Source organism: Rhodococcus sp. NPDC059968, assembly GCF_042738615.1.
Lineage (GTDB): Bacteria > Actinomycetota > Actinomycetes > Mycobacteriales > Mycobacteriaceae > Rhodococcus_F.
The window spans coordinates 224509-282179 of the sequence record NZ_JBHWUE010000003.1 but is presented as its reverse complement, the minus strand read 5'-3'; the positions used below and the strand labels follow the sequence as shown (position 1 = coordinate 282179).

Genomic DNA, 57671 nt, shown 5'->3' with positions numbered 1-57671 from the left:
ACGATCACCCACTCGACCGGGCTCGGCGCGGCCGCCACCACCGAGCGCACGTATTCGTCGAAGATCTCGCCGTTGGCGAAGAAGAGGGGAGCGTCGAAGCGCACCAGTACCAGTCCGGGGATGCGGTGCCCGCCGGGGTGGCGTTCGACGTCGTGGAAGCCGGGGCGGTCGGTCGTCCGGACGAGTTCCGTGCGGTACGGCTGCCAGGCCTGCGCGACCACCGCGACGAAGGACAACCCGATCGCGACGAGGATTCCCTGCAGCACGCCCACCAAGGCGACCCCGAGGAACGCCGCGATGGCGAGTCCGAACTCCACGCTGCTCATCCGCCACATCCGGACCATGCCCTCCACGTCTACCAGCGCGGTGGCGGCGACGATCACCACGGCCCCGAGCGTCGCGTCGGGGAGATAGGTGGTGACCCCAGGGGCGACGAGAACGAAGACCAGCACGGCGAGTGCCCCGACGACGCACGCCAGTTGGGTGCGGGCACCGCTCTGTTCGGCCACCGGGGTCCGCGACCCGCTGGCGGAGATGGGGAACCCGCCGAACAGTCCGCCGGCGATGTTGGCCACGCCGACCGCCTTCATCTCCGTGCTGCCGTTCACGTCTTCACCGTGCCGGGCGGCGAACGTGCGGGAGAGCACACCGGTGTCGGCGAACGCGATCAGGGCGATACCGGCCGCGGGGCCGACGAGGCTTCCCACGTCACCCCAGTCGACACCGCCGAACGACGGCAACGGCAGGCCGGCGGGCAGGGCGCCGACCATTCCGATGTCGTCGGTGAGTCCCAGTGCGGCGGACAGGATGATCGCCCCGACCACGGCCACGAGGACGCCGGGGATGCGGGGCAGCCAGACGCGGAACCCGATGATGACGGCGAGGGAGCCGATGCCCACTGCGGCGGCGACGGGGTCGATGTTGCCCTGTACCACGGACTGTCCAATCTCCCCGATCTCTCCGATGAGGCCGGACGCGTCGACGGAGAACCCGAGCAACTTGGGCAATTGGCCGACGACGACGATGAGCGCGATCGCATTGAGGTAGCCGAGCCGGATGGGTTTCGACAGCAGTTCGGTTACGAAGCCGAGATGCAGGAATCCGCCGACGAGGAGAATCAGGCCGACGAGGACGCCGAGAACTCCGGCGAGGGCGAGCGCGCTCTCCGGGTCATCGGCCACGGCCAGTGGCAATACCGCGGCGGCGATGAGTGGGGCAAGCGACGAGTCCGGGCCGAGCACGAGGATTTTCGACGGTCCCACCAGGGCGTACGCGAGGAGCGGGACGATGGTGGCGTAGAGGCCGGCGTAGGCGGGCAACCCGGCCGCCTCGGCGTATCCCATCCCGGCGGGGATGAGCAGGGCGGTGAGGACTAGTCCGGCGGTGACGTCGGGACGCAGCCACTCCCGGTGGTATGCGCGCGCCGTCGCGATTCCGGGTAACCGGGCGAGGCTTCCTGTCCAGGACATGGTTCGGGTCTCAGCGTGCGCGCTGGGGGTCGACGGCGACGGGCGCGGAAATCGGTGTGGGCGGCTCCGAGTGGAGGTGGCGCCGCCGCCGGAGCGCCTTCTCCGCCTCCACGACGATCGGGATGATCAGCGACCAGCCGAGGCAGGCGAGCCATTGGGCGCCCGTCAACGACGTCGTCATGAGGAGGTCCTGGAGGAAGCCGATCTCGACCGCGAACACGGTGACGACGATCGGAACCGACAGGATCTTCAGTGCGGTGAGGATCGGTGCGGTGAGGCCGGATTCGGGATCGCGTCGCATGACGAGTCCGGCGAGGATGGACCCGAACGACAGCACGACGAAGGCCGTAGTCATGGGCACGCTCGCCTCGGTCGTACTCATGTCGCCCGGCGCGAGGAGCATCGCGGCGAGCGTGACGGCGAACTGCAGGACTCCGTATGCCAGCCATTGCACGAACGCCGTCCGGTTGGCGATCGGCAGCCGGGGGTCGCGCGGAGGTTTCTTCATCAGGTCCGGCGGCGCCGGGTCGAGCATGATGACGGCGACCGGGAACAGTGTGATGAAGAAGTGCTGGAACAGCACCATCAGCGGGGTGAGCGCGACGCCGTCGTTGATGTCGAAGATGCTCGCGACGAGGAACAGCAGAACCAGCGAGAAGAGTTTGGACATCTGGTACCGGATGTACGAGACGATCTTCTCGTAGATGTTGCGGCCCAATCGGATCGCGGTGATCAGGGTTCCGAAGTTGTCGTCGGTGAGGATCATCTTGCCGGCCTGCTTGGTGACTTCGCTGCCCGATCCCATGGCGACGCCGATGTCGGCCTTCTTGAGTGCCGCCGCGTCGTTGACGGCGTCCCCGGTCATCGCCACGACCGCGCCGCTCTTCTGCATGATGTCGGCGAGGCGGAGCTTGTCCTGTGGGGTGACGCGGCCGAATACGTGCAGGTTCGGGAGGGCCGCCGCCAGGTCGTCGTCGGTCATCGCCTGAAGTTCGGGCCCGCCGATGGCGCCCGGTCCGAGACCGAGTTCGGCGCCGATCGCGGACGCCGTGATCGCGTGGTCGCCGGTGATCATCCGCACGTCGATGCCTGCTGCGTGGGCGGTGCGCACGGCGTCGATCGCCTCCGGCCGCAGCGGGTCGATGATGCCGACCATGCCGACGAACGTGAGGTCCTCCACAAACGACATGGGGTCGGCCCCCACGGCCTCCTCCTGCCCGTCGAGCCGGCGGGCGGCGAACGCCAGTACCCGCAGGCCCTTCTCGGACATGGTCCGGTTCGCTTCGGTCAGCTCCTCCCGGACCTCGTCGAGTGGTGCCACCTGCCGGCCCGGCCGGTAGGCGGTGGCACATCGGGCGAGGACCACATCGGGTCCGCCCTTGACGAGTTCCACGAACCGGGTGCTGCCGTCGACCTGGAGATGGTGGAACGTCGCCATGAACTTGTAGGCGGAGTCGAACGGCACCTCGGCGACGCGGGGATACGTTTGCCGGGTGAGTGGGGCGTCGACGCCGACCTTGGCGGCGAGCACGACCAGCGCAGCCTCGGTCGGATCGCCGACGACGTCCCCGGTGTCGGAGACAGTGGCGTCACTGTCGAGGCACAGCCCGTACGCGAGCAGGGTGAAGTCGGGGACGGCATCACCCGCGACGTGGGTGATCCTCCCGGTCTTGCTGTAACCCTCGCCGTCGACGGTGTACCACCGGCAGTGGAAGTACAGCGACCGCACCGTCATCTGGTTCATCGTCAGTGTGCCGGTCTTGTCCGAGTTGATCGCGCTGGTGGCGCCGAGGGTTTCGACGTCGGTGAGGTTCTTCACGACGGCCTTCGCCTCGGCCAGCTGGCGGGCCCCGAAGGCCAGCATCGCTTGCACGAACGTCGGCAGGCCGGTCGGGATCGCGGACACCCCCATGGAGATACCGAGCAGCAGCACCGTCGTCAGGCTCTGTCCGCGGATCACCCCGAGGACCACGATGAGAGCGACCGCCGTCCAGGCGATGATCCCGAGCACCTTCGTGAGCGAATTCAGTTCGCGCTGAAGCGGAGACTTGCTCGGCGCGACGGCCGACAGCATCGACGCGATCTCGCCCATCTGCGTGTTCATGCCGGTTTCGGTGACGACCATGGTGGCGGTGCCCCGGGTGACGGACGTGTTCTGGAAGACCATGTTGCTGCGGTCGCCGAGGGAGACGTCGGCGGCGCCGAGGGTCTGAGGGTCCTTCGGGACGGGCGCGCTCTCACCCGTCAGCGCCGCCTCCTGGGTCTCGAGGGTCGCCGACGTGAGCAGTCGACCGTCGGCGGGGACGACGTCGCCGGCCTCCAGGTGCACGATGTCGCCCGGTACGAGGTCGGTGGCGGCGAACTGAACCAGCGTCCCGTCCCGGGTCACCCGAACCTGCGGTGTCTGCATCTTCGCGAGCGCGTCGACGCTGGCGCGCGCCTTCAGTTCCTGTTGAGTGCCCAGCACGACGTTGAGCCCGACGAGTGCCGCGACGATGATCGCAGTCGGTACCTCACCGATGACGACGCTGACGACCGCCACCGCGATCAGCATCAGGTTCATGAGGTCCTTCAACTGCTGCAGCGCGATCGCCCACGTCGACGGCGCCGGCTCGGAGGCGATCTCGTTGGGACCGTATCGTCGGCGCCGTTCGTCCGCTTCTCCGGCCGTCAGACCGGACTGCCGATCGGACGCTGTTGCGGCCACCACGGCGTCGGCGTCCTGGGCGTGCCAGGCCGTGTGCGCCTGCGCGGGTTCCGTGGAGACCATGACCGCTCGTCCTTTCCGGCTCGGATCCTCAGTAGGGGGTGGGGATCCAGTGCAGTGGCTGCCTCGGCGCCTCGTATCCGTGCGGGCCCCGCCGCTCCGGCAGGGTGATGGCGGGGCGTTCGAGGGGTTCGTACGGGATCTGGCTCAGCAGGTGGCTGATGATGTTGAGCCGACCGCGTTTCTTGTCGTCGTTGACCGCGACGTACCACGGTGCCCAGCCGGTGTCGGTGAAGTGGAACATCGCGTCCCGCGCCCGCGAGTAGTCGTACCAATGGGTGTACGACTTCAGGTCCAGGTCCGACAGCTTCCAGGTCTTCCGCGGGTCGTCGATCCTGCTCTGCAGGCGCAGCGTCTGCTGTTCCTCGCTCACCTCCAGCCAGTACTTCAGCAGGATGACGCCCGAGTCGACGATCGCGCGTTCGACCGTCGGGACGAGTTGGAGGAACTGCTGCGCTTCCTCTTCGGTGCAGAAGCCCATCACCCGTTCGACGCCCGCGCGGTTGTACCAACTGCGGTCGAAGATGACGATCTCCCCGCCGGCAGGAAGATGGGGGAGGTACCGCTGCACGTACATCTGCGACTTCTCGCGATCGGTCGGGGCAGGCAAGGCGACGACACGGAACACGCGCGGGCTGACCCGCTCGGTGATCGCCTTGATCACGCCGCCCTTCCCGGCGGTGTCGCGGCCCTCGAAGACGATGCAGATCCGCGCATCCGACGTTTTCACCCACTCCTGCAATGCGACGAGTTCGCCGTGGAGCGGACGGAGTAGGCGGCGGTACTCCTTGTTCTTCATCGGCACGGTGGGCTCGGCACCGCCCGGCCGGGGCAGGTCGAGCCCGGACTTCTCGCGCTTCGATTTCTTTCCCACGATTTCTACCTCGGCCGCGGACTGCTCAGACCCGATCCGGCTTCCAGGTCGACACCGCCCAGATCACCACGACGTCGAGCGCGATGATGAGCACCGACCACCACGGGTAGTACGGCAACCACAGAAAGTTGGCGAGTATGGAAACGGCCGCGATCACGATCGCGGACACCCGCGCCCATCCCGCTCCGGTGAAGAGCGCGAGGCCGACCCCTGCAACGAGCACACCCAGGACGATGTGGATCCATCCCCAGGTGGTCAGGTCGAACTTGTAGATGTAGTTCAGCCCGGCAACGAATACTTCGTTCTCGGCCACCGCGGCGATTCCTTGGAAGAGGTGGATGATGCCCACGGTGACCATGATGATGGCCGCCCCGATCGAAGTGCCTGCCGCGACGCCCTGCTTGACCGACGTTGTCTCGGACATGACCGTCCCTTTCCCTACCGCGAGCCGGGCGGCCCGGTACCTCCATTGTCCGCCGTCTACACCTGCCGGTAGTCGTGAAACCGCATTTCCGGGCACACTTCAGATATTGGATTCATCCCAGACTCAGGCATATTCACGGTCCTGACACCGAACCGAGTTGTTCGAGAAGCCGTTTCGTGTCTTGACGGTGGTTTCACAGCGGGACGACGATGAGTCGATGACCGGCGATGACGAATTGCTTCAGATCGAACAGGTCATCGAACGCCTGACCACTCGGTATCCTGCCGCTTCCCCCGGGGACATCGAGCACACCGTGCGCACTGTTCACAAGCGGCTCGCGGAGTGCAGGATCCGTGATTTCGTTCCCCTCCTCGTGGAGAAGACGGCACGGCGCGAACTGTCGGACCGCGCAGCGGTCCAAGCGAAAGGTGACCTTGTTCTCTAGTCGCCGCGCTCCTCGGGGGTGAATACTGATGAAGAAGCTGTGTGTGGCTGTCGCTGCTGTCTTCAGAAGAGAGGTCCTGCAGTGAACGACACCGATTTCGACGAACTCGGGCCCATCGACTATCTCGTCGTGGAGTTCCCTGCAGACCGGAGACCTGACGGATCGGCCTTGCCCCTTCTGATCGACCTGGTCGAACGAAACGTCATCCGGGTGCTCGATCTGATTTTCGTCCGCAAGGAAGCCGACGGATCGCTCGCTGGTATCGCCATCGAGGACCTCGGGCTGGAGGGCGGTGTGGACGTAACGCTGTTCGCCGAGGCGGCGACGGGCCTGATCGACCGAACAGACCTCGAGGATGCGGCTGCCGTACTGGCCCCGGGTTTTTCCGGAGCGATCCTCGTCTACGAGAACTGCTGGGCCGCACCGTTCGCCTCCGCCCTGCGCCGCGAGGGCGCGCAGCTCGTGGCCTCCGGGCGTATCCCCGTTCAGGGCATTCTGGCGGCGCTCGACGCGCTCGACGCCACGAATTGAGATTCGAGGAGGCCGGAGTCCTGGCCTCCTGACCGGAACACCGAGTGGACGGGGCGTCAAAATGGAAGGCTTCTGGGAGTTCTTCTGGTTCATCTTCGTCTGTTTCGCCTTCGTGGCCTACTTGTCCGTGTTGTTCTCGATCATCACCGACCTGTTCCGGGATCGCGGAATGTCGGGGTGGGTGAAGGCGATCTGGATCCTCTTCCTGTTCGTCATTCCCTTCCTGTCGGCGCTGGTGTACGTGATCGCCCGGGGCGACGGCATGGCGAAGCGGTCGATGGCCGCCGCTCATGAGGTCAAGCAGGCCCAGGACTCCTACATCCGCGATGTCGCCGGACAGTCTCCGGCTCAGCAGATCGCGGACGCCAAGGGGCTGCTCGATTCCGGCGCGATCACCGACGCCGAGTTCCAGGCGATCAAGACGAAGACACTGACGTAGCGTCAGTCGGCGGCCGGCCGGGCGGTCTCGCCCCCAATGCGAACGTCCCACGTGGGCTTCGGTGTTCACGGGAGTATTGCGATTTCGGATTGCTGTCGATTGCGACTCCGTGACGGCTACGCTTGTCGGGTGCCGAACGATGTGATCGACGGTGCACCCGAGCGCGAAGCCGGTCCCGTCCGGCCGCCCGGGTATCGCCGTTGGCTTCCGGACCGCTATGCCTTCGGGGGGCTGGTGGTCGCGGTGCTGTTCGTGTGGCTGTCGTTGACGCCGACGCTGCTGCCGCGCGGTCCGTTCTTCCAGGGATTGGTCACCGGCGTATCGGCGGCCGTCGGCTACGCCATCGGGTTTCTGGGTTCCAAGCTGGTCCGCTACCTCGTGCAGCGGGAGGCTCCTCCCCGTGTGAAGACGGTGGTGCGCCGGGTGGCGTTGGTGATCGGACTCGTCGGAACCGTGGCGATGCTCGTGTGGTTCTGGGATTGGCAGTCGCAGTTGCGGGCGATCATGAGCGCCGCGCCATTCCCGTGGACGGGGTATCTCGTCACGGTGGTCGTGGCGGTGCTGATCTTCGTCATGTTCGTCGCGGTTGCCCGGGTGCTGCTGCGGGCGGTGTCGTGGGTCGAACGCAAGATCAGCCGGGTGGTGCCGCGGCGGATCTCCGCGACGGTGATCGGTGTGCTGGTCGTGGCGCTGTTGTTCGCACTCGTCAACGGCGCGGTGGTGCGCGTGATCATGACGGGGCTGAACAATTCGTTCGCCGCCGTCAACCAGGAGACCAAGGCCGGTGACGAACCGCCGACGACGTCCCTGAGTTCGGGCGGACCGGAGTCTCTGGTTACGTGGGATTCGCTGGGACGGCAGGGCCGCTCCTTCATTTCACGCGGGCCGGCCGTCGACGATCTGTCCGCGTTCAACGGTGGACGGCCGGCGCTGGAGCCGATCCGGACCTACGCCGGGCTCGCCAGCGGCGGCGATTCGATCCAGGAGAACGCCCAACTGGCAGCGGACGAACTCGAACGCGCCGGCGGGTTCGATCGTGCGGTGGTCGGCGTGGCGACCACCACCGGTACGGGGTGGATCAACGAGAGTCTCGTCTCTTCGCTGGAGTACATGTACAACGGCGACACCGCGATGGTCGGGTTGCAGTACTCCTATCTGCCGAGTTGGTTGTCCTTCCTCGTGGACAAGGAGCGTGCCCACCAGGCCGGGGAGGCGTTGTTCGACGCCGTGTACGACAAGTGGAAGGTATTGCCACCGGAGTCCCGTCCGAAGCTCGTCGTGATGGGCGAGAGCCTCGGCTCCTTCGGCGGCGAGAGCGCATTCGGCAACGTCGACGACGTCGAGGCCCGCACCGACGGTGTGCTGTTCACGGGACCGCCCAACGCCAACGAGATATGGACCGACGTCACCACGAACCGCGATCCGGGCTCGCCCGAATGGCTTCCGATCTACGAGCAGGGCGAGACCGTGCGTTTCGGTGCACGGGCGCCGGAGGACCTGCCGCGCCCCGATGCCCCGTGGGGGCTGCCACGGATGGTCTATCTGCAGCACCCGTCGGACCCGATCGTCTGGTGGTCGCCGGAACTCCTGCTGAGCGAACCGGACTGGCTGAAGGAGGAACGTGGATACGACGTCCTCGACAGCACGCAGTGGTTCCCGTTCGTGACTTTCCTTCAGGTGGCGGCCGACATGGCGGTATCGACGGGTGTCCCCGACGGGCACGGGCATTCCTACGTCGTCGACATCGCCGATGCGTGGAGCGCGATCCTGCCGCCCGAGGGCTGGACCCCGGCGGACAACGACCGCCTGCGGACCGTGCTTGCCGAGATCGGTGCCGATGGCTGACACGTTCGGTCGTGCCTACGTCGAGAGGAATGCACTGACGGCAGGGGCGAGTTCGGATGCGTTGGTGACGATGTCGAGGTGGCCGCCCGGATGGAGGTGCAGGGTAGCGTGCGGCAGGAGCGCGTTCATGATGTGGGCGTTGGCGATGGGAATGATCGGATCGTCTGTGCCCGCGACGATCAGCGTGGGCTGCCGGATGAGTGGAAGTATCGGCAGGCTCGTCCACACCGCACCCGCGAGGAGCTGGTGGAGATAGCCGATGCGAGATCCGGCCTGCTTCTGTTTTCGAAAGGCTCGCGCCACGGCGTCTGTGCCCCGTCTGGCAGTGCCGCCGTACAGGTCGCCGGCAATCGCCGCCGCGTAACCGGGGTCGGTGAACCGCCTCGGTGTCAGCATCTTCGCGAGCACACGCGGGTGGCCGGGAATCATCAGGGCACCGGTTCCGGTGGCGACGAGGGCGAGTCGCCGGCAGCGCTTCGGGTTCTGAAGGGCGAACTGCTGGGCCGGCGCTCCGCCCCAGGACAAGCCGAGGACGTCGACGACACCGACCCCGATCTCGTCGAGGAGGCGGCCCATGCCGCACGCGACGGCAGGAATTCCGTACGGGACCGGTGATGCCGGCGAACCCCCGGTGCCGGGGACATCGAAACGGATGACCGTCGTGTTCGGGTCGAGAGCGGCGACCAGTGAGTCCAGCACTTCCAGGCCCGCTCCGATGCCGTTGCACAGAACCAGGGGCACACCGGTCCCGCGGCGGATCCGCACCCGGATCCGCCGGCCGCCGACTGTGACGACCGTATCCTCGAACCGGTCGCTCCTGCCGAACAATTCGGTCACCGTCACGTGTAGAGCACCACGACGTCGGCGATGCACACCGGGCGCGTTCCGCCGTCGATCTCGTACGTCAATCGGAAGACGGCTTCGATGCCGGCCGGCTTCTGCTCGGCCGAGATGGTGGACATCGTGACGCGGAGAGCGGAACCGACGGGCACGGGCGCCGGAAACCGCACCTTGTTCAGGCCGTAATTGAGGACGGCGTGCACGCCGTCGACGGTGAGAAGCTCGGCGAGGATGCTCGGGGCCAGCGACAGCGTGAGATAGCCGTGCGCGATGGTGCCGCCGAAGGGGCCACGGGCCGCGCGTTCGGGATCGGTGTGGATCCACTGGTGGTCCCCGGTCGCGTCGGCGAACAGATTTACCTGATCCTGCGCAATTTTGAGCGTGCCGGTGGTTCCGATGGTCTGTCCGACGAGCCCGAGGAGATCGGTGGGGTGGGCAAGGTTCATGGTCATGGTGTGCCTCTGATCGTGTCGTGCGGGTCAGCTGTGATGGACGTATGTGCCCGGTGCCGGGGCGAGCGGCGGGAATTGCCGGGCACCGAGGCTGTGCGGTGCGTCGACGTCGGGTCCGCTGCGCTCGGCCAGCCAGCGCGCGTAGTCGGGCCACCACGAGTCGGAAGCGGTCTCCGCCTCCGCCAGCCACTCGTCCGGAGTCTCCGGGACGGGCTGCCCGAATCTGAAGGACGCCCGCGGATTGCCCGGCGGGTTCACGAGCGAGGCGATGTGTCCGTTCGACGACAGCACGAAGCGGGAGTCCTTGCTGCCGAGGAGGCGAGCGCTCCGGTAGGTGGACTGCCACGGGCAGAGGTGGTCGGCGGAGCCGCCGACGACGTACGCGTCGGCGGTCACGGTGGACAGGTCGACGGGTGTGCCGAGCATGGTCGACGCGCCCGGTGCCGTCAGCGCGTTGCGCAGGCCGAGCAGGACGAGGTCGCGGTGCAGTGCCGCCGTCATGCGGGTGGTGTCCGAGTTCCAGAACAGCACGTCGAAGGCGGCGGGAACCCGGCCCTGCACGTAGTTGTTCACCCAGTACCGCCAGACCAGGTCGCTCGGCCGCAGCCAGGCGAACATTTCGGCGAGGGTGCGGCCGTCGAGATAACCCCTGGCGGCCGAGTCGCGGATCGCGGCCGCGGCGGCGCGCTCGCTCATGACGGCAGCCGCGGTGCCGGCCTGGGTCTGGTCGAGCACGGTGACGGCCAGGGTGAGGCCGGCGATGCGGTCGCCCTCACCGATCTCGGTGAGATGTGCGGCGACCATCGCCGCGAGAATCCCGCCCGAGCAGGTGCCCAGGACGTGGGCGCTGTCGGTCCCGGCGACGCACTGCACCGTATCGAGCGCCTCCACGATCGCTGCGCCGTAGGTGTCGGCACCCCAATCCCGGTGCCGGGCGTGGGGGTTGCGCCAGGAGATCGCGAAGACCTGCTGACCCTGCTGCAGGAGGTACTCGATCAGGCTGCGGCCCGGTGCGATGTCGAGGATGTAGTACTTGTTGATGACGGGCGGGACGATCAACAACGGTGTGGCGTGGACCTTTTCCGTCTGCGGCGTGTAGTGGATCAGTTCGAAGGTGCGGGTCTGCAGGACCACGGCACCCTTCGTCGCGGCCACGTCCTCCCCGACGGCGAACGCGTCGGGCTCGACCATGGCAGGCACGCGAGGTTTCGACTGTATGTCGCGCACGAACGCCCGGACGCCGCGTGCCGCGCTGAGGCCGCCGGTGTCCACCATTGCCTTCCAGCCCAGCGGGCTGAGGAGTGGATTGTTGGTGGGAGACAGGCCTTCGACCAGGTTGTCGAGGACGAACCGCATCCGCTCGTGGTCACGCCAGTCGAGTTCGGCGTCGTCGAGTAGGGCGGCGGCGGTGTGCGACGTCGCGAGATACGCCTGCATTGCCCGGCGCAGGGCCGGATTCTGCTGCCACGCGGCATCGCCGAAGCGCTTGTCGGCCTTCGCGGGAGACCGGTCCGAGGTGCCGGCGGCAATTGCGCCGAGTTCGCGGGCGAGGGCGCCGCCGCGCCGGGCGAGGGTCCTCGGACGGCCGGCGAGGCTGATCCCGAGGCGGCTCCACGAGCTGTCGGGGAGCATGCGGGCGGCGACGCCGCGGGTCCCGCTCGTGAGGAGAAGGTCGAGGGGAGCGGTGAGCTCGTCGGGGATGGTGGGGAGGGGACTGTTGCTCACGGTGGTGCTTTCGGTATCAGAGTGCGGCCGGGGCGCGGCCGAGTTCGCGTTTGAGGATTTTGCCGGTGGCGGTCATCGGCAGGGTGGTGACGAATTCGACGGTGCGCGGGTACTTGTAGCTCGCCATCTGCTGCTTGGCCCAGGCGATCACGTCGTCCGCGGTGACCTGTGCGCCGGGTTCGAGGATGATGTACGCCTTGATTTCTTCGCCGTGGCTGTCGTCGGGAACACCGACGACGGCGGCGAGGGAGATGGCGTCGTGGCCGAGGAGGACCTCCTCGATCTCGCGGGGGTACACGTTGAATCCGCCGCGCACGATCAGGTCCTTGGCCCGGTCGACGATGTAGTAGAAGCCGTCGTCGTCGACGCGAGCGAGGTCACCGGTCCGGAACCAGCCGTCGCGCAGCACTTCCGCGGTGGCGTCCGGGCGGTTGTAGTACCCCTTCATGATGTTGTGGCCGCGCAACGCGATCTCGCCGATCTCACCGGCTCCGGTGACGGTGTTCCAATCCTTGTCGACGAGCCGGGCCTCGATTCCCCACACCGGGACACCGATCGAACCGGGCCGGGGATCGCCGCCGGGGTCGCTGAACGTCGCGAGCGGCGACGTCTCGGACAGTCCGTACCCCTCGAGGATCTGCACACCGAAGCGGTCGGCGAACCGGGTGAGGATCTCCACCGGCAGCGCGGCACCGCCGGAGATCGCGAGCCGCATGTTCCCGGCGATGCGATCGATGTCGGCGGGGTGTCCGTCGAGGGCGCCGAGCAGACCCCAGTACATGGTGGGTACGCCGGCGAAGACGGTGATGTTCTCCCGTTCGATGAGGTCGAGTGCGGCGACGGCCTCGAACCGGGGCAGCAGCACGAGGGTCGCCCCCACCGAGATGCCGGCATTGAGGGTGACGGTCTGGCCGAACGAGTGGAACAGCGGGAGGGTCACCAGGTACCGGTCGTGGGTGGCTGGTGTGCTGGCGAAGAGCCGGTTGGCGGTCAGCGCGTTGAGCACCATGTTGGCGTGGGTGAGCTCGGCGCCCTTGGGTTTTCCGGTGGTCCCGCTCGTGTAGAGGATGACAGCGGTGTCCCCGGGTTCGCGGACCACGGTCTCGACCTCGGTGTCGCGATCCGCGACGGCGTCCGCGAGCGTCCCGATGCCGTCGATCGCGGCGGGTGCCTCCGGGTCGGCGGTGATGCGGAACATGGTGTGGCAGTGCGGGCTTTCCGTGAACGCGGAGCGCCCGTACTCGCCCATCGGCAGGTCGGGGGTGCCGTCGTAACACAAGTACGCCTTGGCGTCGGAATCTGTTAGGTGGTAGGCGATCTCGCGGTCCTTGAGGAGGACGTTGAGCGGTACGACCACGGCGCCGGCCTTGAGGATGCCGTAGTAGACGACGGGGAACTGGGGGATGTTGGGGCAGGAGAGCGCGACCTTGTCACCGGGTTCGATGCCGCACGACATCAGCAGGTTCGCGATCTGGTTCGACCGGGCGTCGAGGTCGGCGTAGGTCATCCGTGCGTCGCCGAGAATCAAGGCGTCACGGTCGGGGAATCGGCGGGCGGAGTCTTCGAGAAGGACGGAAAGGTTGAGCACGGGAAACTTTCTCGTGGTGGGAGTGGGAGAAGCGCTACGACAGCGGCGCTGCGGTGGCGGCGCGGACCAGGTCTTCGGTCACACCGGGCGCGCACTCGCGCAACACCAGACCGGAGTCGGTGACGTCGACGACGGCCAGGTTGGTGATGATGCGGTGCACGACGCGGCGGCCGGTGAGTGGCAGCGTGCAGCGCTCGACGATCTTCGGGGTACCGGACTTGTCGCAGTGCTCCATGAGCACGATGACCTTGCGGGCGCCGTGCACGAGGTCCATTGCGCCGCCCATGCCCTTGACCATCTTTCCCGGAACCATCCAGTTCGCGAGGTCGCCGGCCGCTGAGACCTGCATTCCACCGAGGACGGCGGTGTCGATGTGGGCGCCGCGGATCATCCCGAAGCTGAGCGCCGAGTCGAAGAACGACGCGCCCGCGTTGACGGTGACCGTTTCCTTGCCGGCGTTGATCAGATCCGCGTCGACAGCGTCCTCGTCCGGGTAGGGGCCGGTGCCGAGGATGCCGTTCTCGCTGTGCAGGGTCACCTCGACACCGGCGGGCAGGAAGCTCGGGATCAGCGTGGGCAGCCCGATGCCGAGGTTGACGTACTCGCCGGGCGACAGTTCCTCGGCGGCACGGGCCGCCATGTCCTCGCGGGTCCAGCCGATCGTCTCGACGGTGGTCGTCATGTCAGTCCTTCCTCGCGGCGACGGTGCGCTTCTCGATCTGCTTGTCCTGAGTCCCGGTGTGGACGATCCGGTCGACGAAGATCCCCGGTAGGTGCACCCGCGCCGGGTCGAGTACTCCGGGCTCGACGAGCTGCTCGACCTGTGCGATGCAGATGCGGCCGGCCATCGCGGCGAGCGGGTTGAAGTTGCCTGCGGACTTCGCGAACACGAGGTTGCCCTCGCTGTCACCGATGCGGGCGTGGACGAGCGCGAAGTCGGCGGTGATCGACTCCTCGAGCACGTAGTCGCGACCCGCGAACTCGCGGATCTCCTTGGCCGGGGACGCGAGGGCCACCGATCCGTCGGGTGCGTACCGCCACGGCAGCCCGCCGTCGGACAGGGGCGTTCCGACCCCGGCGGGGGTGAAGAACGCGGGGATCCCCGCGCCGCCTGCCCGTAGCTTCTCGGCCAGGGTTCCCTGCGGTGTCAGCTCGATTTCGAGTTCACCCGACAGATACTGGCGGGCGAATTCCTTGTTCTCCCCCACATACGACGCGGTGACGCGTCGAATCCGGTTGCGGGTGAGCAGGATCCCGAGCCCGTGACCGTCGATACCGCAGTTGTTGGAGAACACCTCCAGGTCGGTGGCGTCACCGGCGGCGATCGCGGCGATCAGCTCGTCCGGGATGCCGCACAACCCGAACCCGCCGACCGCCAGCGACGCACCGGAAGTGATGTCCGCGACGGCGTCGGCGGCCGAACCGAAGACCTTGCGCGTCATCGGGCATCCGCGTTCGCGAGGCCGGGGACGACCGTGCTCTCGATGAGGTCTCGGAGCAGTTCCTCGGCGTACGGCCAGTACCCGTAGCCGGCGGCGGGGTTGAGGTGGCCGACGGCACCCAGGTCGACGAGCTTGCTGCCCCACGACTCGGCCATCCCGGCGACCCGACGGAATCGGGCCATCGGATCGTTGGTGCTGGCGGCGACGACGCTGGGGAACGGCAGCCGGCGGCGGGGGACGGGATCCCAACCACCCTGCTCGAGCTCCTCGGGGGTGGGATACCCCGCGGGCAGTGGTTCCTCGAGGTCCGGTGGGGTGGCGAGCAGGGCGCCCTGGATCGGGCGGGTGGACTGCTGCGCCCAGTGGACGGTAATCGCGACTCCCGCACTGTGAGCGACCAGCACGACCGGTCCGTCGATGTCGGTGAGGACGGCGTCGAGTGCGGCGACCCGGGCGGCGAGGCTGAGCTTGTCCCGTTCGAGCGGCGGCACCGTCCGCGCGGTGTCGAGTCTCTCGGCGAGCAAGGTCTGCCAGTGGTCGGCGACATGGTCGCGCAGTCCGGGCACGATCACGACGGTCGGTGAGGTGGAGGTGGTCACGGTCGATTCCAATTCTTCGGAGGTGGATCAGGCGGGTGCGGCGGTGAGGGCGGCGAGCTTGCGGCGTCCGGCCGGGTAGGCGCGCTTGCCGAGGATCAGGGCCACGATCGCGACGATGTAGATCAGGGGAGCGATCTGCAATGCGGTGACCAGCCCGAAGCGGTCGGCCAGCATCCCGACGACGAAGGGTCCCAGTGCCAGCCCGAGGAGGTTGTTGGCCAGGGTGAGCGTGCCGAAGGCCGAGGCACGCACCGACGAGTGGGTGAGGTTCGCGACCATCGCGGCGATGGGGCCGGACGAGCCGGCCGAGAAGAAGGCGCCGATGCCGATCAGGACCAGTTGGGGCGTGCCGGTCGGCAGCTGGAACCCGGCGCCGAGGAAGACGAGGGAGATCACGCCGAAGATCACCGCGGTGGTCCATTTCCGTGCGGGATCGTTGCGGCTCACGCGGTCGGTGATGATGCCGCACACCACCATGCCGCTGCCGACGAGGAGGACGAAGATCGACGCCATCGCACCGGCCTTGTCGATGGCGAGGCCGTAGGACCGGTTGAAGAAGCTCGGCAGCCACGCGAGCAGGACACCGGCGGTGAACATCTGGAGTCCGCCACCGATGTAGGCGAATACGACGGCGGGGGTGGTGAACAGGCTCGAGATCGGCGCCCGGAATCCGATGGGGCCGGGTGCGTCGGCCGGGTCGTCGTCGGCCGCGTGCTGCGCCAGCTTCTTTTCGGAGACCAGAGCCCGGAAGAGTGCGACGAGGATGAGCCCGAAGACGGCCATCGCGGCGAACGACCAGCGCCAGCCGAGGTTGACGGCGATCACGCCGCCGAGGGCGACGCCGATCACGGACCCGAACGATCCGCCGCCCATGAAGGCACCGCTGAGTGTGGAGTGCACTCGCGGGGCGAACACGCTGAGAACCACGGCGATGCCGACGCTGCCGTAGGCGGCTTCACCCACGCCGACCAGGAAGCGGGCCCCGAGCATCTGCTCGTAGCTGTTCGCCACCGCGCAGAGCAGCGTGGCGAGGCTCCAGAGCACGGCCATCAGGAGCAGGCTCTTCACGCGGCCCCACCGGTCGGCCAGCAGCGACAGCGGGAGCGTCAGCAGTCCGACCATCAGCGCGACAACGCTGCTGAGCGACGCGAGCTGTGAATCGGTGAGCGCCCATTCGGTTTTGAGGAGCGGGAAGACGGCGCTGAGGACCTGCCGGGACATGTAGTCCGACAGCAGCAGACCGAAGGTGAGTGCGAAGACGATCCACGGGTAGAACCGGGACCGGGAGGCCGGAGCGGTGTTCCCGGTGGTGGTATTCGGGATGGTGGTGTTCAGGGCGGTGGTGGCAGGCAGTCCCATGAGGCCTCCTATGGCCGTCAGGAGTGATAAAGGGGTGGGGGAGAGAGCGAGCAGCGATTTACCCGCTCTCTCCCCGGTCGTGACCGAGATCCCCCCGGCGCCGGAACTCAGGCGTGGTGGGTGAAGCCCACCTGGCCGCGGCGGCGGTTGGGCGCGTAGCCGAGCTTGGCGAGGGTCTCGTCGGCATCGGCGTAGGTCTCACCGATCCGGTAGATGTCGCGGGCCTCCTTGCCGGTGGCCACCTCGCGACCCAGTTCACCCGCGACGCGGACCAACTGCTCGACCTGCTGGACGGAGGTCATCTTCTCGCCCTTGCGTCCCCAGATGGTGTCTTCGTTACCGCAACGGGGATGCAGGCCCATCGCGATCGCCATCGCGTTGACCGGCAGCACGCTGCGCATCAGGGTTTCGAGGGTCAGGCAGGCGCCGTCCGGGACTCGCTGGATGAAGTTCATGATGTTGTACGGGTTGGGGCCGTCGAAGCCGCCGCCGATGCCGACCCAGGTCAGGTTGAGCGGACCGGTGTAGATCCCGCGCCGGATGAGCCGCTCGACGGTCTCGAGCTGGGGGATGCTCGAGAGCTGGAAGTGCGGCTGAATTCCGGCCGCCTGCAGGCGACGCAGATGCTCCTCGACCCACGCCGGGCCTGCCGGTACCGTCATCTCCCGGTACGCCTCGGCGAGCTCGGGCCGCTCCATCGAGGTGCCGGCGATGTCGTCGGCGGTCATGAGTTCCATGATGTTCATCTGAGAGGTGTTGATCGCGATCGTCACCTGGTCGGGTGCGGGATCGAGGTCGGCCAGCATGTGCCGGGTGTCGTCCGAGAGCCACTTCGCGTCCGCCCCTTCGCCTTCGGGTGCGAAGGAGATCGATCCGCCGACCTGCAGGATCATGTCCGGCACCGCCTGGCGCAGTCCGGCGAGCAACTCGTTGAACTTCGAGAGCCGCTTGGAGCCCTTGCCGTCGAGCTCACGGACGTGGATGTGCAGGACGGTGGCGCCGGCCTCGTAGCAGTCCACCGCCTTCTGGACGTGCTCCTCCATCGTCAGCGGCAGGTCTTCGCGGAAGTCGTCCGGCTCCCACTCGGGACCGTACGGGGCACATGTGATGACCAGCTTCTCCTGGGTCTCGGGGAAGAGGGCGTCGTCGTGGAAGTGCATGGGTGTTCTCCGTTCGAAATCGGATCTGATGAATAGGGGCAGTGAGAAATTCAGAAGGGCCGGTCGCCGATGATGCCGGCGCGCTCCATCTTGCGGACGGCCGGCCAGTAGTCCTGGACCGCGTAGTGCTGGGTGGACCGGTTGTCCCAGATCGCGACGCTGTTCTTCGTCCAACGCCACCGCACCTGGTACTCGGGAATCGATGCCTGGCTGATCAGGTAGTTGAGCAGGTTGCTGCTGCCGGGCGCGTAGTCGATGCCGTACCGGATGTGCTCGGGGGTGTGGTAGTTGACGAAGTGGGTCGCGAAAGCGTTGACGAACAGGATTTTTTCGCCGGTCTCGGGGTGCGTGCGCACCACGGGGTGCTCGGCGTCCGGGAACCGCTGGTGCAATGCGTGCCGCTGTTCCGTCGGCTGCGCGGCACCGAACGAAGCCTCGATGCTGTGCCGGGCACGGAGTCCGTCGATCTGCTTCTTCACCGCGTCGGGGAGTTTCGTGTAGGCCTCGGCCATGTTCACCCAGATGGTGTCTCCGCCGATCGGGGGCGTCTCCACGCAGTGGAGCACGCAGCCCATGGGCGGGTTCTCCCGCCACGTGGCGTCGCAGTGAAAGGCGTTCTCGTAGTGCTCGGCCGGGCTGTCGAGGTCCTTGTAGATCTGCACGAGTCCGGGATGGTCGGGGTCGCTGCCCGCCACGGGGTGATCCTCGAGCGGGCCGAACCGCTCGGCCAGCGCCACGTGCTCGGCGCGGGACATGTCCTGGTCGCGGAGGAACAAAACCTTGTACTCGAGCAGTAGTTCCCGCAGTTCGGCGAACAGGGCGTCGTCGCGGGCGGCGTCACCGAGGTTCACGTCGAACAGTTCGGCGCCGATCGAGCAGGTGAGCGGTGCGAATCGGAAGGACCCGGAAGGGGAGAGGATCGTGTGCGGCTCGGGCGAGTAGGTCAGTTGCGCGGTGTCGGTCATGGTGGTGTCTCCGTCGGGGTGAATGTGTTGGCGCGCTGTCAGAGTCGGAACACGGAGGAGCCGATGCTGCGGCCGGATTCGAGATCGTGGTGCGCCTGGACGGCGTCCTCGAGCCCGTAGCTCTGGTTGATCTCGATCCGGATCCGGCCGGCCTCGACGTGCCCGAAGAGTTCACCGGCGAGTTCGGCGCGCTCCGCCGGGTCGGCGATGTAGTCGGCGAGCGCGGGGCGGGTGACGAACAGCGAACCCTTGACGGCCAACTGCATCGCGTTGATCGGAGGAATCGGTCCGGAGGCCGTTCCGAAGCACACCAGCAGTCCGCGCCGGGCGAGGCAGTCGAGCGAGGTCTGGAAGGTGGACTCGCCGATGCTGTCGTACACGACGGGGACGCCGGCACCGTCGGTGATTTCCCGAACCCGCTCGGCGACGTTCTCCCGGGTGTAGACGATCACGTGCTCACACCCGTGGGCGCGGGCGATCGAGGCCTTCTCGTCGGTGGATACCGTGCCGATCACGTTGATGCCTAGAAGCTTTGCCCACTGTGTGAAGATCAGGCCGACGCCGCCGGCCGCCGCGTGCAGGAGTACGGTGTCGCCCGCCTTCAGCGGGTGGATGCGGCGCAGCAGGTAGGCCGTGGTCAGACCGCGCATCGTCATCGCGGCCGCGGTGTCGAAGCGGATCGCTTGTGGCAGCGGGATCAGCGGTGCGGCCGGCATCACGCGTTCGGTGCTGTAGGCCCCGAGGGGGCTGCCCGTGTAGGTGACGCGGTCACCGACCTGCACGTGGGTCACGCCGGAGCCGACTTCCTCGACGACACCGGCCGCCTCCACTCCCATGCCCGCGGGCAACTCGGCCGGGTACAGGCCGGTGCGGAAGTAGGTGTCGGCGAAGTTCAGTCCGACGGCCTCGTGCCGGATCCGGACCCCGTGGGGACCGGGCTCCCCGACCTCGACGTTCTCCCACTTCATGACTTCCGGAGCGCCGTGCTCGTAGAACCGAACAGCCTGTGCCACAGTATTTCTCCTCTTCGATGTGATGATCGGTGCGGTGCCGCCGCCTAACCGGTCGCGGTCGGGCGGGGCGGGGGTGAGCCGGTGTGGCGGATCACCTCTCCGACCGCTTCTGTGATGCACCTAACAGTACGGGCGCATCCGGTCGATTGCTTATCCTGACGGGACAGGCGGCCTATCATTTTGGGACAAGGCATTGGAGGTGGCATGAAACCCCTTGCGCGCTACGCGTCGCTGAACGGATACCTCGAGCTGTGCCGGTCGCTCGGTGTCGATCCGGTGCCGTTGATGAGGTCCGCCGGCCTCGATCCGTCCGGCCTCGCACTGCAGGACCGCTGGATCCCGGCCGCGGCGATCGCGCGGTTGCTCGAGCAGTCGGTCGGCGCATCCGGGTACGAGGACTTCGGGCTGCGCCTCGCCGAGCGCAGGCAGTTCTCCAACCTCGGCCCTCTCAGCCTCGTCGTGCGCGAGGAGCCCGACGTCCGCAGTGCCCTGCGCGTCCTCACCCGTTACGAGCACACGTACAACGAGGCGTTGCGGACACGGATGTCGGAGGGCGGCGGGCTCGTGACCCTGCGCGTCGAACTGGACGTGGGGGAGGCGACCGAGATCCGGCAGTCGGTGGAACTGGCCGTCGGGGTGCTGCACCGGTTGCTGCGCGGCTTCCTCGGGGGCAGCTGGAAACCGCTCGCCGTCTGCTTCCCCCATCCGGCTCCGGCAGACATGGCGACCCACCGACGTCTGTTCGGGCCGGTCGTGAACTTCGGCCACGAGTTCGCGGGCATCGTCACCGAGGCCGGCGACCTGGATGCGCCGAACAAGATGTCCGATCCACTGCTCCGTCCCTACACTCAGCAACTCCTCGAGTCCTGGGAGCCGTCGGACGACGTGACGATCGTGAGCCGGGTCCGCGAGCTGATCGAACTACTGCTGCCGACGGGCCGCTGTTCAGTCGAGCAAGTGGCTCGCAGCCTGGGGGTCGACCGGCGAACGGTGCATCGCCGCCTTGCCGAGAGCGGGGAGACGTTCTCGACCGTCCTCGACGCGACCCGCGTCGAACTCGCCGAACGGATGGTCGCGAATCCCCGCCTGAGTCTCACCGAGATCGCGGACATGCTGGCGTTCTCGGCGCCGAGCAACTTCTCACGCTGGTTCAGTGGGCGGTTCGGGTGCAGCCCGAGTCGCTGGCGCGCTCAGCGGGCGGGCGACACCGGCTGAATCGGCAGGCTCTCAGCCAGATCGAGCCTGCTGATGTAGTGGGCGCCGTCGTCGATCGGGTTGTCCGGCGGGAGGTAGCCGTCGCCCACACGGCGGAAGCCGGCCTTCTCGAGCGCGCGCCACGACGCCCGGTTGGGGACGACGACGGGGACGACGATCGCGGTGGCGTCGGGTAGGTCGGCGCGGCACTTGGCGACGAACGCGCTGATCATCGCGGTTCCCAGCCCCCGGCCGGTGTGCTGCGGGTCGCCGACGTAGTAGTCGATCGAGATGCTCCCCGGTGGGATCTCGACGAGGGCCGTGAGGAGCGCGAGGTCCTCGGGGTAGTCGGCGATCCGGTACCGCTGGATGAATCCGAACGGCAGGCCGCCTCGGAGGACGAGGAAGTCCTCGCAGGGCTCGGTGCCGTCGATGCTGCCGCCGAAATCGCGCTCGATGTCGGCGTCCGCGGTGTCGTGGTTCCAGAACCGCGCGACGTGCGGTTCGCGAAGCCATCGTTGCAGTTGAGGGAAGGATTCGCGCGTCGTACGGACGAACTCGAAGGTGACTGCGTCGGCGCTCACGACAGGAAAACTAGCAGGAACCCCGTCGATTCAACTTCGGCATCGATAACGAGAATCTTTGACTTGGACATGTATCGAACATCCCTCTAGCGTGATTCGTATGACTCAGGTCACGCCTGGTAGCCGGGCGTGATCGGAGTCCTCCAACGTTCCCCGCACCACCAGCGCCAGCACAGAGAGGAGTCACCGATGACCCTCCCCCTCGCCGTTTCCCCGGCAGTCGACAGCGCGGTCTCCAAGATCTTCCGTCGCGTCGTCCCGCTGTTCATCGTCATGCTCATCTGCAATCAGCTCAACAGATCCAACATCGGTTACGCGCAGACGCATCTCGAGGCGGACGTGGGCATCGGCGCTGCGGCGTACGGCTTCGGTGCGGGTGTCTTCTTCATCGCCTATGCGATCTTCGAACTGCCGTCGAACGTGCTCATGGAGAAGTTCGGCGCCAAAGTGTGGCTCACCCGCATCATGATCTCCTGGGGGCTGGTGTCCGCGGCGATGGTGTTCGTCAACGGCCCGGAGATGTTCTACGTCCTGCGGTTCCTCCTCGGTGTCGCCGAGGCCGGCTTCTTCCCGGCCATCATCTTCTACTTCACCCGCTGGCTGCCGAACAACCACCGCAGCCGCGCCACGGCGCTGTTCATCGCCGGGTCCTCCATCGCCGCCGCCATCTCGGGACCGCTGTCCGGACCGTTGCTGTCGCTCGACGGACTCGGTGGGCACCACGGCTGGCAGTGGATGTTCGGGCTGGAAGGCCTGCTGTCCGTCGTCGTCGGGTGCATCGCCTACCGCCTGCTCGACTCGAAGATCGACGACGCGAAGTGGCTCACCGGCGCGGAGAAGCACGACCTGCAGGCCGTCATCGCCGAGGAGGACGTGCTGCGCAGTGAGGCGTCTGCGAAGCGTGGCGAATCGGGCTCGCGCTGGAAGCTGCTCCTGCAGCCGCGGATCCTGGTGTGCTGCGGCATCTTCTTCGCGATCACCATGGCGATCTACGCCAACACGTTCTGGTTGCCGTCGATCATCCGCCGCATCCCCGGCACCACCGACGTCACCGTCGGGCTGCTCTCCTCGCTGCCGTGGATCTGCGCGATCTTCGCGATGTACTTCTCCAACCGCTCCGCCGACCGCACCGGACGGCACAAGCCCTACCTCGTCGCCGCGCTGCTCATCGGCGGTATCGGCACGATGGCCGCCGCGTTCGTCACACCCTGGCTGGCGCTTCCGCTGCTGTGCATCGCGACGATGGGATTCAAGAGCGCGAGCCCGCTCTTCTGGTCCATTCCGCAGCGCACGCTCCACCCGATGGTGCTGGCGCCCGCGATCGCGATCATCAACTCACTGGGCAACCTGGGTGGCTTCGTGGCCCCGTTCGGCTTCGGTGTGATCAAGGAGCAGACCGGCACGGTGACGATGGGCCTGGTCGTGTTGTCGTTCTTCGCCCTGGCCGCGGCCGCGGCGGTGTCGTACTTCCGGCGGGACAAGGAAGACATCGACGACGTCGCGGACCTGGCAGAGGTGGCCTCCGACGAGACCACCGTGGCAACCAAGTGACCTCTGACCGGCACATACGAAACGCAGACGAGAACTCGAGGATTTGAATCATGACAGCAACGGTGAACCGGACCGACGTGACCGGACAGATGATCATCGCAGGGAAGCCCGTCCAGGGTTCCGGCACGACGATCCACGGGATCGACCCCACCACCGACGGCCGGCTGGAACCGGGTTTTGCGCACGGTGACGAACGGGACGTCGACGCCGCCTGCACCGCCGCGGCCGAGGCGTTCGCGCCGTTCCGCGCCACGAGCAGCGAGAAGCGCGCCCAGTTCCTCGAGGCCATCGCCGACAACATCGAGGCCCTCGGCGAGACGCTCGTCGCACGGGCGTGCGCCGAATCCGGACTTCCCCAGGGCCGCATCACCGGTGAGGTGGGCCGCACGTCCGGACAGCTGCGGCTGTTCGCCGGCGTCCTGCGTGACGGCGGCTGGAACGGTGCCCGCATCGATCCCGCGATGCCCGACCGGACGCCCCTGCCCCGTGCCGACATCCGTCAGCGGAAGGTGCCGCTCGGACCCGTCGCGGTGTTCGGCGCGAGCAACTTCCCCCTCGCCTTCTCCGTGGCCGGCGGCGACACCGCGTCCGCGCTGGCGGCGGGCTGCCCCGTCGTCGTGAAGGCCCACGACGCGCACCCCGGCACGTCCGAACTCGTCGGCCGCGCCATCGCCGACGCCGCCGCGAGCACCGGCATGCCCGCGGGCACGTTCTCCCTGCTGTTCGGCTCGGGCCGTGGGCTCGGCACCGCACTCGTCACCGACCCGCGCATCAAGGCCGTCGGATTCACCGGATCCCGTTCCGGTGGAACCGCTCTGGTGGCCGCTGCCGCCGGACGTCCGGAACCCATCCCGGTGTACGCCGAGATGAGTTCGATCAACCCGGTGTTCGTGCTCGAGAACGCACTCGCGACCCGTGGCGCCGACCTCGGTCGCGCATTCGTCGGATCCCTGACGCTCGGATCCGGCCAGTTCTGCACCAACCCCGGACTCGTCATCGCCGTCGACGGTCCCGGCCTCGCCGAGTTCATTGCGGCCGCGAATGCCGCGGTCGCCGAGGCGGTGCCGACGCCGATGCTCACCCCGGTCATCGCCGGCTCCTACGCCGACGGGGTTGCCGCCCTCGAGGGCGCGGCCACCGTGGAGGCCCGCGGCGTGGAGTCCGACGCCCCCAATTCGTGCCGGGCCGCACTGTTCAGCAGCGAGGCCGACACGTTCCTGGGCTCGGAGGTGTTGCAGCAGGAGGTATTCGGCGCCTCCAGCCTGATCGTCAAGTGCCGCGACGCCGAGCAGGTGCGCGCCGTGGCGTCGAAACTGGAAGGCCAGCTGACCGCGACCGTTCACGTCGACGACGCCGATCTCGACGAGGCCGGACGACTGCTGCCCGTCCTCGAGCTCAAGGCCGGCCGGATCCTGTTCAACGGCTGGCCCACCGGGGTCGAGGTCGGCCACGCGATGGTGCACGGTGGCCCGCACCCCGCGACATCCGACTCGCGCACCACGTCCGTCGGCTCGCTGGCGATCGAACGGTTCCTGCGTCCCGTTGCCTACCAGGATGTTCCGAGCTCGCTGCTCCCCGCCGCCATCGCCGACGGCAACCCCGACCAGTTGTGGCGTCGCATCGACGGCCGACTCACCCAAGCCTGATTTTCCCTTCGTGAAGGAGTTCCCCATGCTCGACGGCGTCCTGTTCTTCCCCGTCACCCCGTTCACCGCATCCGGCGACGTCGACTACGACCGGCTCGCCGAGCACGTCGCCAAGGGTGTCGACGCAGGCCCCGGCGGTGTCTTCATCGCCTGTGGCACCGGCGAATTCCACGCCCTCGGGCTGGAGGAGTTCGGCAAGATCGTCGCCAAGGCCACCGAGGTCGTCGCCGGACGCGTCCCCGTGTTCGCCGGGGCCGGCGGCTCGGTGCAGCAGGCCAAGGAGTTCGCCGCCAGCGCGAAGGCCAACGGCGCCGACGGCATCCTGCTGCTCCCGCCGTACCTGGTGACGATGCCGCAGGCCGGACTGGTGGAGTACACCCGCGCGGTCGCCGACACCACCGACCTCCCGCTCGTCGTCTACAACCGCGGCAACGCCCGGTTCGACGAGGCGGCCGCCGTGGAGGTGGCGCAGTTCCCGACCGTGGTCGGGTTCAAGGACGGCACCGGTGATCTCGACAAGGTGGGTCGCATCGTCCGCGCGGTGAAGGACGCGCTCGCCCCGTCCGGCAAGCCGTTCCTGTTCTTCAACGGCATGCCTACCGCCGAGGTCACCCAGCAGGCGTACCGCGCGATCGGCGTCACGCTGTACTCGTCCGCGACGTTCGCGTTCGCGCCCGAGCTCGCTCTCGGGTTCTACGAGGCACTCGAATCCGGAAACGAGGAGCTCACCGACGCACTGCTCCGCGACTTCTTCCACCCCCTGGTGCGCCTGCGTGACCAGGTGCCCGGATACGCGGTGTCGCTGATCAAGTCGGGAGTCGCGATGGAAGGAATCGACGCCGGGTCGGTGCGGCCGCCGCTCGTCCCGACGAGCGCGGCCCACGTGCGGGAACTCGCGCAGATCATCGCAGCCGGCCGCGCCGTTCTCGCCGACGCCCTCGCCGTGCAGGCGGCGGTCTGATGACTGCCGCACCCATCCGGATCACCGGCGCACGGATCACGCCCGTCGCGTTCGTCGACCCGCCGCTCCTCAACACCGTCGGCGTGCACCAGCCCTACGCGCTGCGTGCGATCATTCAGCTCGACACGGACGGCGGTCTCGTCGGCCTCGGCGAAACCTACGCCGACACAGCCCACCTCATCCGGCTCGAAGCGGCCGCCGAGGCGATCGTCGGGCTGGATGTGTTCGCGCTCAACGCGATCCGCGCGGCGATCGACCAGAAGATCGCCACCCTGACCGTCACGGGCGGTGACGGCGTCGCGGGCATGATCACCACAGCCAGCACCACCGACCGTGTGTTCTCTCCGTTCGAGGTGGCGTGCCTCGATGTGCAGGGCAAGGCCCTCGGCCGGCCGGTGTCCGATCTGCTCGGCGGCAAGGTGCGCGACGCCGTTCCGTTCAGCGCTTACCTGTTCTACAAGTGGGCCGGCCACCCCGGCGCCGAGCCCGACGAATGGGGCGAGGCGATCGACCCCGACGGTCTGGTCCGTCAGGCGCAGAAAATGATCGGCGAATACGGCTTCGAGGCCATCAAGGTCAAGGGCGGCGTGTTCTCGCCGGACGAGGAGATCGCCGGCATCAAGGCGCTGCGGGCCGCGTTCCCCGACCTGCCGCTGCGCCTCGATCCCAATGCGGCGTGGACCGTCGACACGTCGATCAGGGTCGCGTCGGAACTCGACGGCATCGTCGAATACCTCGAGGACCCGACGCCGGGCCTCGACGGCATGTCCGAGGTCGCGCGTGAGGCGAAGATGCCCCTCGCCACGAACATGTGCGTCGTCGCGTTCGATCAGCTCAAGCCCGCGGTCCTGAAGGATTCGGTCCAGGTCGTGCTGTCGGATCACCACTACTGGGGTGGCCTGCAGCGGTCGCGGCTGCTCGCCGGTGTCTGCGGCAACTTCGGTCTGGGCCTGTCGATGCACTCCAACTCGCACCTGGGCATCAGCCTGGCCGCGATGGTGCACCTCGCCGGCGCCACACCGAACCTCACGTACGCGTGTGACACGCACTGGCCGTGGAAGACCGAGGACGTCGTCAAGCCCGGGGTGCTGAAGTTTGTCGACGGCGCGGTCCCGGTGCCGACGACTCCGGGGCTCGGTGTCGAGATCGACGAGGACGCTCTCGCCGCCCTGCACCAGCAGTACCTCGACTGCGGGGTGCGCGACCGCGACGACACCGGATACATGAAGTCGGTGGACCCGACGTTCGAGAACACCTGCCCTCGCTGGTAGCTGTCTCACGGAAGGCGCCGACCGCGGTCTCGGTCGGCGTCTTCCGGGTGGGCTAGATTGAGCTTCGGGCTCGGGCCCACCTCGAGGCAAAGGAGTGGATCGAATGTTCTCCCTCGCACGGCTGTCGTGTTTCATCGCCGTCGCGGAGGAACTGCATTTCGGTCGCGCCGCCGAGCGCCTGCACATGACGCAGCCGCCGCTGAGCCGTCAGATCCAGCAGCTCGAAAGCGAACTCGGCGTGCAGCTGATCGACCGCACCAGCCGATCCGTCACCCTCACCGCAGCCGGTACCGCGTTTCTGCCCGACGCCCGGCGCATTCTGAGCCTGTCGGAGAGTGCCGCCCTGACGGTGCGGCGCGTACCGGCCGGTGACCTCGGCACCGTCGTCGTCGGGTTCACCGGTGCGTCCGCGCACGCGGTGCTACCGAGGTTGCTCGAGGCCGCACGCGACAGACTCCCGGACGTGAAAGTCGTTCTGCGGGAGATGGTCACCTCCGTGCAGATCGAGTCGTTGATCAGCGGTGAACTGGACCTCGGGCTGATCCGCCCCATCCTCACCCGCCCCGGCATCGACACCCGCTCCATCCACCACGAGCGGCTCGTCGCCGCGCTGCCCGCCGGTCACCCCCTCGCCGACGCAGAGCAGCTCGCGGTGGAGGATTTCGACGATCAGCCCGTCGTCATGTATTCGCCCGTCGATGCGCGGTACTTCCACGAACTGCTGATCAGCACGTTCACGATCGTCGGTGCCTCGCCGCGCTACGTCCAGTACGTCACGCAGGTGCACACCATGCTGGTGCTCGTCCGTTCCGGGCTGGGCATGGCCCTCGTCCCCGAGTCCGCGCAGACGATGCACCCGGAGGGGGTCGTATTCCGGCCCATCTCCGCCGTCCGCGACCGGCCCGTCCAGATGAACGCCGCCTGGCGGACGGACAACCGGAACCCCGCGCTGCGCAGGTTCATGGAGGACGTCCTCCCACAGCGGGAATGGGAATGAGAACCGGAGCGCTCAGAGCGTGAGCTTGCACGTCTGACCGATGTCGAGCACCCGCAGCACCCGGCCCGTCCCCAGCCACAACGCGCACGACAGCGCCAGGTCCGTCAGGATCTCGTCGGTGAAATGCTCGTGACACCGCGCCCAGAAGTCCTCGTCGTCGCGAAGCGCCGTGTGATCGGTGGCGAACCGGTGGGCGAACTCCGCCGCCGTCCGCTCCTCGGCGCTGTACCCGGGCCACGACTCCCACTCGAGAACGTGATCGTAGAAGTGCTCGTCGATCCCCGCATCGGCTCCACTCCTGTCGCGGGTGCCGAGGCACACGGCGCACTCATTGGCCTCCGCGACCGCCATCCGCGCGATCTCCCGGACCCGTAACGGTAACCGGTTCCGGTTGTACACGGCGTCTGTGAAAGCCCCGAGTGCACCACCCAGCTCGGGTGAGATCGCCAGCCAACCTGCCACGTCATCGTCACTGTAGCTACCTACTCGACTCATCCCCGAATGCTACAGCGGTAGGTATCGCGGGCGATAGATCTGACACGTGTTCTATATCGTCGATGGTTACGCCCGTAGTGTGCGGACGATGTTTTCGCGGGCGGCGCATGCTTGGCGGATCACGGGGAAGAGTGCGTTCCTCGACCGCCCCGCCGTGCCACGCATTTACGGCTGAATGCCGCTGCGGTGGCGGTACCGTGGTCGGCAAGGGTGTGCGAGATGAAAGTGACGGTTTCATGCCTTCCGGTGGCAAGGCGAACGTGGGGAACCTTCCCTTCGAACTGACAAGTTTCGTCGGCCGTCGCCATGAGATCGCTGAGGTTCGCCGTCTGCTTTCCGTGTCGCGGCTCGTGACGTTGACTGGTGTCGGGGGTGTAGGAAAGACCAGGCTCGCACTGCGGGTCGCCGCCGATTCGTCTCGCGCGTTCGACGACGGTGTGTGGTTGGTCGGGTTGGGTGAACTGTATGACCCAAGCGCGGTTGTCGATGTGGTGTTGTCGGTATTGAACCTGCGTGAGGGCCCGGGGTCACCGGAGAGGCAGCTCGTCGAGTATCTGACGGCGCGGAAGCTGCTGCTCGTGCTGGATAATTGCGAGCATCTCGTCGGACCGGTCGCAGGCCTTGCGGAAAGCCTTCTTCGCAGCTGTCCGGACGTGCGGATTCTCGCGACCAGCCGGGAATCGCTCGGGATCGGGGGAGAAGCCGTGCTGCGGGTGCCGCCGCTGACGCTGCCGGAACCGGACCAGCGGTCGGTGGTCAGCGGTGGGCTCGGCCATTACGAGGCTATGAACCTGTTCGCCGAACGCGCGGAGGCCGCGGTCCCGGGTTTCGAGATCACCGAGAGCAATGAGGGCGTGGTCGCGGCGATCTGCCGTCGTCTGGACGGTTTGCCGCTTGCGATCGAATTGGCGGCGGTGCGTCTGCGGGTGATGTCGGTGGAGCAGATCCTGCAACGGTTGACCGACCGCTTCACCTTGCTGACGACGGGCAGTCGCGGGGCGCCGTCCCGGCAGCAGACTCTCCTGGGGAGTATCGACTGGAGCTATGAGTTGTGCACCTGGGCGGAGCGGGAGCTGTGGGGACGGCTGACGGTCTTCGCGGGCGGTTTCGAGCTCGACGCGGTGGAAGGCATTTGTGCGGGCGGCATGACGTCGGACCAGGTTGTGGACGTGGTGGCGTCGCTGATCGACAAATCGATCGTGCTCAGGGAGGAGACGGGCGGCGCGGCGCGGTACCGGATGCTCGAGACGCTGCGTGACTACGGTACGCAACGGTTGCAGGAAACCGGCGAGTTCGCATCGTTGTTGCGGCGGCACAGGGACTGGTACGCAAGCCTGGTGCTACGGGCGGAGTCGGACTGGGTGAGTTCGCGGCAGGTGTCCTGGGTCGCGCGTCTGGACGCCGAGCAGCCCAACATCGTTGCGGCTCTGCAGTTCTGCCTGACCGGGCAGAATGAGGCGAACGCTGGGATTCGCATGGCGGCGGCTCTGTATCCGTACTGGCGGGTGCGGGGCAAGCTACGCGAGGGGATGCGGTGGCTCGCGCAGCTTCTGGCGGTTCGGGGCGGCGAACCCGGTGTGGAGCAGATCATGGCGTTGTACGTGCTCAGTGTGCTGTCCGGGCTGCACGGCGACCCGGAGGCGTCGGCGGTCTATGTTCAGCGCGGAGGCGCCTTGGCGGCGCAGCTCGGCGATCGGACGGCCGCGGCGCTGATGGACGATGCCGCCGGCCATCACGCACTGATTACCCGGGATGCCCGGGCTGCCTGTGAGCACTTCGAATCCTCGCTCGCGGTCTTCCGCGAGGACGGCAACGTGCTGTACAAGATCTGGTCCCTGCTCGGACTCGCGGCGGCCAGTGACGCGGACGGAGACTGGGCACGGAGCGAGGAGTGTCAGCGGGAGATGCTTGCACTGACCGAGCCGCGAGACGAGTCCATGTACCGGGGATGGGCGCTGTGGGGTGCGGGGATGGGGGCGTGGCGGCGCGGCGAGCAACCCCGTGCGAAAGATTTACTCTCGCAGGGACTGCAGCTCGCCCGGGCGGTGGACGACCGCACCAACGCCGCGGGGTGCATCGAGGTCCTGTCGTGGGTCGCGTTGGATGAGGGAGTCCCTCGGCGCGCGGCCACGCTGATGGGTGCCGCCGAGGCCCTCGCCCAGGCCGGCTGCAGCCCGAGCACCATCTACCCGAACCTGCTCGTTCGTCACGACCGGTGCGAGGAGAAGGCCCGCGGGACGATCGGTGACCGAGCGTTCGAGACCGACTTCGGGCACGGCCTCGGGATGCGGTTCGAGGACGCTGCCGCGTACGCACTCGACGAGAAGGGCACGACCGTTACCTCGGTCGGGCCGGGATCGACGACTCTCACACGGCGGGAACGGCAGGTAGCCGAACTTGTCGCCGAGGGCCTGACCAACAGGGCAATCGCCGAAAAACTCGTCATTTCCCATCGCACCTCCCAGGGGCACGTCGAGCACATCCTCGCCAAACTGGGGTTCACCTCCCGTACCCAGATCGCGGCATGGATCATCGAGCGCAGACAGGGCGAGCAGTCCTGATCGCCCGGCGCAGAATTCACGGAATAGGTTCTGGCACAGTTCGTTAGGGTCCCTTCCATACGTAACGTGAGCGGACCCCGGTGGTTGGGGTTCCGGAGGTAATCACCGAAAATCCAACGAAGTACGCGTAGTTCCTGGTCAGGCGCGCTGTGGTGAGGCTCTCAACTGTTGACGTAATGTCTGATACTTCCTCGGCGAGGTCGACCGGCTGCGCCGCGCGATCGAACACCGCCGCGCCGCCGGTATCCCGGCCCACCGGATCAGCCCGACCGGGCGCGGCCAACGGGTGCGGGCCCACTGGGATCCCACCGACCCGTTGATCGATCTCGGCTGCATCCATTCGTCGTGGAGACCGACCTTTCTGGGCAATCCCCGGCTGGCGCGACCCGAGCGCGCCCGCGCCCAAACCGCCTATCATCGGGCCGCACGCGTGATCACCGAGATCGACACCGCCCAGGCGGCCGCTGAGGACACCGAACCATGACCGATACCCTCACCGCGTCGGCCGAGGACCGGATCCGCGCCGCGATGCGGCAACTGCTCGACGGTTCCGTTCCCGACGGGCTCAAATGCGACGTAAAAAGCCTGCCAGCTCTCAGGCGTCCCGCGGGCCACCTTCTACCGCACCTACCCGCACCTGCGCGCCGAATTCGAGGAGCAACGCGGCATCGCCCGCGCCGCCGGGCAGCAGCCCGACCCCCGCCTGGCCCAGATCGACCGGCTGAAAACCGAAGTCACCGAGCTGCGGGCACGACTGGCCGCGCGGCAAGCCGAAATCGACGATCTCAAAGCCTTCCGCACGCGGGCACTGTCGGGCCTGGCCGCCCAGCACGACGAACTCACCACACTGCACCAGCACACCGGCCCCGTCGTCGCACGGAACCAAGCAACACCGACCAGTACCTGACCGATCTCCTCACCCGGGCCGACCACGACACAATGCGCCCGACTTCGACTGATGTGCTGCTGGTGCCGCTATCAGCGACCCTGCTCGAGTAACGCCGCGAACGCGGCGGGTCACCTGTGTCTCCATCAATGTGTGCGTCGACGAACTGCTCGACGGAGTCGGGGTGGGACTACCGCCGAGGGCATGAAGCATCGAAACACAGGACGGATCGCGGTAATGAGTTGGATTCGATGGTCTCGGCATTGGCGTGCAGGCCTGTGCCGCGGCTGACGGCGACCGGCAGGGAATTGCCGTCCTGCCTGGTCTGGTCGATCCGAAAGGCGGCCGGTGCGGCGCGAGACCGAAGACGGTGTCCGGCCCGACGCGCATTCGTTCGGACTATGCTCGGATCATGGCCACGGCGGGCAGCCGTGCCCCGATATGTGTACCGAGGCGACCGGATGGTTCACGGCGACCCGCTATCGACACAGCGCGATCTAAACGCCGGTATACCGGCGGAGCTGATAGCCGCAGGGTTTGAACGTCCGCAGGAGATCGGACGTGGCGGATTCGGCGTCGTGTACCGCTGTGTGCAGCGCGCGCTGGATCGAACAGTGGCGGTGAAGGTCCTGACCGCGGACCTCGATCCGGACAATCTCGCGCGATTCGTCCGTGAGCAAGTCGCGATGGGGAAACTGTCCGGACATCCGCACATCGTGAGCATCTTTCAGGTCGGCGCGACCGCGGGCGGGCGGCCGTACATCGTGATGCAGTATCACCCGCACGGTTCCCTGGACGCCAAGATCCAGAACAGCGGCCCCATCGACTGGCGGGAGGTCCTGCATGTGGGTGTGAAGATGGCCGGTGCTTTGGAGACCGCGCACCAGCGCGGGACCCTGCACCGCGACGTCAAGCCCGCGAACATTCTGCTCACCGAGTACGGCGAGCCGCAGCTCACCGACTTCGGCATCGCCCGGATCAGCGGCGGCTTCGAAACCACCAGCGGGGCGATCACAGGGTCCCCTGCCTACACCGCCCCCGAGATTCTGCAGGGCCAACCATCCGCCGCGACCTCTGACGTGTACAGCCTGGCGGCGACTCTGTTCTGCGCCGGTACCGGGCATGCGCTCTATGAGCGCCGCAAGGGCGAGCAGGCGGTCGTCCAGTTCCTTCGGATCACCAAGCATCCGATGCCGGACCTGCACGATTCGGGCCTGCCGGCCGACGTCGGCGAAGTGATCGAGCAAGCGATGTCCCGCGACCCGTGCGACCGGCCTGCGACGGCGGCCGAGTTCGGTGAACTGCTGCGCGCGGTACAGCGCCGGCACGGCATTGCGGTCGACGACATACCGGTTCCACTTCCGGCCCCGGAAGGGCACAGTGTCTCCGGGCCCACCACCGGGTCGCTGCGGCGCCGCTACCCGGCACGGTCGCTGACCCCGCCGGCCCCGGCCACCAGATTCCGCCCGCCCTCGCCGGCCCGGGCCCTGGTGCGACGGGACCGGTTGATCGAAACGCTGCGCGCCGGGCGGTCCCGGAAGTTGACCGTGATCCACGGGCCGACCGGATTTGGCAAGAGCACCCTCGCCGCGCAGTGGTGCGAAGTGCTGACTGCCGAAGGCGTCACCGTCGCGTGGCTGACCGTCGACAACGACGACAACAACCTCGTCTGGTTCCTGTCCCATCTGATCGAAGCCATTCGAGCCGTCAACGCCACGCTGGCCACCGAACTGAACGACGTGCTCGAGGAGCGTGGGGACGAGTCCGAGCGCTACGTGCTCACCTCGCTGATCAACGAGATCCACCAGAGCGGCGAACCGCTGACTCTGGTGATCGACGACTGGCATGTGATCAGCGCGAAGGCGACGATCAAGGCGCTGCGCTATCTATTGGACAATATGTGCCCCACGCTGAAGGTCGTGGTCACCAGTCGCAGTCAGAGCGGGTTGCAGATGAGTCGCATGCGGATGCAGGACGAACTCGTCGAGATTGATTCCACCGCAATGCGTTTCGATGTCGACGAGTCCGAGCATTTCCTGGTCGGGTTGCGCGGGTTACCCCTCGATCTCAGTGATGTCGAGGACCTCACGACGTCCACCGACGGCTGGGTGGCGGCGCTGCAACTCGCGTCATTGTCGTTACGGGGTTGCGACGACCCGTCCCAGTTGATCAGTTCCATGACCGGTGGCCACCACGCGATCAGTGAGTTTCTCGCCGAGAACGTGCTCGACACACTGGAACCGTCGATGCTCGACTTCCTGATGGCCACCTCGATTCCCGACCGAATCTGCGGCGATCTTGCCGCCGCGCTGTCCGGGGTGTCGCATGGACTGGAGATGCTCGAGGAGGTCGAAGAACACGATCTGTTCCTGAACCGCATCGACGATCAGTGGTTCGGCTACCACCACCTGTTCACCGAGTTCCTCCGGAACCGGTTGGAGCGGGATCAGCCGGATCGGGTGGCAGGGCTGCATCGCATCGCCTCGGGGTGGTTCGCCGAGCATCGATTGGTCAGTGACGCAATCGATCATGCGCTCGCCGCCGGCGACGAGCAGCGGGCGGTCGAGATCATTGAGAACGACGGACTCTACATGTTCGCGCATTCACAGATGTCGACACTGATCGGCTGGGTCGGCAAACTGCCGCCGACGATCGTGCAGACCCATCCGCGCCTGCAACTCGCCCTGGCCTGGGCGAACATCTTGCTGCACCGCGCCGAAGCCACCGGCCAGGCGCTGGCACTGGTGGAATCCACAGTTGAAGGAGCCGGTCTCAGTACAGGTGAGATCGCCGACGTCCGCGCCGAGGCGGACGTCGTACGAGCCCTCATGGCGCTGCGCGCCGACCACCTCGAGGGCATCGACGAACACATTGCGCCGTGCCTGGCTCGAGCAGACACCGTCCGCCCCTTCGTGATCGGCAAGGCGGCCAACCTGGCCACCTTCGCCGCCGCCTACCGGTGCGACCTCGACGAGGTCAGCCGCCTGCAGGCCTGGGCATCGATCTATTTCGAACGCGGCCGGGATTCGTTCAACCCCATTCACGGGCTGTGCTTCACCGGCCTGGCGAACCGACTGCTGCTCGACCCTCGAACGACAGAGGAATGCTTCCGCAAGGCCTTGAAGCTGGCCAAACAGTCCGGTGGAAGTCACTCATACACCGCCCGCCTGGCGAGTTCGCTGCTCGGCGAGTCGCTCTACGACCGCGGGGAGCTCGACGAAGCCGAACGGCTCCTGGACGAGGGGTACAAGCTCGGGCCCGAAGGCGGACCGGTCGATTTCAAGATCGCACGATACGTGTCCGGGGCCCGCGTCAAGGCGCTGCTGGGTGACCGGGAGACCGCGATCCGCCGGCTTCACGAGGGTGCGGAAATCGCGCAGACGTTGTCGCTGACGCGTCTGCGTGCACTGGCCGAGAACGAGCGGATCCGGTTGGGTCTTCCGGCCCACCCGGAGTTCGGCGTGTTGCCGGTGGTGTCCTATGACACTCGCCGACGTCCGATCGATGCGATCGACGAGATCACCGTCCAGCACGAGGAGGCGTCCGCGATCCGGACGCTGCTCGTCGAGCAGGATCCGGAAAAAGTGGACCTCGCCTGTCGGTGGGCTCAGAAATGGGTCGACTGGCTGGCTGAACGGCACCGGCCGCAGGCTCTCCTGCGGGCAAGGCGGCTGTTGGTTGCCTGCCTGGCCGCGGCCGAACGAACCGACGAGGCCAAGACGGTGCTGGCGACCATTGCCGCCCAGTGCGCCCACCTCGAATCGTTCCGCTACCTCCTCGACGGCGGACCATACGTGGCGGCCACACTCAGGGGCCTGCACGAGGACCAGCGGAACGGGCACTGGCGACCGGAGTGGCAGGAAGTGCCCGCGGACTTCCTCGCCAGGTTGGTCCGGGCCGAGGTAGTACACACGATCTGATCTCGGTCGTGCCGACGGAACTGTTCGAGCACCGCGGCCCTGATCGGGTCCTACGCCCCGAATAACGCCACCGGTGTCGCCATTGCCGCCCGCGTCGACCATCTGCTTGACCGGGTCACTGAGTCGACAGCCAACGGCATGAACCGTGTGAGACGGGTGGCGGGTTCGGCAAGGTCCTGATGGTCAGAGTCAGCGTCAGCGCCCGGGAGGGAAGGCCGCGGCGCGGGTAGGCACCCGCCCGTTCACTGTGCCTGCAGGAAGGGCCGCCGCAGGTCGTACTACGTCGCGCACTCGCTCAACAAGCTCTCGAGGACGGACGCCGCATACACCCGGTCCGGTAACGCCCTACTGCCCTCCTCGGCTCGAGTTCTGCGGTGCGATTGCACGACGTCGCAGAGTCGTCGACGGTATTCCTCCACGGCGAGGCTGAACTTCACGTGAATCTGCTCCGCGCTCGGTCCGCCGATCGGTGCCCAGAGGATGGCGAAATCGAGGATGTCATCGCTGGTGTAGGGCTGCGCGACCTGCATGCCTTTTCTCCGGTGTTCGGCGGCGGGAATCACGGCGTGCCGCCCGGCAGCGAGTGACTGTCAGAAGTCGTGGGAGCGTCGGAGTCAGGACCTGTCACCGCCACCGCAATCGGCGGGAAGGCCTGCAGCAGTTGGTCCATTTCAGCTCTGTCACATGGTATCTCGCTGATAATGTGCCAGAGTCTTTCGATGAACCGCCATGGGTGCATGCCAAATTTGATGAAGGTCTCGTCCTCCGGGACACCACCGAATGGCGCCCACATCCGAGCGAACGCGACGATGTCCTCTACTTCTTTTGCCTGTTTGCTGAGCTGTTTCACACGACGACGTTCGGCGTCCTGTCGTCGTTCGCGCCGTCGACGGTAGCGCCGGATATCCGACTCCACCGGATCGAATCCGTTCGGTCCCGTCTGGCCCGGCTGATCCGGGCTTCCCCCCAGGTCTGCCCCCTTGTTGGATGTAACCATTGGCTTCTCTGTTCGATGTGCGGGTTTGAGTTCGAGGCCCGGCCGGCGAGGTTGATCGGCTCACTAGCCAGGCCGCAGGGTTGTCATGACTGGTGTGTCCGCGGACGTCCCGAGCTGGGAGTCGTGCGAGTTGCTGGCTGTGCAACCGTCATCGGGACGCGGGGTGAAAGCGCCGGCGAGCGGGGGTAGGCACCCGCCCGCCGGCACGTGTGCGTTTCAGGAGCGATGCCGGTCCTGAACAGTTTCGGGTGGCATGATTGTGAGTCTGTTCAATACTGTCCTTCGGTGTTCGGCGCAGAAGTCACAGCGCGTGGCGCCACTTCTCGCTCGGCTGGCAGAGAGTCAGGACGCGGCACCGCCACCGCGGTAGGCGGCGGTTCCGTGGCGCGGGCTTGAGGATTGGCCAGGCGCTCGGGGCGCAGGATCTCGTCGAGTTCGGCGGCGGTGAGCAGTCCGCGCTCGAGCACCAGGGAGGTGACGCTGCGACCGTCGACCAGCGCTTGACGGGCGATGGAAGTTGCTGCGTCGTAACCGATCAGCGGGTTGAGGACGGTCACCACTCCGATGCTGGATTCTACCTGGGAGCGCAGGAATTCCTTGTTCGCGGTGATCCCGTCGATGCAGTGGTCGGCCAGGCTGGTGCAGGCCGCGGTGAGCGAGGCCAGGCTGGCGAACAAGGAGCGCGCGATGATCGGTTCGAAGGCGTTGAGCTGCAACTGTCCCGCCTCGGCCGCCATGGTGACGGTGAGGTCGTAGCCGATGACTTCGAAGGCCACCTGGTTGACCACTTCCGGTATGACCGGGTTGACCTTTCCGGGCATGATGCTCGATCCCGCCTGTCGTGGGGGGAGGTTGATTTCGGCGAAGCCGGCCCTGGGTCCGGAGGACAGCAGCCGCAGGTCGTTGCAGATCTTCGAGAGCTTCACCGCGACTCGTTTGAGCATCCCCGAGAACAGCACGAAGGCCCCGCAGTCCTGGGTTGCCTCGACCAGGTTGCCGGCCGTCACCAGCGGCAGCCCGGTGATCCGCTGCAGGTGAGTGCACGCTTGGGCGGCGTAGTCGGGATGGGTGTTGAGGCCGGTGCCGATGGCGGTCGCGCCCAGGTTGATCTCGTGCAGGTGCACCAGCGCTTCGCGGATCCGGCGTTCGTCCTCGTCGACCATCACCGCGTAGGTGCTGAACTCCTGGCCGAGGGTCATCGGCACCGCGTCCTGCAGTTGGGTCCGTCCGACCTTCACCACATCGTCGAACTCGACGGCCTTGCGCGCCAGGGCCAGGCGAAGATGACCCATCGCCGACAACAACTGTTGGGCGCCCTGGATGGTTGCGATCCGAATCGCGGTGGGATAGACGTCGTTGGTCGACTGGCCCATATTCACGTCGCCGTTGGGGTGAATCCTGGAGTACTCGCCCTTGCCGAACCCGAGAATCTCCAGCGCACGGTTGGCGATGACCTCGTTGGCATTCATGTTCGTCGAGGTGCCGGCGCCACCCTGGATGACATCGACCACGAACTGATCCAGCAGTCGGCCCTGTTCGATGTCCTGGCAGGCCTGCCCGATGGCGTCCTTCTTCACCTCGTCGATCAGGCCCAGATCGAAGTTGGTCAGTACTGCGGCGTGCTTGATCTGCGCGAGCGCCGTGACGAGCAGTGGATATGAGGAGATCTGCGTACCGGTGATCGCGAAGTTCTCTACCGCGCGCAGCGTCTGGATCCCCCAGTAGGCGGCGGCCGGGACTTCCCGGGCACCCATGAAGTCTGTCTCGATCCTGCCTTCATTCGCTTCCAGCAGGGACGGTGCGGTCATCTGTGCCATGGCTCTCGGTTCTCGCGATGGTGGTCTCGGACGAAATGAGGGTGTGGTGGGTGGTGTGATGTCAGGAAGCGGACACGAATCCGAGCGCCTTGTCCACGACATTCTCCAGTGGTTCGCCGTGGCAGAACCGCCGCAAATTGTCGACGAAGAGTTGGCCGAGATCATCTAAATAGTCCTGGGTGTCTCCGCTCATGTGCGGAGTGATGATGACGTTGTTCATGCCCCACAGGGTGTGTCCGTCGGGCAGAGGTTCGGGATCCACGACGTCGAGGGCGGCGCCGGCAATCGAGCCGGACGCCACTGCGTCCGTCAGGGCTGTGGTGTCGACGAGTTCCCCGCGCCCGACGTTGATCAGGTGTGCGGTCGGTGACATCGCAGCGAGCACGGCGGCGCTGACCAATCCGCTGGTCTCGGCGGTCAGCGGGGCTGCCAGCACGACGTAGTCGTAGTCACCGACAATCCGGGTCAGGTCTTTCGAGGAGTGAATTTGATGGAAATCGTCGTCACCGGGTCGGTGGGAGCGGCCGGCGCCGCTGACCTCCATGCCCACGGCACGGAAGAGACGGGCGATTTCGCGGCCGATGGAGCCGGTGCCGACCACCAGCGCGGACTGCCCCTGGATCTTGCGGGTGACCCGGTGTTGCCAGCGGTGTTGCTGCTGCAGCCGGAACGAGGTCTGCGCATCCTTGGCCATGTCCAGGACGAATCCGAGCGCGAACTCTGCGATGGCCCGGCTCAGAACGCCTCGGGAGTTGGTATAGACGATGTCGCTGCCGATCAGTTCGTCGAACAGGAGTTGACTCACCCCCGCAGCCGAGACATGGACCCACTGCACGGACTTGGCGGCATCCCAGTTCTCGCGTAGCGCCGGTGAGAACGAGTGCCACTGGTACAGCACGTCCGCGCCGTCGAGGGCATCGGCGAGACCGTCGGCTGTGGTCAGCCGAACGTTGGCGATCTCCTCGATCTCCGCCAACCGGGGCGGCAGGGCCTCCCGGTAGAGGACTGCGACGACCGGCCGGGTGCGTTCCGCTGCCGTGGTCATGACACCGGTGATGGCGTGGGGTCCGCCTGATTCGAGGCGAGGGTATCGATGGCGGACAGGACCGCGGACGTGAATTCGGCCGTCGACGACGTTCCGCCGACATCGCGGGTGCCGAAGCCCTCGCGCAGGGCTGACTCGAACGCGGCCTGCAGGTGGTCGGCGGCCTCGGGGTGGCCGAGGTGTTCGAGCATCATCGCACCCGACCAGATCTGTCCCACCGGGTTGGCCAGGCCTTTGCCGGCGATGTCCGGGGCCGACCCGTGCACCGGCTCGAACAGGGACGGGAAGTCGCCCTCCGGATTCAGATTGGCGCTGGGCGCCAACCCGATGGAGCCGGTGACGGAGCTTCCGAGATCCGAAAGAATGTCACCGAACAGGTTGGAGGCGACGATGACGTCGAAGGTCCAGGGCCGCAGGACCAGATGTGCCGCCAGCGCGTCCACGAGCTCGCTGGTCAAGTTCACCTCGGGGTAGAGGCGGGCCGTCTCCTCCACGACTTCATCCCAGAACGGCATGGTGTGCACGATGCCGTTGCTCTTGGTCGCCGACGTCAGGTGGCCCCGTCGGGAGGCTGCAAGACCGGCGGCGTAACGCGTGACCCGGGTAACTCCGAGTCGGGTGAAGATGGTTTCCTGCACTGCGCTCTCGTGCGGCAGTCCTCGGTACATCCGGCCGCCGACCTCCGAATATTCTCCCTCGTTGTTTTCCCGGACGATGAGCAGATCGATGGGGTCCTTGGCCGCCAGCGGTGAGGTGACACCGTCCAAGGTTTTCACCGGCCGGAGATTGATGTACTGCTGGAATTCCCGGCGGATGGGGATCAACAGGCCCCACAGTGATTCGGCGTCCGACACCTCGGGGGAACCCACCGCTCCCAGGAAGATCGCGTGGTGCGCGGCGAGCTGCTCGAGCCCGTCGACGGGCATCATCCGGCCGTGCTGGAGGTAGTATTCCGACCCCCAGTCGAAGTACGTGAACTCCAGGTCGAGCGAATGCACCTCCGCGATCCGGTCGAGGCAGGCGATGGCCGCCGGGACCACCTCTTTCCCGATGCCGTCGCCGGCGATGACCGCGATCTTGTGTGTGCTCATGGTGTGGTCCGCTCTGGCAGGCCGCCCAGCAGTTGCCAGGGTGCCCCCGATTCTCCGAGGTTGACGATGGTGTTCTTGGGTTCGGTCATCGCGTGGACGGCGTATCGCACGCCTTCGCGGCCGACGCCGGATTTCTTGAAGCCGCCGAAGGGCATCGAATCGATGCGGATGTCGCTGGTCTCGTTGATTACCACGGCGCCGACGTGCAGGTTCTCGGCCATGGCCAAGGCCAGATCCATCGACTGTGTGAAGATTCCTGCCTGGAGTCCGTACTCGGAGTCGTTGGCGGCGTGGACGGCGTCGGAGACCTCGACGAACGGGATGAGGGTCACGACCGGACCGAACACTTCGTCGCGGAGCACCCGGCACTGCGCCGGCACATCGGTCAGGACGGTGGGTTCGTAGAAGGCGCCCCGCCGCTGCCCGCCGGCGTGGACCGACGCCCCCGCGGCGATGGCCTCGTCCACCCATTCCTCGACGCGCCGGGCCTCGTCCTCGGAAATGAGCGGACCGACGTCGGTGCGGCGGTCGAACTTCGGCCCCGTCCGCAGCGCCTGCGTACCGCGAGTGACGTCCTCGAGGATCCGCTCGAAGAGCGAGGTGTGCACGTACACGCGTTGAACCGAGAGGCAGTTCTGCCCGGCGACGCCGAAGGCTCCGGCGACGATCGCCTCGGCGGCGGCGGCCGGGTCGGCGTCGGCGCAGACGATCGTGGCATTGTTGCCGCCGAGTTCGGAGAGGATCTTCTTGGCCCCGGCGGCGGCGGCGATCCGCTCGGCCGTCCGAGGACCGCCGGTGAAGGAGATCAGGTCGATCTGCTCGTCGGTGACCAGCGCCTCGGCCACACCGGGGCCGCTGACGATGGCCGCGATCCGGCCCGACGGCACCCCCGCCTCGAGCAGCAGCTGAACCAGGGCCAGCCCGCTCAGCGGGGTCCGCTCGGAGGGCTTGAGGACCACCCCGTTGCCGGCTATCAGGGCCGGGCCCAGCTTGTGCGCGACCAGGTTCAGGGGATCGTTGAACGGTGTGATGGCCGCGACGATGCCCACCGGTTTCCGGCTGTACCAACCGATCTTGTGCCCGGAGGCGAGGCTGTCCTCGAAGTCCAGGGTCGATCCGGACAGTTCGGTCGACGCGGCAGCCGAGAGCCGCAAGGTCTCGATGCAGCGGCGGACCTCACGCTCCGCCTCGGTGATGGTCTTGCTGCTTTCGGAGGCAATGATGGTGGCGAACCGCGCGGACTGCCCGCCCAGTAGCAGAACTGCCTTCTCGAGCGCCTGCCGGCGCGAACGCAGCGGCCACGGCTCGACCTGCAGGTGACGATGAATGTGGGCGATCGCGCGCCGCACATCCTGCGCCGTCGAGGTGCACACCCGGCCGACCAGCGCCCCATCCTCGGGATCGCGCACGTCCAGCGTCAGGTCGGCGGACTGCCATTGGCCTTCGACGAACGCACCTCCGGGCAGAACCGGGGTCTCTGACCGACTGGCATCTGGTTCCGGGCGCGCGTCAACGACAATTGTGGATGAGAGCATGAGGTTGCCTACCCTGTCTATTTGATGCGGTCGATGATCTTCGCGGCGCCGCCGATGATCGGCAGAAACCACGGGGGCCCGAAATGCCCGGGAACGGGGGGATTCTTCAGGTCTTCCCAGACATTCGCGGTCTTGTCGCCGCCCATGTAGGCGACCATCTTCTTGCCCATGTGCGCCGCCATCTGGACACCGTGGCCGCTGTAGCAGAGCGAATAGAACACACCGTCATGGATGCCGGCGTGGACCATCTGATCCATGGACAGATCGACCAATCCACCCCAGGTGTAGTCCACCTTGACGTTGGACAGGTACGGGAACAGCTCGATCATGGCCTGGCGCAGGATCTTGCCGCTCTTGACATCCGAATCCGGGCTGGAGAGCGCGAAGCGGGCCCGACCGCCGAACAGCAGCCGGTTGTCCGGGGTGATGCGGAAGTAGTAGGTCAGCATCTTGCTGTCCGAGGACTGTCGCCGGTTCGGCAGGATGCGGTCGACCACCTCGTCCGGCAGCGGTTCGGTGACGATGATGAAACTGCCCACCGGGATCACGCGCCGCTGCAGCCACGACGTCACGGCGCCCGTGTAGCCACTGGTGGCCACCAGCACCTGTTTCGCTCGCACGACGCCGCGGGTGGTGTGCACATCGTGCACGGTTCCCGAGACCTTGTGCAGCTCAGTGACCGCGGCGTTTTCACAGACGACTGCGCCGGCGGCAACGGCCGCCCCGGCCAGGCCGTGCGCGAACTTCCCGACGTGCAGTCCTGCTCCCAGCGGATCGAGCATCGCCCCGTGATAAAAATCGGAGCCGATTTCGCTGTGAATTTCGGACTTCGGGATGGTGATGACGTCGTAGTCGGCCAGGGCGGCCAGTTGCTCCTGCGATTTCAGCATTCCCTCGTAGTGGGAGGGGTGAAAGGCCAGCGAAAGTTTTCCGAACCGCTGGAAGTCGCAGTCGATGCCATAGTTGTGCACCAATTTCTCGATGGTGTCGATGGCATCGTTGTACTCCCGGAACATTTCCACGGCACGGGTACCCCCGTACCGCTTCACCGCGGTGTTGAAGCCGATCGCCAATCCCGTGGTCGCCATCCCGCCGTTGCGGCCGGATGCGCCCCAACCGACCGTATGCCGTTCGAGGACAGCAACGCTCGCTCCTTGGTTGGCGAACTCGACAGCCGCGGAGAGCCCGGTGAATCCGGCGCCGATGACGGCGACATCGACCTCGTCGGGCACCGGCGTCCGGCGGTAATCGCCGGACGGCTCAGCAGTATCGAGCCAATAAGGGATGAGTTTCACGATTGACCTTTCGCCTTACCCGCGGATCAGAGACCGAGGAGTTTGTTGAGCTCGTCGAGAGAATCGACGGTGGTGTAGTCGTAGCCCGCGGTGATGGGGTCGTAGCCACGGTCCAGCAACACCAGGTTCCGGAAGCCCATGTCGTGCATTGGCATCATGTCGTACCGCGTGTGCGAGGAGACGTGGAGGAAGTCCTCCGGCGTGGCGTTCAGGGTGTCAAGCATGTACTCGAACGCCTGGTAGCGCGGCTTGTAGGCCTGGGCCTGCTCGGCGGTGTACACGGCGTGGAAGTCTGCACCGAGCTTCGGAACGCTGATGTCCAGGAAGCTGTCGTCTGCGTTGGACAGAATCACCAGCTCGTAGTTCTCGCCCATGAGCTTGAGCGGAGCAGGCACGTCCTCGTGGGCAACCCAGCCGCGTACAGCCTCAGCGAACTGTGCGCCGGCGCCTTCGGTCGGCCCAATGCCCCACCGCTTGCAGACCCGGTCAAAGGAATCCTGAAGGATCTGCTCGTAGGGCTTGTAGTCGCCGCAGACCTCGTCGTACCGGTACCCGCGGAATACCTTTTTGAACGCGGGCCACTGCTCTTCAGGGAGACGGCCCGCGAGCAGCCGGCGGGTGGTGGGATCGATGTCGAAGTTGATGAGCGTGCCGTAGCAGTCGAAGGAGACGTACTTCGGCCGGAAAGTCTTGTCTGCCATGGTCATCCGTTTCAGTGAAGGGGAAGCAGTGGCCAATTCGGGAACCACTGCCGTCCCCGGGTGAAGGCGGAGTTGCGGGCGGTCGTCGCCGCCTGTGCGCAGGACTCCGCTGCCTGCTAGAACGACCCTAAGCCGCCGAATTGTCAATTGTCAACAGTTTGCTATCGGCGTAGTGTGATGCACTGCACCGCCGGAATCGATTGTGAAGAACGTCGCTGTTAACTGTCGACAATCTAGGGTGGAAGTGGTTGGATGAGTCCTATCCGGAAGTGCCGATGCCCCCACGCACACGCCCCGCGACCTGCGGCGACGGGATACGCACCCGGCCGGGAGTCTGAGAACCCGCGATCCGTTCAGCGCACCCTCCTCCGCTGAAATCATTCGAAGGAAACCCATGAAGACAAGAACAAGAGTCCAAGCCGCAGCGGTCGGCGTCGCCCTCCTGGTGGCCCTGAGCGCGTGCAGCACCGCCGACAGCGACGGGGCCGCGGGCTCGACGTCGAATACGGCCGATATCTCCGAGGGCGTGCAGGCGGACCCCGCCGCGGTCGCCCTGTTGCCGGCCTCATACAAGGACAAGGGCGAACTGACGGTGGCGATGGACCTCCACTACCCGCCGACCACCTTCCTTGCCGACGACAGCAGCACACCGATCGGCCTCAACCCGGACGTGGCCCGTCTGGTGGCCAAGAAGCTCGGACTCGGGCTGAAGTTCGTCAACACCAGTTTCGACACCATCATTCCCGGCATCGAGGGTGATCGATTCGACTTCACCGCCACCTCCATGTCCCCCACGCCCGACCGGCTCAAGGTGCTGGACATGATCGACTACTTCAACGGTGGGGTGTCCGTGGCCGTTGCCGCCGGAAATCCGCTGGGCCTGAGCAATGACGACCTGTGCGGCAAGAACATTGCCGTGACGAAGGGCTCGAACGCACAGCTCAAGCACCTGCCCAACATCTCCGAATGGACGTGCGTGTCCCAAGGAAAGCCGGCGATCAATGGCATCACCCTGCCCAACGTGCAGGAGGCGCTGACCCAGCTGTCCTCCAAGCGGGTCGACGGCGTCTTCTACGACACCCCCGCCCTGGTATGGGCACAAACGCAGCAGCCCAACGCGATCACCGTCCTCACTCCCCAGGTCGACACGCGTTCGGAGCACATCGTCACCGTCGCCCTCAAGAAGGGATCACCGCTGACGCCCGCACTGCAGGCGGCCGTTCAATCCGTCCTGAACAGCCCCGAATACAAAGAGTCGCTCTCCAACTGGGGTCTCACCGCCGGGAGCATCACCGACGCCAAGCTCAACTAGGGAGAGACCATGGTGCAACTGACTTCCCACGAAAGTAACCCGACGATGAACGGAATGGATCCCGCCCTCAAACCGAGGCTCCGGCGGCGAAGTACGTTCGAGTACGCAGCCTGGGCGGTGTGTATCCTGCTCGCCCTGGGCCTCGCCGTTTCCGTCTCGACCAATCCCAACTTTCAGTGGGATGTGGTCGCCAAATACTTCACCAATGAATCGATCCTGCGCGGACTGGTACTGACGATCTACTTGACGGTCGCCAGCATGGTCCTCGGAACGCTGCTGGGGCTGATTCTGGCCATCATGCGGTCCTCGAGCATCAAACCGGTTGCCGCAACGGCAGGGGTGTACATCACCTTCTTCCGTGGCACCCCGGTGCTGGTGCAGCTGATCTTTTGGTTCAACATCGCCGCGCTGTACCCGAACCTGTCCATCGGCGGCACGGATATCGACGTCAATGCCCTGATCACCCCGATCACGGCCGCGGTCGTCGGCCTGACGCTCAATCAGGCGGCGTACATGGCGGAGATCATCCGCGGAGGGTTCTCCTCGGTGGGCAAGGGGCAGATCGAGGCCGCCGACTCTCTCGGTATGAGCAGCGCGATGAAGATGCGCAAGGTCATCATTCCCCAGGCGATGCCCTCGATCATTCCGGCGACCGGAAACCAGGTCATCGGAATGTTCAAGGAGACATCCCTGGTCAGCGTGCTGGGCGTCGCCGAGCTGCTCCAAAGCGCACAGCTGATCTACGCGCGCACCTACGAGACCATCCCACTCCTGATCGTCGCCAGCCTGTGGTACCTGGTGATGACCCTCATTCTGAGTTACCCGCAATCCCAGCTCGAGAAGAAATACTCCCGTTCGACTTCCAGGCTTCCCCGGAAAGCGAAGAAGGTTGTGCTGACAGACCCGGAAGGTATTGCACGATGACTTGCGACGGTACGGTTCACGGCCGTGGGATCCGTAAATCCTTCGGCTCCAAGACAGTTCTGCAGAACATCGATCTCGACATCGCCAGCGGTGAGATCTGCTGCATCATCGGCCCCAGCGGATCCGGAAAATCGACCTTGCTGCGCTGCGTCAACGGCCTCGAGACGGTCGATCTGGGAGTGTTGAAGGTCAACGGAGAGCACTTCGGCTACTACGAAACGGACACCGCATTCCACGCCCTGAGCCGCAAACGCCTCGCCGAACAACGCACCAAGGTCGGCATCGTCTTCCAGCAGTTCAACCTGTTTCCCAACATGACTGCCCGGGACAACATCATGGCCGGCCCCGTACTGGTCAAGCACGGTGGCAAGCAGCAGGCAGCGGAGCAGGCGCAGCAACTGCTGGCGAGCGTCGGACTGAGCGGGTTCGGCGGCCACTATCCCGCGCAACTGTCCGGAGGCCAGCAACAGCGCGTGGCCATCGCGCGGGCGTTGGCCATGGATCCGCAGATCATGCTGTTCGACGAGCCGACCAGCGCCCTCGACCCCGAAAAAGTCGGTGAAGTTCTCGCCGTCATGAAGGACCTGGCACAAAAAGGCATGACCATGATCGTGGTCACCCATGAGATGGGCTTCGCACGGGAGGTAGCGGACACCCTGCTGTTCATGGACGAAGGCTGCATAGTCGAACGCGGTGACGCCCGCGAGGTCCTTGCCCACCCGAAGGAACGACGGACCCAGGCCTTTCTGGAAAGGGTGCTCTGACCACGATGGACGGACAACTGGCCGTCATCGGCCTGGGCAGCATCGGAAGCATGGCATTGTGGCAGGCTTCCCGCTCGTCCAATTCGGTGGTCGGATTCGAAGCACAATCGCCGGGCCATGCCCGCAGCGCCGCCGGCGGTGACACCCGCCTGTTCCGCATGCTGTATCGAGGAACGCCCAGCTACTACCCCATCCTCGAAAGGTCCCGCCGCCTCTGGGCCGAGCTCGAGGCCGACTCAGGTCAGCATGTCCTGACGCGCTGCGGCGGATTGTCGATCGGAACGGTAGACGGCCCCTACCTTCCGCACCTGCTCGAAACCACCCGGATCAACGGGGCCGACCACGAAATCTTGAGCCGCGAACAGATGGCCGAGCGGTACCCGCAACACAACCTCCGGCCGGACGACCACGCGGTGTTCGACCCCCATGCAGGCGCCCTGCGGACCGACCGCGCGGTCACCGCGGCGGTGGCCGCCGCGCAGGCGAACGGGGCAACAGTCCTCAGCAACACCCCTATCGACGACATCCGGGAAGCCGACGACGGCGTGGTCGTCACCGCCGGAAACAATTCCTGGACGTTCGAGCGCGTCATCGTCTCCTCGGGCGGCTGGTCCCGGCGCCTGATGCCCGACTATCTGAAGGCGGTCACCGAAACACGGCGGATCTTCCTGTCCTGGTTCGTGGCCCGGGACGCCTCCGAATTCTCCCCGGACAGGTTCCCGATCTTCATCCGCATCTCCGGAGAGCGCTCCATGTACGGAGCCCCCAGCGTCGACGGGGTGACGGTCAAGGCCACCCTGGACGGTCGCGGGGCCTTTACACCACAGGCCGATACCGTGCCCCGGGACCTCACGGCAGACGAAATCGCCGAGACCACCGAGACAGTCACCGAATTCCTGCCCGGCCTCTTCCCCAACATCGTCCGCTCCGACGCCTTCCCGGACCTCTTTACCGCGGACAAGCACTCCCTTCTCGGCCCTCTTCGGGAGAACAGCAGAATCTACTGCGCCACCGGGTTCTCCGGCGCCGGCTTCAAGATGGCGTCCGGCTTCGGAGAGATCGCCGCCACCGAAGCGCTGGGCACACGGTCCTTCCAGGGGCTCGATTTCCTACGGCCCCAACGGTTCCGGCCACACCCGCGCGAAGACCACGCCGCGTCCACCGACGCGCCCGGTGACCGTCAGCACGCAAGCTAAAGGCTCTACGTAAGCCACGCGCCGCGTGGCGAGGCCGGTGCCGCCTCGCCACGCGTCCGCGCCATACCCCGAACCCAGATTGCCAATTGTTGACAATTGACAATCCTTAGGAAAGTATCAAGCCATGGCAACTCTCAGCCCCGTCCTCAAGCAGGCCACCCCTGTCGTCGTCGACTACGCGGCCGGCAGTTGGGTGTACGCGACCGACGGCAAGAAGTACCTCGACTTCACCACCGGAATCGGTGTGACCAGCACCGGGCACTGCCACCCGGACGTCGTCGCCGCAGCCCGCGAACAGGTCGGCAAAATCGTTCATGCCCAGTACACGACGGTGATGCACAAGCCGCTGCTCGAGCTCACCGAGAAACTCGGCGACTTCCTGCCCGCGGGACTCGACAGCGTCTTCTACGCCACCTCCGGCTCCGAAGCGGTCGAGGCCTCGGTCCGTCTGGCACGTATGGCGACCGGACGACCCAACATCATCTCGTTCCACGGCGGTTTCCACGGAAGGACGGTGGGTGCTGCCTCGCTGACCACCGCCGGCACCAAATTCCGCTCCGGCTTCTCCCCACTGATGGGCGGGGTGCACATTGCACCCTTCCCCCACACCTACCGATACGGCTGGGATGAAGAAACAGCGGTCACCTTCGCCCTGAAGGAACTCGATCACCTCCTGCAGACCATCAGCACCCCCGCCGATACCGCCGGCTTCATCATCGAACCCGTCCTCGGCGACGGCGGCTACATTCCCACCCCTGTCGCCTTCCTGCAGGGGTTGCGCGAACGCGCCGATCGGCACGGCATCGTGTTCATCGTCGATGAAGTCCAGGCGGGTGTCGGGCGCACCGGCAAGTTCTGGGGACACGACTGGGCCGGGATCCGGCCGGACGTCATCATCACCGCGAAGGGCCTGGCCAGCGGGTTCCCCATCTCCGCGATCGCCGCCTCCACCGAGCTGATGTCCAAGGCATGGCCGGGCTCCCAGGGTGGCACGTACGGAGGAAACGCCGTGGCCGCCGCCGCCGGTGTCGCCACGCTCGGCGTCATCGAACGCGAGAACCTGGTGTGGAACGCCCACCTTCGGGGCGAGGAGCTGCGCGCGGGCCTGGAAAGCCTCCAAACCGACTTCGCCGGAATCGGGAACATCCGCGGCCACGGCCTGATGCAGGGCGTCGAATTCACCACGGCCGACAATGCCCCCGACGCGGCGCTGGCCCTGGCCGTGCAGCAGGCCGCCGTCACCGAAGAACTTCTCCTGCTGACCTGCGGTCCATACGGAAACGTCATCCGCATCATCCCGGCGCTCAATGTCACCAGTGACGAAATCCAAAGCGGCCTAAACAAATTCACGCAGGCGCTGAAGGCAACCACCACATAGACACCGCGCACGGGCTCCGCCCCGCCGAAACTCACCGATCACCCGGCGGTACTCCGCCCCTCGACCACCGAAAGTGTCAGATGACTCCTTCCTTTGACCCCAACGCCCTCCACACGGGCCTGTTCATCGACGGTGCATGGCGCCAGGCCACAAGCGGCGCCACCTTCAACGTGGAAAACCCGGCAACACACGAAGTCATCGCCGAGGTCGCCGACGGCGGACTCGACGACGCCCTCAACGCCATCGCGGCAGCCGGACGCGCACAGGCGACGTGGGCCACCTCCACCCCTCGCGAACGCGCGGACATCCTGCGCCGCGCCTTCGACCTGGTCAATGCCAACACCGACCGGCTCGCTGCCATCATCACCGCCGAGATGGGCAAACCTCTCGCCGAAGCCAAGGGCGAAGTCGCCTATGGCGCCGAGTTTCTTCGCTGGTTCTCCGAGGAGGCCACTCGTATCGGCGGAGACCACACCACCTCGGTCGACGGCAAGACCCGAATCCTGATCACCAAAGAGCCGGTGGGAACCTGTGTGCTGGTGACGCCGTGGAACTTCCCGCTGACCATGGGCATTCGCAAGATCGCCCCGGCGATTGCCGCCGGATGCACGATGGTATTCAAGCCCTCGGAACTGACACCCCTGACGTCCCTCGCCCTGGTCGACATCTTCCAGCAGGCCGGCCTGCCCGACGGTGTCCTCAACGTCGTCACGACCTCCAACGCCGCCGACGTCGTGGAGCCGTGGATGAGCAGCGGAATCGCGCGCAAGGTCAGCTTCACCGGGTCCACCGCGGTCGGCAAGATCCTGCTGCGCCACGCTGCGGACAACGTCATGCGCTCCTCCATGGAGCTGGGAGGCAACGCCCCCTTCATCGTCCTGGCCGACGCAGACGTCGAGCGCGCCGTCGACGGCGCCATGATCGCCAAGATGCGGAACATGGGCGAGGCTTGCACGGCCGCGAACCGCTTCTTCGTACACCGTTCCCTGGCAGAGGAATTCGGCGAGAAATTCGCCAAGAGAATGGCCGAGCTACAGGTAGGCAACGGCGCCCTGGAAGGAACCGAGGTCGGCCCCCTCATCGAACAGGCCGGCCGGGACAAGGTCGAGGACCTGGTCGCCGACGCCCTCGCCAAGGGCGCCCGCATCCTGACCGGCGCCACTCGCCCACAGGGACCGGGGTACTTCTACACTCCCACTGTCCTGACGGACGTTCCCCTGGATGCGAAACTGATGACCACCGAGATCTTCGGCCCGGTCGCGGCGATCACCCCCTTCGACAGCGAGGACGAAGCGGTGCACCTGGCAAACGACACCGACTGGGGGCTTGTCGGATATGTATTCACCGAAAACGTCGACACGGCCATGCGCTTTTCCTCCGCGCTGGAAGTGGGAATGGTCGGCCTCAATACGGGACTCGTGTCGAATCCGGTAGCACCGTTCGGCGGTGTCAAGCAGTCCGGACTGGGACGCGAAGGCAGCAAGATCGGAATCGATGAATACCTCGAGTACAAGTACACCGCAATAGCACGTTAGATCGCTTTGCGCCAATGAATGAGATAAGGGAAATTCCATGGAGACGCCGGAGGGACTGCTTGTATTAGAGGGACGACCCACGGCACAATTGATTGCCGATCATCTACGGGAACAGATTATTCAAGGGGTCTTCCGACCCGGCCAGCAGATCAACGAATCGGTCCTGGCAGGCCAGCTGCACACGTCCAGGGGACCAGTCCGCGAAGCACTCCAGCGGCTGGCCCAGGAGGGAATACTCGTCAGCTTGCGGAACCGCGGCGTCTTCGTTCCGGAGCTGTCGATCGACGACATAAAAGAGATCTATGCCGTCCGCGAGGCGGTGGAATCAGCTTCCGCAAATATCCTCCTGACCGCCGGACAGGAACAAATCAACCGCACCTGCCAATTCCTGAAAGAGACCCTGACAGAAATGGCAGCGCAGGTTGATATGTCGGATTGGCAAGCGCTCACCCGACTGGACATGAAATTCCACACCTCATTTGTTGAAGGGGCAGGAAACTCGCGCTTGATCCGGATTTACGACACTCTCGTAGCCGAATCGAGAATGTGCATTCTCAACCTTCGAGTCTCTTATCCTCGCGTGGACGTGCTGGTCCAGGAGCACCAGAATCTCTTGGACTTGCTGGAAGACGGCGACACCGAAGGACTCCAGCAGGCCATCAGTCGTCACATGCACAAGGCCGTCGACGATCTCACCGCAACAACGCACCAGGAGTAACTGAGGCCGAAAACCTCGTCATACCTGGGCGGGGACTGCAGTCGGTTCGTCGGCAGTCCCCGCTCGCGGACGGATGTCACCGGGAACCGAGCGACCCCGGGCCGGTTGGCGTTCCGTGCCGGTACAACCGCCCACCACATGACGCGGCACGTGGTGATCAACGGTACCGGCGCTCTCGCGGCCCACGGCACCGGACCCTCCACACGAGTGACGCGAACAACCGGTCGACACCCCGGGCAGGGAGACGTCAGCGCCACAGCAAGACGGGACCGAACAGGGCACGGTGACGTCGGCGTGATCAGGACTGCACTTCGAGCAGAGCCCTCCAGAGACATGCCGACGACGGCGATGTCCCATCCACCCATGCACGATGCAGATTCACCGAAAAGACAAGGGAGAGAAGATAATTCTGATAATTAGGCCTATCGTAGATTGTTGACAATTGCTAGGATAGGTCTCGTGCCACCCCATCAAAGGCACGTCAGCCAAGGGCGCAGCCCAAGAACGGAGTAACCATGGTCAAGGCGACCGTCATGAGTGATGCAACAACTGCGGACCCCGGGAAGCACATCCTCAAGTCCACATCCACAACGCCCGGTCAGACCGAAGTGTCCCAAGGCCTTTGGGACGGAAACGGTCTGAGGACGGGGATCTGGGAGGTCACTCCGGGAACGTTCACGAGCACCCGGGACGGCTACAACGAGATCTGCCAGATCCTGAGTGGAACCGCCACCATCACCGAATCGAACGGCAACAGCTTCGACATCGGCCCCGGGTCGCTGTTCGTGACTCCCGCCGGCTGGGAGGGCACCTGGACCATCCACACGACGCTCCGCAAGATGTGGGTTGTGCAGGACATTTCGGGCGCAGTCGACTGATCAGCTGAACTGAAACAGCACCACGCCGCAGAAGAGCAGGCCAGATCCCGTTGATCTTGCCTGCTCTTCTGGCTGTGTGCCGTCTGACGCTCCGGGAAATTCCACGTCGGCGCACCCGCCAGCCACCCCACTCATCGAACTCCTCACCACCCGAAGGAAGCCGTTGATGTCCACACCCCTGCACGATCTCGCCCTCCGCGATCTCGAAATCGAGCTTGCCCGGTACCGCGCCGACTACGCCGCACTGAAGGCCCAACAGCTCGCACTCGACATCACCCGGGGCAAGCCGGCACCAGAACAGCTCGACCTGTCCGCAGCGATGCTCGCCCTACCCGGTGACGGTGACTACATGATCGATGGGATCGATTGCCGAAACTACGGTGATCTCGCCGGCTTGCCCGCGCTGCGTGAGCTGTTCGGTGAGGTGCTCAATATCGCACCCGCGAACCTGATCGCCGGTGGCACCTCGAGTCTGGAAACGATGTATGACGTCCTGTCGTTCGCCTGGATCCACGGTACGGGCGAAACGGGCGCACCCTGGTCCTCCGATCCGGTGAAGTTCCTGTGCCCCGTGCCCGGCTACGATCGGCATTTCGCCATCACCGAGTCGTTCGGCATCGAGCTGATTCCGGTTCCGCTGCTCTCCGATGGCCCCGACCTCGTTACGATCCGCGAGTTAGTCTCCGCGGATCCTCACATCAAGGGAATATGGTGTGTTCCCACGTATTCCAATCCGAGCGGGGTGACCTACTCCGAGCAGGTCACCCGCGACCTGCTGAGTATGGAGACAGCCGCCCCCGATTTCCGGATCTTCTGGGACAACGCGTATGCGGTTCATCCCTTGACCGACATTGCCCCGCCCGTTCTCGATGTCCTGAGTATTGCTCTGCGGGCCGGCAACCCTGAACGGCCGTACGTGTTCGCCTCGACCTCGAAGATGACTATCGCCGGAGGTGGAGTGAGCTTCTTTGCTGGATCCGCCGGGAACGTCGCGTGGTACCTGGGTCATCTCTCGCGTAAGCGCATCGGGCAGGACAAAATCAACCAATTGCGACACGTTCGGTTCTTTGTCGATGCCGCCGGTGTTAGCGCCCACATGCGCAAACACCAGCAGATTCTCGCACCGAAGTTCGACCTGGTGACTTCCACACTGCAGCGGGAATTGGATAACTCAGGCATCGCGTCGTGGACGCAGCCGTCCGGAGGTTACTTCGTCAATCTCGAAGTGTTCCCGGGCACGGCCAAGCAGGTGGTGGCCCTGGCACACGCGGCCGGCATCACGCTCACGTCCGCCGGTTCTGCTTTCCCGTCCGGCGACGATCCTCGGGACAGCCACATCCGGTTGGCCCCAACTTTGCCATCGGAGCATGAGGTACGTCTTGCCGTCGAGGGTCTGTGCACCTGCATCCGATTAGCGTCCGCCGAACTCGTCCGCCGCAATCACAACGCCTGAGCGGGGGCTACCGGCGATCCGCCCATCTGCGCCTCGCGCTGTCAGTGCGTGGGAACGGGAATCGGCCCCGGCTCGAACACGATGGACAGTCGTCCCTTCGCCTCGTCGATGAGAACCTCGGCCCGGACGTTGTACACCTGGGCGATCAATTCGGACGTCAACACCTCGGTAGGCGTTCCCCCGGCGACGACCCGCCCCTCCTTCAACACGATCACCGTGTCACAGAACATGGCGGCGAGGTTGAGGTCATGCAGGGCGATCACACTGGTGACCGGCAGCCGGGTGACGAGCGCCAGCAACTCCAATTGATGGTGGATGTCCAGGTGATTGGTCGGCTCGTCCAGCAGCAGTTCCCGCGGTTCCTGCGCCAGCGCACGGGCGATCTGCACCCGCTGCTTCTCCCCGCCCGACAGCTTGTGCCACAGCCGGTCCGACTTCGACGTGAGGCCGGTGTGCTCGAGTGCGGCCGCCACCGCGGCATCGTCGGCGGCCGGGTTCCCGCCGAACGTTCCGCGGTGCGGGATGCGCCCGAGTCGCACGACGTCGCGGACCGCGATGTCGACGTCGGTGTCGGCGTGCTGGCTCACGACGGCCACGGCGCGCGCAATCTCCCTGCGCCGCACAGTGGCGAGGTCGTCCCCGTCGAGGGTCACGACACCGGCGGTCGGGCGGACGACACCGTTCAACAGGCGCAGGAGCGAGGACTTCCCGGACCCGTTCGGCCCCAGCAGTCCCACGGTCTCGCCCTCTTCCGGTGTCACCGTGACGCCGTCGACGACCAGTGCGCCGCCGCGGTTCCAGGTGACGGCGTCTGCATGCAGGGTCACTGTGCTCTCCTCCGACGGGACAGGATGACGATGAACGCGGGAACACCGACCAGGGCGGTGCCGACACCCACCGGCAACGGGGTGGGCGCGAACGCGACGCGGGAGACGGCGTCCACCCACACCATGAAGACGGCGCCCATCAGTGCCGTCGCGGGGATCAGCCTGCTGTGCCGCGGCCCCACCAGGAACCGCGCCGCATGCGGGAGTACCAGCCCCACGAACCCGATCGCACCCGCGACGCTGACCAGGATCGCGGTGATAATCGCCGTGACCACCAGCAGTAAGAGACGGACCTTCCCGACGGAGATGCCGAGGGACGCCGCCACATCGTCACCGAAGGAGAAGGCGTCGAGGACGTACGCGAAGTGCAGGCAAACCGCCGTCCCGCAGAAGACGACCACCGCGCACAGGGTGACGTCGTCCCAGCGGACGCCCTCGAGGGATCCGAGCAGCCAGAACATCACACCGCGGGTCTCGTCGGAATCGGCGAACGCGAAGATGACGAACGATGTCAGTGCCGAGAACAGTTGGGTACTGGCAACTCCCGCGAGAATGACGCGGTCGTTGTTGCCACCGGACAGACGGGCAAGGAGCAGCACCAAGCCGAACGCGACCAGCGAACCGATGAACGCGCCCCCGGACAAACCGAGCGCCGCCCCACCAACCCCGAGCACACCCACCACCACAGCACCGGTCGACGCACCGGACGAGATTCCCAGCACGAATGGGTCCGCAAGCGGATTCCGCAGCAGCGACTGCATGATCACACCGCAGAGACCGAGACCGGCGCCGCACGCGGCGGCCACCAACGCGCGGGGCAGACGCTCCTCCCACACGATCGCGTTCTTCGACAGCCGCACCGGGATGTCTGCGAGACCTAGGTGATTGAGCAGGACGTCGCGGACGTTCACCAGTGAAACGTCCGCCGGGCCCAGCGTGACGGCGACGAGAATCGACAGTGCGAGCGCGAGGATCCCGCCGCCCACGATCAACGACCCGACAACCCACCGCTGCCGCCGAACCGGTTCGACGTCAGCGGCATCGGCGCGGCCGAGGGTGGTGGTCAGGACGGGACCTTCAGGTCGCGGAGGCCGGCGGCGACCTTCTCGAGGCCGTCGACGGCACGAATGGACGGGTTCATCTCCGCGCCGTGCAGTGCGATGTACCGCCGGTTGCGCACCGCGTCGAGATTCCGGGTCACGGGATCGGATTCGAGGAAGGCAATCTTGTCGTTCAGCAGGTCTCCGGGGAAACGGTTCCGCAGAAGGTCACCGAGGACGAGGACCTCCGGGTTTCGTTCTACGACCGTTTCCCAACCGACTGCGGGCCAGTCGTCGGTCAGATCCGAGAACACGTTGGTGGCCCCGACCGTGGTGGCGAGCAGGCTCGCGGAGCCCAGACCACCGGCGACGTAGGGGCTCTTGGTGTCGGCGAACCAGAACGCCATCGACACGTTCGACTTCTCGATGCCGGTGAGGGCCGCAGCCTCGCGGCCCTGCAGTTCGTCGACGAGTTTCGCCCCCCGCTCGTTCACGTCGAACACAGCCGCGATCTCACGGATCTCCTGATAGAGCGCGTCCATCGTCAGCGCTGTGGTGCGCTTGCCGCCGCCGTTGATGCTCACCCCGTTCTCGCAGTCGGTGGGCGAGAGGTAGGACTCCACTCCGGTCTCCTCGAACCTGGCACGCTCCGCAACCCCGCCCTGCTTGAAGTGCCGGCCGAACGACGCGGTCACGAAGTCAGGATCGGCGCCCAGGACGACCTCGTACGTCGGTGCGTTGTCCGCGAGACGCGGTACCGATGCGTTGGCTTCCGCGAGATTCTCGCGGACGGGGTCCGTCCACGACGCGGTGCCCACCATTCGGTCGGCGAGGCCGAGCGACAGCATGATCTCGGTCGAACCCTGGTCCAGCGACACCACCCGCTGCGGCGGAGCGTCGACGGTGACCTGCTCGCCGCAGTTGTCGACGACGAGTGGGTAACTCGTGCTGCCTTCCCCGGTCGAGGTGGCGCCGGTGTCGTCGACCGCCTCGGATTGCCCGCACGCGACCAGCGCGCTCGCCAGTGCAGCGGTGATGGCCACGAGGCCGATTCGGCCCACGGAAGTGTTCACGCTCGTCAGTGCCTTCTGCTTGTCCAGGATGGGTGCTCCACTCGAGCGTCGATCGCGAATGTCGACCGACGAGACAGCGATCAGCAGGT

At 66.1% G+C, this 57671-nt stretch carries 51 protein-coding genes (1 of these 51 running past the window's edge); 22 read left to right on the top strand and 29 right to left on the bottom strand.

The genetic code is table 11. From position 1 onward, the window contains the following. The 4 genes in view from ACFWAY_RS05435 to ACFWAY_RS05420 are tightly spaced (at most 28 nt apart) and all read right to left on the bottom strand, a layout consistent with a single transcriptional unit that may run on beyond the window. On the bottom strand, window positions 1-1469 hold the 5' portion of the coding sequence (locus ACFWAY_RS05435; RefSeq protein WP_378510035.1) for a SulP family inorganic anion transporter. The gene continues 247 nt to the left of window position 1, outside the view; only the first 1469 of its 1716 coding nucleotides appear in the window; it begins with the start codon at window positions 1467-1469; its stop codon lies off the left edge, out of view. A gap of 10 nt (window positions 1470-1479) precedes the next feature. After that, complete coding sequence (locus ACFWAY_RS05430) at window positions 1480-4239, bottom strand: cation-translocating P-type ATPase (RefSeq protein WP_378510034.1); 2760 nt, start codon at window positions 4237-4239, stop codon at window positions 1480-1482. 28 nt (window positions 4240-4267) lie between these two features. Further along, window positions 4268-5110, bottom strand: a complete 843-nt coding sequence (gene ppk2, locus ACFWAY_RS05425) for a polyphosphate kinase 2 (protein WP_378510033.1) — start codon at window positions 5108-5110, stop codon at window positions 4268-4270. Window positions 5111-5135: 25 nt separating this feature from the next. Next, window positions 5136-5534: a hypothetical protein gene (locus ACFWAY_RS05420; RefSeq protein WP_378510032.1), complete on the bottom strand. Its 399-nt coding sequence runs from the start codon at window positions 5532-5534 to the stop codon at window positions 5136-5138. 217 nt (window positions 5535-5751) lie between these two features. Between ACFWAY_RS05420 and ACFWAY_RS05415 the strand changes: the two genes are divergently transcribed. The 4 genes from ACFWAY_RS05415 (at window position 5752) to ACFWAY_RS05400 (ending at window position 8794) form a co-directional block, all read left to right on the top strand. After that, a complete protein-coding gene (locus ACFWAY_RS05415) occupies window positions 5752-5979 on the top strand; it encodes a three-helix bundle dimerization domain-containing protein (protein ID WP_378510031.1) in 228 nt (75 codons plus the stop codon). 81 nt (window positions 5980-6060) lie between these two features. After that, the gene (locus ACFWAY_RS05410; protein ID WP_378510030.1) at window positions 6061-6510 is read left to right on the top strand and encodes a DUF6325 family protein; all 450 of its coding nucleotides are present in this window, start codon (window positions 6061-6063) and stop codon (window positions 6508-6510) included. A gap of 61 nt (window positions 6511-6571) precedes the next feature. Then, on the top strand, window positions 6572-6949 hold the full coding sequence (locus ACFWAY_RS05405; RefSeq protein WP_378510029.1) for an SHOCT domain-containing protein: 378 nt from the start codon (window positions 6572-6574) through the stop codon (window positions 6947-6949). A 129-nt stretch (window positions 6950-7078) separates the two neighbouring features. Then, window positions 7079-8794: an alpha/beta hydrolase gene (locus ACFWAY_RS05400; RefSeq protein ID WP_378510028.1), complete on the top strand. Its 1716-nt coding sequence runs from the start codon at window positions 7079-7081 to the stop codon at window positions 8792-8794. Between the two features lie 15 nt (window positions 8795-8809). Here the strand turns inward: ACFWAY_RS05400 and ACFWAY_RS05395 are convergent, their stop codons facing one another. From ACFWAY_RS05395 to ACFWAY_RS05345, 11 genes are all read right to left on the bottom strand, one after another. Next, window positions 8810-9637 carry an alpha/beta fold hydrolase gene (locus tag ACFWAY_RS05395; protein WP_378452952.1) on the bottom strand — a complete coding sequence of 276 codons (828 nt, stop codon included), beginning with the start codon at window positions 9635-9637 and terminating at the stop codon, window positions 8810-8812. Further along, complete coding sequence (locus ACFWAY_RS05390; protein WP_378510027.1) at window positions 9634-10086, bottom strand: MaoC family dehydratase; 453 nt, start codon at window positions 10084-10086, stop codon at window positions 9634-9636. Before ACFWAY_RS05390 ends, ACFWAY_RS05395 begins: the two co-directional genes overlap by 4 nt. A gap of 27 nt (window positions 10087-10113) precedes the next feature. After that, window positions 10114-11811, bottom strand: coding sequence for a PHA/PHB synthase family protein (locus tag ACFWAY_RS05385; RefSeq protein WP_378510026.1), 1698 nt, complete (start codon window positions 11809-11811; stop codon window positions 10114-10116). A gap of 16 nt (window positions 11812-11827) precedes the next feature. Beyond that, window positions 11828-13399, bottom strand: coding sequence for a long-chain fatty acid--CoA ligase (locus ACFWAY_RS05380; RefSeq protein WP_378510025.1), 1572 nt, complete (start codon window positions 13397-13399; stop codon window positions 11828-11830). A 34-nt stretch (window positions 13400-13433) separates the two neighbouring features. Next, window positions 13434-14081, bottom strand: a complete 648-nt coding sequence (locus tag ACFWAY_RS05375) for a CoA transferase subunit B (RefSeq protein WP_378452956.1) — start codon at window positions 14079-14081, stop codon at window positions 13434-13436. 1 nt (window position 14082) lies between these two features. Then, a complete protein-coding gene (locus ACFWAY_RS05370; protein ID WP_378510024.1) occupies window positions 14083-14841 on the bottom strand; it encodes a CoA transferase subunit A in 759 nt (252 codons plus the stop codon). Further along, window positions 14838-15440: an RBBP9/YdeN family alpha/beta hydrolase gene (locus tag ACFWAY_RS05365; RefSeq protein WP_378452957.1), complete on the bottom strand. Its 603-nt coding sequence runs from the start codon at window positions 15438-15440 to the stop codon at window positions 14838-14840. The genes ACFWAY_RS05370 and ACFWAY_RS05365 overlap by 4 nt, the downstream gene beginning before the upstream one ends. A 27-nt stretch (window positions 15441-15467) precedes the next feature. Beyond that, complete coding sequence (locus ACFWAY_RS05360) at window positions 15468-16799, bottom strand: MFS transporter (protein WP_378452958.1); 1332 nt, start codon at window positions 16797-16799, stop codon at window positions 15468-15470. Window positions 16800-16906: 107 nt separating this feature from the next. Next, entirely contained in the window at window positions 16907-17959 is a 1053-nt protein-coding gene (locus tag ACFWAY_RS05355; RefSeq protein WP_378452959.1) for a 3-keto-5-aminohexanoate cleavage protein, read from the bottom strand. A 50-nt stretch (window positions 17960-18009) separates the two neighbouring features. Continuing rightward, window positions 18010-18924 (bottom strand): TauD/TfdA dioxygenase family protein, encoded by a 915-nt coding sequence (locus ACFWAY_RS05350; RefSeq protein WP_378452960.1) that lies wholly within the window; start codon window positions 18922-18924, stop codon window positions 18010-18012. Between the two features lie 38 nt (window positions 18925-18962). Continuing rightward, window positions 18963-19937, bottom strand: coding sequence for a quinone oxidoreductase family protein (locus ACFWAY_RS05345; protein ID WP_378452961.1), 975 nt, complete (start codon window positions 19935-19937; stop codon window positions 18963-18965). Between the two features lie 204 nt (window positions 19938-20141). Between ACFWAY_RS05345 and ACFWAY_RS05340 the strand changes: the two genes are divergently transcribed. Continuing rightward, window positions 20142-21152, top strand: coding sequence for an AraC family transcriptional regulator (locus ACFWAY_RS05340; protein ID WP_378452962.1), 1011 nt, complete (start codon window positions 20142-20144; stop codon window positions 21150-21152). Here ACFWAY_RS05340 and ACFWAY_RS05335 read toward each other — a convergent pair. Further along, a complete protein-coding gene (locus tag ACFWAY_RS05335) occupies window positions 21128-21715 on the bottom strand; it encodes a GNAT family N-acetyltransferase (RefSeq protein ID WP_378510023.1) in 588 nt (195 codons plus the stop codon). The genes ACFWAY_RS05340 and ACFWAY_RS05335 overlap by 25 nt on opposite strands. 189 nt (window positions 21716-21904) lie before the next feature. On the opposite strand from ACFWAY_RS05335, the gene ACFWAY_RS05330 reads away from it, so the two are divergent. The 5 genes from ACFWAY_RS05330 to ACFWAY_RS05310 all read left to right on the top strand — a co-directional run bounded on the left by ACFWAY_RS05330 (window position 21905) and on the right by ACFWAY_RS05310 (window position 28141). After that, window positions 21905-23266 (top strand): MFS transporter, encoded by a 1362-nt coding sequence (locus tag ACFWAY_RS05330; RefSeq protein ID WP_378452964.1) that lies wholly within the window; start codon window positions 21905-21907, stop codon window positions 23264-23266. A gap of 50 nt (window positions 23267-23316) precedes the next feature. Beyond that, entirely contained in the window at window positions 23317-24912 is a 1596-nt protein-coding gene (locus ACFWAY_RS05325) for an aldehyde dehydrogenase (NADP(+)) (RefSeq protein WP_378452965.1), read from the top strand. A 25-nt stretch (window positions 24913-24937) separates the two neighbouring features. After that, complete coding sequence (locus tag ACFWAY_RS05320) at window positions 24938-25873, top strand: 5-dehydro-4-deoxyglucarate dehydratase (RefSeq protein ID WP_378452966.1); 936 nt, start codon at window positions 24938-24940, stop codon at window positions 25871-25873. Then, window positions 25873-27144: a glucarate dehydratase family protein gene (locus tag ACFWAY_RS05315; protein ID WP_378510022.1), complete on the top strand. Its 1272-nt coding sequence runs from the start codon at window positions 25873-25875 to the stop codon at window positions 27142-27144. Before ACFWAY_RS05320 ends, ACFWAY_RS05315 begins: the two co-directional genes overlap by 1 nt. A gap of 103 nt (window positions 27145-27247) precedes the next feature. Further along, a complete protein-coding gene (locus ACFWAY_RS05310) occupies window positions 27248-28141 on the top strand; it encodes a LysR substrate-binding domain-containing protein (RefSeq protein WP_378452968.1) in 894 nt (297 codons plus the stop codon). A 12-nt stretch (window positions 28142-28153) separates the two neighbouring features. Here ACFWAY_RS05310 and ACFWAY_RS05305 read toward each other — a convergent pair whose 3' ends face one another. Continuing rightward, window positions 28154-28636: a carboxymuconolactone decarboxylase family protein gene (locus ACFWAY_RS05305; protein WP_378452969.1), complete on the bottom strand. Its 483-nt coding sequence runs from the start codon at window positions 28634-28636 to the stop codon at window positions 28154-28156. Window positions 28637-28872: 236 nt separating this feature from the next. Between ACFWAY_RS05305 and ACFWAY_RS05300 the strand changes: the two genes are divergently transcribed. Then, entirely contained in the window at window positions 28873-31197 is a 2325-nt protein-coding gene (locus ACFWAY_RS05300; RefSeq protein ID WP_378510021.1) for an ATP-binding protein, read from the top strand. Window positions 31198-31513: 316 nt separating this feature from the next. Next, complete coding sequence (locus tag ACFWAY_RS05295) at window positions 31514-31681, top strand: hypothetical protein (protein ID WP_378510020.1); 168 nt, start codon at window positions 31514-31516, stop codon at window positions 31679-31681. 111 nt (window positions 31682-31792) lie between these two features. Here the strand turns inward: ACFWAY_RS05295 and ACFWAY_RS05290 are convergent, their stop codons facing one another. Further along, entirely contained in the window at window positions 31793-32056 is a 264-nt protein-coding gene (locus tag ACFWAY_RS05290; protein ID WP_378510019.1) for a hypothetical protein, read from the bottom strand. A gap of 488 nt (window positions 32057-32544) precedes the next feature. Between ACFWAY_RS05290 and ACFWAY_RS05285 the strand changes: the two genes are divergently transcribed. Next, complete coding sequence (locus tag ACFWAY_RS05285) at window positions 32545-36003, top strand: protein kinase (RefSeq protein WP_378510018.1); 3459 nt, start codon at window positions 32545-32547, stop codon at window positions 36001-36003. 278 nt (window positions 36004-36281) lie between these two features. Here the strand turns inward: ACFWAY_RS05285 and ACFWAY_RS05280 are convergent, their stop codons facing one another. The 8 genes from ACFWAY_RS05280 to ACFWAY_RS05245 all read right to left on the bottom strand — a co-directional run bounded on the left by ACFWAY_RS05280 (window position 36282) and on the right by ACFWAY_RS05245 (window position 44490). Beyond that, entirely contained in the window at window positions 36282-36533 is a 252-nt protein-coding gene (locus tag ACFWAY_RS05280) for a hypothetical protein (protein WP_378510017.1), read from the bottom strand. Window positions 36534-36562: 29 nt separating this feature from the next. Further along, window positions 36563-37000, bottom strand: coding sequence for a hypothetical protein (locus tag ACFWAY_RS05275; protein ID WP_378510016.1), 438 nt, complete (start codon window positions 36998-37000; stop codon window positions 36563-36565). A gap of 269 nt (window positions 37001-37269) precedes the next feature. Continuing rightward, a complete protein-coding gene (gene aspA / locus ACFWAY_RS05270; protein WP_378510015.1) occupies window positions 37270-38817 on the bottom strand; it encodes an aspartate ammonia-lyase in 1548 nt (515 codons plus the stop codon). A gap of 61 nt (window positions 38818-38878) precedes the next feature. Next, a complete protein-coding gene (locus ACFWAY_RS05265; protein WP_378510014.1) occupies window positions 38879-39862 on the bottom strand; it encodes a D-2-hydroxyacid dehydrogenase in 984 nt (327 codons plus the stop codon). Then, window positions 39859-40953, bottom strand: a complete 1095-nt coding sequence (locus ACFWAY_RS05260; protein ID WP_378510013.1) for a tartrate dehydrogenase — start codon at window positions 40951-40953, stop codon at window positions 39859-39861. The genes ACFWAY_RS05265 and ACFWAY_RS05260 overlap by 4 nt, the downstream gene beginning before the upstream one ends. Continuing rightward, window positions 40950-42488, bottom strand: a complete 1539-nt coding sequence (locus ACFWAY_RS05255; RefSeq protein WP_378510012.1) for an aldehyde dehydrogenase family protein — start codon at window positions 42486-42488, stop codon at window positions 40950-40952. The genes ACFWAY_RS05260 and ACFWAY_RS05255 overlap by 4 nt, the downstream gene beginning before the upstream one ends. A 17-nt stretch (window positions 42489-42505) precedes the next feature. Next, complete coding sequence (locus tag ACFWAY_RS05250) at window positions 42506-43783, bottom strand: NAD(P)/FAD-dependent oxidoreductase (protein WP_378510011.1); 1278 nt, start codon at window positions 43781-43783, stop codon at window positions 42506-42508. Between the two features lie 26 nt (window positions 43784-43809). Continuing rightward, complete coding sequence (locus tag ACFWAY_RS05245; protein WP_378510010.1) at window positions 43810-44490, bottom strand: haloacid dehalogenase type II; 681 nt, start codon at window positions 44488-44490, stop codon at window positions 43810-43812. Window positions 44491-44878: 388 nt separating this feature from the next. Between ACFWAY_RS05245 and ACFWAY_RS05240 the strand changes: the two genes are divergently transcribed. The 9 genes from ACFWAY_RS05240 (at window position 44879) to ACFWAY_RS05200 (ending at window position 54642) form a co-directional block, all read left to right on the top strand. Next, the gene (locus ACFWAY_RS05240) at window positions 44879-45796 is read left to right on the top strand and encodes an ABC transporter substrate-binding protein (RefSeq protein WP_378510009.1); all 918 of its coding nucleotides are present in this window, start codon (window positions 44879-44881) and stop codon (window positions 45794-45796) included. A gap of 9 nt (window positions 45797-45805) precedes the next feature. Beyond that, window positions 45806-46720 (top strand): amino acid ABC transporter permease, encoded by a 915-nt coding sequence (locus ACFWAY_RS05235; protein ID WP_378452982.1) that lies wholly within the window; start codon window positions 45806-45808, stop codon window positions 46718-46720. Then, window positions 46717-47484, top strand: a complete 768-nt coding sequence (locus ACFWAY_RS05230; RefSeq protein WP_378510008.1) for an amino acid ABC transporter ATP-binding protein — start codon at window positions 46717-46719, stop codon at window positions 47482-47484. Before ACFWAY_RS05235 ends, ACFWAY_RS05230 begins: the two co-directional genes overlap by 4 nt. 5 nt (window positions 47485-47489) lie before the next feature. Further along, window positions 47490-48680 carry an N-methyl-L-tryptophan oxidase gene (gene solA, locus ACFWAY_RS05225; protein ID WP_378510007.1) on the top strand — a complete coding sequence of 397 codons (1191 nt, stop codon included), beginning with the start codon at window positions 47490-47492 and terminating at the stop codon, window positions 48678-48680. Window positions 48681-48804: 124 nt separating this feature from the next. Next, window positions 48805-50058 (top strand): aspartate aminotransferase family protein, encoded by a 1254-nt coding sequence (locus tag ACFWAY_RS05220; protein ID WP_378452985.1) that lies wholly within the window; start codon window positions 48805-48807, stop codon window positions 50056-50058. Between the two features lie 80 nt (window positions 50059-50138). Then, entirely contained in the window at window positions 50139-51593 is a 1455-nt protein-coding gene (locus ACFWAY_RS05215; protein ID WP_378452986.1) for an NAD-dependent succinate-semialdehyde dehydrogenase, read from the top strand. Window positions 51594-51630: 37 nt separating this feature from the next. Continuing rightward, a complete protein-coding gene (locus tag ACFWAY_RS05210) occupies window positions 51631-52311 on the top strand; it encodes a GntR family transcriptional regulator (protein WP_378510006.1) in 681 nt (226 codons plus the stop codon). A gap of 533 nt (window positions 52312-52844) precedes the next feature. Then, window positions 52845-53189 carry a cupin domain-containing protein gene (locus ACFWAY_RS05205; RefSeq protein WP_378452988.1) on the top strand — a complete coding sequence of 115 codons (345 nt, stop codon included), beginning with the start codon at window positions 52845-52847 and terminating at the stop codon, window positions 53187-53189. Between the two features lie 166 nt (window positions 53190-53355). Further along, window positions 53356-54642, top strand: a complete 1287-nt coding sequence (locus ACFWAY_RS05200; RefSeq protein ID WP_378510005.1) for an aminotransferase — start codon at window positions 53356-53358, stop codon at window positions 54640-54642. A 41-nt stretch (window positions 54643-54683) separates the two neighbouring features. Here the strand turns inward: ACFWAY_RS05200 and ACFWAY_RS05195 are convergent, their stop codons facing one another. From ACFWAY_RS05195 to ACFWAY_RS05185, 3 genes are all read right to left on the bottom strand, one after another. Next, a complete protein-coding gene (locus ACFWAY_RS05195) occupies window positions 54684-55469 on the bottom strand; it encodes an ABC transporter ATP-binding protein (protein ID WP_378510004.1) in 786 nt (261 codons plus the stop codon). Next, window positions 55466-56455, bottom strand: coding sequence for a FecCD family ABC transporter permease (locus ACFWAY_RS05190; RefSeq protein ID WP_378510003.1), 990 nt, complete (start codon window positions 56453-56455; stop codon window positions 55466-55468). Before ACFWAY_RS05190 ends, ACFWAY_RS05195 begins: the two co-directional genes overlap by 4 nt. A gap of 77 nt (window positions 56456-56532) precedes the next feature. Further along, window positions 56533-57582: an ABC transporter substrate-binding protein gene (locus ACFWAY_RS05185; protein WP_378510002.1), complete on the bottom strand. Its 1050-nt coding sequence runs from the start codon at window positions 57580-57582 to the stop codon at window positions 56533-56535. Between the last annotated feature and the right edge of the window lie 89 nt (window positions 57583-57671).

Bases quoted from the DNA above. Each gene is read 5' to 3' on its own strand.
- ACFWAY_RS05430 (WP_378510034.1), bottom strand. From the start codon at position 4,239: ATGGTCTCCACGGAACCCGCGCAGGCGCACACGGCCTGGCACGCCCAG.
- ACFWAY_RS05420 (WP_378510032.1), bottom strand. From the start codon at position 5,534: ATGTCCGAGACAACGTCGGTCAAGCAGGGCGTCGCGGCAGGCACTTCG.
- ACFWAY_RS05415 (WP_378510031.1), top strand. From the start codon at position 5,752: ATGACCGGCGATGACGAATTGCTTCAGATCGAACAGGTCATCGAACGC.
- ACFWAY_RS05405 (WP_378510029.1), top strand. From the start codon at position 6,572: ATGGAAGGCTTCTGGGAGTTCTTCTGGTTCATCTTCGTCTGTTTCGCC.
- ACFWAY_RS05390 (WP_378510027.1), bottom strand. From the start codon at position 10,086: ATGACCATGAACCTTGCCCACCCCACCGATCTCCTCGGGCTCGTCGGA.
- ACFWAY_RS05375 (WP_378452956.1), bottom strand. From the start codon at position 14,081: ATGACGACCACCGTCGAGACGATCGGCTGGACCCGCGAGGACATGGCG.
- ACFWAY_RS05370 (WP_378510024.1), bottom strand. From the start codon at position 14,841: ATGACGCGCAAGGTCTTCGGTTCGGCCGCCGACGCCGTCGCGGACATC.
- ACFWAY_RS05360 (WP_378452958.1), bottom strand. From the start codon at position 16,799: ATGGGACTGCCTGCCACCACCGCCCTGAACACCACCATCCCGAATACC.
- ACFWAY_RS05355 (WP_378452959.1), bottom strand. From the start codon at position 17,959: ATGCACTTCCACGACGACGCCCTCTTCCCCGAGACCCAGGAGAAGCTG.
- ACFWAY_RS05350 (WP_378452960.1), bottom strand. From the start codon at position 18,924: ATGACCGACACCGCGCAACTGACCTACTCGCCCGAGCCGCACACGATC.
- ACFWAY_RS05340 (WP_378452962.1), top strand. From the start codon at position 20,142: ATGAAACCCCTTGCGCGCTACGCGTCGCTGAACGGATACCTCGAGCTG.
- ACFWAY_RS05330 (WP_378452964.1), top strand. From the start codon at position 21,905: ATGACCCTCCCCCTCGCCGTTTCCCCGGCAGTCGACAGCGCGGTCTCC.
- ACFWAY_RS05325 (WP_378452965.1), top strand. From the start codon at position 23,317: ATGACAGCAACGGTGAACCGGACCGACGTGACCGGACAGATGATCATC.
- ACFWAY_RS05320 (WP_378452966.1), top strand. From the start codon at position 24,938: ATGCTCGACGGCGTCCTGTTCTTCCCCGTCACCCCGTTCACCGCATCC.
- ACFWAY_RS05315 (WP_378510022.1), top strand. From the start codon at position 25,873: ATGACTGCCGCACCCATCCGGATCACCGGCGCACGGATCACGCCCGTC.
- ACFWAY_RS05310 (WP_378452968.1), top strand. From the start codon at position 27,248: ATGTTCTCCCTCGCACGGCTGTCGTGTTTCATCGCCGTCGCGGAGGAA.
- ACFWAY_RS05305 (WP_378452969.1), bottom strand. From the start codon at position 28,636: ATGAGTCGAGTAGGTAGCTACAGTGACGATGACGTGGCAGGTTGGCTG.
- ACFWAY_RS05300 (WP_378510021.1), top strand. From the start codon at position 28,873: ATGCCTTCCGGTGGCAAGGCGAACGTGGGGAACCTTCCCTTCGAACTG.
- ACFWAY_RS05285 (WP_378510018.1), top strand. From the start codon at position 32,545: ATGGTTCACGGCGACCCGCTATCGACACAGCGCGATCTAAACGCCGGT.
- ACFWAY_RS05280 (WP_378510017.1), bottom strand. From the start codon at position 36,533: ATGCAGGTCGCGCAGCCCTACACCAGCGATGACATCCTCGATTTCGCC.
- ACFWAY_RS05275 (WP_378510016.1), bottom strand. From the start codon at position 37,000: ATGGTTACATCCAACAAGGGGGCAGACCTGGGGGGAAGCCCGGATCAG.
- aspA (WP_378510015.1), bottom strand. From the start codon at position 38,817: ATGGCACAGATGACCGCACCGTCCCTGCTGGAAGCGAATGAAGGCAGG.
- ACFWAY_RS05265 (WP_378510014.1), bottom strand. From the start codon at position 39,862: ATGACCACGGCAGCGGAACGCACCCGGCCGGTCGTCGCAGTCCTCTAC.
- ACFWAY_RS05260 (WP_378510013.1), bottom strand. From the start codon at position 40,953: ATGAGCACACACAAGATCGCGGTCATCGCCGGCGACGGCATCGGGAAA.
- ACFWAY_RS05255 (WP_378510012.1), bottom strand. From the start codon at position 42,488: ATGCTCTCATCCACAATTGTCGTTGACGCGCGCCCGGAACCAGATGCC.
- ACFWAY_RS05245 (WP_378510010.1), bottom strand. From the start codon at position 44,490: ATGACCATGGCAGACAAGACTTTCCGGCCGAAGTACGTCTCCTTCGAC.
- ACFWAY_RS05240 (WP_378510009.1), top strand. From the start codon at position 44,879: ATGAAGACAAGAACAAGAGTCCAAGCCGCAGCGGTCGGCGTCGCCCTC.
- ACFWAY_RS05235 (WP_378452982.1), top strand. From the start codon at position 45,806: ATGGTGCAACTGACTTCCCACGAAAGTAACCCGACGATGAACGGAATG.
- ACFWAY_RS05230 (WP_378510008.1), top strand. From the start codon at position 46,717: ATGACTTGCGACGGTACGGTTCACGGCCGTGGGATCCGTAAATCCTTC.
- solA (WP_378510007.1), top strand. From the start codon at position 47,490: ATGGACGGACAACTGGCCGTCATCGGCCTGGGCAGCATCGGAAGCATG.
- ACFWAY_RS05220 (WP_378452985.1), top strand. From the start codon at position 48,805: ATGGCAACTCTCAGCCCCGTCCTCAAGCAGGCCACCCCTGTCGTCGTC.
- ACFWAY_RS05215 (WP_378452986.1), top strand. From the start codon at position 50,139: ATGACTCCTTCCTTTGACCCCAACGCCCTCCACACGGGCCTGTTCATC.
- ACFWAY_RS05210 (WP_378510006.1), top strand. From the start codon at position 51,631: ATGGAGACGCCGGAGGGACTGCTTGTATTAGAGGGACGACCCACGGCA.
- ACFWAY_RS05205 (WP_378452988.1), top strand. From the start codon at position 52,845: ATGAGTGATGCAACAACTGCGGACCCCGGGAAGCACATCCTCAAGTCC.
- ACFWAY_RS05200 (WP_378510005.1), top strand. From the start codon at position 53,356: ATGTCCACACCCCTGCACGATCTCGCCCTCCGCGATCTCGAAATCGAG.